Source organism: Reyranella sp. CPCC 100927, assembly GCF_007859315.1.
In the GTDB taxonomy this organism is placed as follows: Bacteria; Pseudomonadota; Alphaproteobacteria; order Reyranellales; family Reyranellaceae; genus Vineibacter.
The window spans coordinates 113,987-166,777 of the sequence record NZ_VOHA01000016.1 but is presented as its reverse complement, the minus strand read 5'-3'; the positions used below and the strand labels follow the sequence as shown (position 1 = coordinate 166,777).

At 66.7% G+C, this 52,791-nt stretch carries 48 protein-coding genes and 2 pseudogenes (1 of these 50 running past the window's edge); 29 read left to right on the top strand and 21 right to left on the bottom strand.

The features are described from left to right. Positions 1-159 precede the first annotated feature (159 nt). Positions 160-975 (top strand): N-acyl homoserine lactonase family protein, encoded by an 816-nt coding sequence (locus FQU96_RS30835; RefSeq protein ID WP_218574945.1) that lies wholly within the window; start codon positions 160-162, stop codon positions 973-975. A gap of 144 nt (positions 976-1,119) precedes the next feature. Here the strand turns inward: FQU96_RS30835 and FQU96_RS30830 are convergent, their stop codons facing one another. From FQU96_RS30830 to FQU96_RS30815, 4 genes are all read right to left on the bottom strand, one after another. Further along, positions 1,120-1,494 carry a nuclear transport factor 2 family protein gene (locus tag FQU96_RS30830; RefSeq protein WP_255468638.1) on the bottom strand — a complete coding sequence of 125 codons (375 nt, stop codon included), beginning with the start codon at positions 1,492-1,494 and terminating at the stop codon, positions 1,120-1,122. A gap of 15 nt (positions 1,495-1,509) precedes the next feature. Further along, complete coding sequence (locus FQU96_RS30825; RefSeq protein WP_146545211.1) at positions 1,510-2,487, bottom strand: nitronate monooxygenase family protein; 978 nt, start codon at positions 2,485-2,487, stop codon at positions 1,510-1,512. A 28-nt stretch (positions 2,488-2,515) separates the two neighbouring features. After that, positions 2,516-3,775 carry a YbfB/YjiJ family MFS transporter gene (locus FQU96_RS30820; protein WP_146545210.1) on the bottom strand — a complete coding sequence of 420 codons (1,260 nt, stop codon included), beginning with the start codon at positions 3,773-3,775 and terminating at the stop codon, positions 2,516-2,518. Between the two features lie 93 nt (positions 3,776-3,868). Then, complete coding sequence (locus FQU96_RS30815) at positions 3,869-4,750, bottom strand: LysR family transcriptional regulator (protein WP_146545209.1); 882 nt, start codon at positions 4,748-4,750, stop codon at positions 3,869-3,871. Positions 4,751-4,822: 72 nt separating this feature from the next. Here FQU96_RS30815 and FQU96_RS30810 point away from each other — a divergent pair, with 72 nt between their 5' ends. Further along, complete coding sequence (locus FQU96_RS30810; RefSeq protein WP_146545208.1) at positions 4,823-5,158, top strand: multidrug efflux SMR transporter; 336 nt, start codon at positions 4,823-4,825, stop codon at positions 5,156-5,158. Between the two features lie 119 nt (positions 5,159-5,277). Further along, a complete protein-coding gene (locus tag FQU96_RS30805; protein ID WP_146545207.1) occupies positions 5,278-5,505 on the top strand; it encodes a hypothetical protein in 228 nt (75 codons plus the stop codon). Positions 5,506-5,642: 137 nt separating this feature from the next. Here FQU96_RS30805 and FQU96_RS30800 read toward each other — a convergent pair. Beyond that, positions 5,643-6,483, bottom strand: a pseudogene (locus FQU96_RS30800) (LysR family transcriptional regulator). An 11-nt stretch (positions 6,484-6,494) separates the two neighbouring features. Here FQU96_RS30800 and FQU96_RS30795 point away from each other — a divergent pair. Further along, positions 6,495-6,686, top strand: a pseudogene (locus tag FQU96_RS30795) (tautomerase family protein); the annotation flags it as partial. Positions 6,687-6,972: 286 nt separating this feature from the next. Here the strand turns inward: FQU96_RS30795 and FQU96_RS30790 are convergent. Further along, positions 6,973-8,346 (bottom strand): esterase-like activity of phytase family protein, encoded by a 1,374-nt coding sequence (locus tag FQU96_RS30790; RefSeq protein WP_146545206.1) that lies wholly within the window; start codon positions 8,344-8,346, stop codon positions 6,973-6,975. A gap of 238 nt (positions 8,347-8,584) precedes the next feature. Between FQU96_RS30790 and FQU96_RS30785 the strand changes: the two genes are divergently transcribed. From FQU96_RS30785 to FQU96_RS30770, 4 genes are all read left to right on the top strand, one after another. Next, positions 8,585-9,904, top strand: a complete 1,320-nt coding sequence (locus FQU96_RS30785; protein WP_146545205.1) for a tetratricopeptide repeat protein — start codon at positions 8,585-8,587, stop codon at positions 9,902-9,904. Between the two features lie 122 nt (positions 9,905-10,026). Continuing rightward, complete coding sequence (locus FQU96_RS30780; protein WP_178130805.1) at positions 10,027-11,223, top strand: CaiB/BaiF CoA-transferase family protein; 1,197 nt, start codon at positions 10,027-10,029, stop codon at positions 11,221-11,223. Positions 11,224-11,364: 141 nt separating this feature from the next. After that, entirely contained in the window at positions 11,365-12,378 is a 1,014-nt protein-coding gene (locus tag FQU96_RS30775; RefSeq protein WP_146545203.1) for an adenosine deaminase, read from the top strand. Between the two features lie 118 nt (positions 12,379-12,496). After that, positions 12,497-12,823: a hypothetical protein gene (locus FQU96_RS30770; RefSeq protein ID WP_146545202.1), complete on the top strand. Its 327-nt coding sequence runs from the start codon at positions 12,497-12,499 to the stop codon at positions 12,821-12,823. A gap of 6 nt (positions 12,824-12,829) precedes the next feature. On the opposite strand, the gene FQU96_RS30765 is transcribed toward FQU96_RS30770, so the two are convergent. From FQU96_RS30765 to FQU96_RS30745, 5 genes are all read right to left on the bottom strand, one after another. After that, positions 12,830-13,804 (bottom strand): ABC transporter ATP-binding protein, encoded by a 975-nt coding sequence (locus FQU96_RS30765; RefSeq protein WP_370461491.1) that lies wholly within the window; start codon positions 13,802-13,804, stop codon positions 12,830-12,832. Next, a complete protein-coding gene (locus FQU96_RS30760) occupies positions 13,804-14,799 on the bottom strand; it encodes an ABC transporter ATP-binding protein (protein ID WP_146545200.1) in 996 nt (331 codons plus the stop codon). The genes FQU96_RS30765 and FQU96_RS30760 overlap by 1 nt, the downstream gene beginning before the upstream one ends. A gap of 109 nt (positions 14,800-14,908) precedes the next feature. Beyond that, the gene (locus tag FQU96_RS30755; protein WP_146545199.1) at positions 14,909-15,778 is read right to left on the bottom strand and encodes an ABC transporter permease; all 870 of its coding nucleotides are present in this window, start codon (positions 15,776-15,778) and stop codon (positions 14,909-14,911) included. Next, positions 15,765-16,715: an ABC transporter permease gene (locus tag FQU96_RS30750; protein ID WP_146545198.1), complete on the bottom strand. Its 951-nt coding sequence runs from the start codon at positions 16,713-16,715 to the stop codon at positions 15,765-15,767. Before FQU96_RS30750 ends, FQU96_RS30755 begins: the two co-directional genes overlap by 14 nt. Before the next feature lie 2 nt (positions 16,716-16,717). Further along, positions 16,718-18,253 (bottom strand): ABC transporter substrate-binding protein, encoded by a 1,536-nt coding sequence (locus tag FQU96_RS30745; RefSeq protein WP_146545197.1) that lies wholly within the window; start codon positions 18,251-18,253, stop codon positions 16,718-16,720. Between the two features lie 173 nt (positions 18,254-18,426). Between FQU96_RS30745 and FQU96_RS30740 the strand changes: the two genes are divergently transcribed. Next, the gene (locus tag FQU96_RS30740) at positions 18,427-19,476 is read left to right on the top strand and encodes an alpha/beta hydrolase (RefSeq protein WP_178130804.1); all 1,050 of its coding nucleotides are present in this window, start codon (positions 18,427-18,429) and stop codon (positions 19,474-19,476) included. Positions 19,477-19,574: 98 nt separating this feature from the next. Further along, positions 19,575-21,350 carry a VanW family protein gene (locus FQU96_RS30735; RefSeq protein WP_146545195.1) on the top strand — a complete coding sequence of 592 codons (1,776 nt, stop codon included), beginning with the start codon at positions 19,575-19,577 and terminating at the stop codon, positions 21,348-21,350. Between the two features lie 5 nt (positions 21,351-21,355). Here FQU96_RS30735 and FQU96_RS30730 read toward each other — a convergent pair whose 3' ends face one another. Then, positions 21,356-22,657: an FAD-dependent oxidoreductase gene (locus tag FQU96_RS30730; RefSeq protein WP_146545194.1), complete on the bottom strand. Its 1,302-nt coding sequence runs from the start codon at positions 22,655-22,657 to the stop codon at positions 21,356-21,358. Between the two features lie 67 nt (positions 22,658-22,724). Here FQU96_RS30730 and FQU96_RS30725 point away from each other — a divergent pair, with 67 nt between their 5' ends. The 4 genes from FQU96_RS30725 to FQU96_RS30710 all read left to right on the top strand — a co-directional run bounded on the left by FQU96_RS30725 (position 22,725) and on the right by FQU96_RS30710 (position 26,006). After that, positions 22,725-23,456: an SDR family oxidoreductase gene (locus tag FQU96_RS30725; protein WP_178130803.1), complete on the top strand. Its 732-nt coding sequence runs from the start codon at positions 22,725-22,727 to the stop codon at positions 23,454-23,456. A gap of 119 nt (positions 23,457-23,575) precedes the next feature. Beyond that, the gene (locus tag FQU96_RS30720; protein WP_146545192.1) at positions 23,576-24,643 is read left to right on the top strand and encodes an ATP-dependent 6-phosphofructokinase; all 1,068 of its coding nucleotides are present in this window, start codon (positions 23,576-23,578) and stop codon (positions 24,641-24,643) included. Between the two features lie 105 nt (positions 24,644-24,748). Beyond that, positions 24,749-25,225 carry a hypothetical protein gene (locus FQU96_RS30715; protein WP_146545191.1) on the top strand — a complete coding sequence of 159 codons (477 nt, stop codon included), beginning with the start codon at positions 24,749-24,751 and terminating at the stop codon, positions 25,223-25,225. Beyond that, complete coding sequence (locus FQU96_RS30710) at positions 25,179-26,006, top strand: DUF2145 domain-containing protein (RefSeq protein ID WP_146545190.1); 828 nt, start codon at positions 25,179-25,181, stop codon at positions 26,004-26,006. Before FQU96_RS30715 ends, FQU96_RS30710 begins: the two co-directional genes overlap by 47 nt. A 12-nt stretch (positions 26,007-26,018) precedes the next feature. On the opposite strand, the gene FQU96_RS30705 is transcribed toward FQU96_RS30710, so the two are convergent. From FQU96_RS30705 to FQU96_RS30690, 4 genes are all read right to left on the bottom strand, one after another. After that, positions 26,019-26,810: an EipB family protein gene (locus FQU96_RS30705; RefSeq protein WP_178130802.1), complete on the bottom strand. Its 792-nt coding sequence runs from the start codon at positions 26,808-26,810 to the stop codon at positions 26,019-26,021. A gap of 97 nt (positions 26,811-26,907) precedes the next feature. Continuing rightward, complete coding sequence (locus tag FQU96_RS30700; RefSeq protein WP_146545188.1) at positions 26,908-27,867, bottom strand: ribonucleotide-diphosphate reductase subunit beta; 960 nt, start codon at positions 27,865-27,867, stop codon at positions 26,908-26,910. Positions 27,868-27,884: 17 nt separating this feature from the next. Then, a complete protein-coding gene (locus tag FQU96_RS30695) occupies positions 27,885-28,067 on the bottom strand; it encodes a hypothetical protein (RefSeq protein WP_146545187.1) in 183 nt (60 codons plus the stop codon). A 110-nt stretch (positions 28,068-28,177) separates the two neighbouring features. Then, positions 28,178-30,004 carry a ribonucleoside-diphosphate reductase subunit alpha gene (locus FQU96_RS30690; RefSeq protein WP_370461477.1) on the bottom strand — a complete coding sequence of 609 codons (1,827 nt, stop codon included), beginning with the start codon at positions 30,002-30,004 and terminating at the stop codon, positions 28,178-28,180. A 620-nt stretch (positions 30,005-30,624) separates the two neighbouring features. Here FQU96_RS30690 and FQU96_RS30685 point away from each other — a divergent pair. The 13 genes from FQU96_RS30685 to FQU96_RS30625 all read left to right on the top strand — a co-directional run bounded on the left by FQU96_RS30685 (position 30,625) and on the right by FQU96_RS30625 (position 45,927). After that, a complete protein-coding gene (locus FQU96_RS30685) occupies positions 30,625-35,469 on the top strand; it encodes an NAD-glutamate dehydrogenase (RefSeq protein ID WP_146545185.1) in 4,845 nt (1,614 codons plus the stop codon). A 427-nt stretch (positions 35,470-35,896) separates the two neighbouring features. After that, complete coding sequence (locus FQU96_RS30680; RefSeq protein ID WP_146545184.1) at positions 35,897-36,754, top strand: GyrI-like domain-containing protein; 858 nt, start codon at positions 35,897-35,899, stop codon at positions 36,752-36,754. Positions 36,755-36,773: 19 nt separating this feature from the next. Beyond that, entirely contained in the window at positions 36,774-37,712 is a 939-nt protein-coding gene (locus tag FQU96_RS30675; protein ID WP_146545183.1) for a hypothetical protein, read from the top strand. A 69-nt stretch (positions 37,713-37,781) separates the two neighbouring features. Continuing rightward, positions 37,782-38,441 (top strand): heme ABC exporter ATP-binding protein CcmA, encoded by a 660-nt coding sequence (ccmA, locus tag FQU96_RS30670; protein ID WP_146545182.1) that lies wholly within the window; start codon positions 37,782-37,784, stop codon positions 38,439-38,441. Between the two features lie 5 nt (positions 38,442-38,446). Beyond that, positions 38,447-39,112, top strand: coding sequence for a heme exporter protein CcmB (gene ccmB, locus FQU96_RS30665; RefSeq protein WP_146545181.1), 666 nt, complete (start codon positions 38,447-38,449; stop codon positions 39,110-39,112). Between the two features lie 43 nt (positions 39,113-39,155). Continuing rightward, positions 39,156-39,878 carry a heme ABC transporter permease gene (locus tag FQU96_RS30660; RefSeq protein WP_370461474.1) on the top strand — a complete coding sequence of 241 codons (723 nt, stop codon included), beginning with the start codon at positions 39,156-39,158 and terminating at the stop codon, positions 39,876-39,878. 62 nt (positions 39,879-39,940) lie between these two features. Further along, a complete protein-coding gene (gene ccmD / locus FQU96_RS30655) occupies positions 39,941-40,108 on the top strand; it encodes a heme exporter protein CcmD (RefSeq protein WP_146545180.1) in 168 nt (55 codons plus the stop codon). Continuing rightward, the gene (gene ccmE / locus FQU96_RS30650) at positions 40,083-40,589 is read left to right on the top strand and encodes a cytochrome c maturation protein CcmE (RefSeq protein WP_255468637.1); all 507 of its coding nucleotides are present in this window, start codon (positions 40,083-40,085) and stop codon (positions 40,587-40,589) included. The genes ccmD and ccmE overlap by 26 nt, the downstream gene beginning before the upstream one ends. Positions 40,590-40,602: 13 nt before the next feature. Next, a complete protein-coding gene (locus FQU96_RS30645) occupies positions 40,603-42,582 on the top strand; it encodes a heme lyase CcmF/NrfE family subunit (protein ID WP_146545179.1) in 1,980 nt (659 codons plus the stop codon). Positions 42,583-42,585: 3 nt separating this feature from the next. Beyond that, positions 42,586-43,122, top strand: a complete 537-nt coding sequence (locus FQU96_RS30640) for a DsbE family thiol:disulfide interchange protein (protein WP_146545178.1) — start codon at positions 42,586-42,588, stop codon at positions 43,120-43,122. 158 nt (positions 43,123-43,280) lie between these two features. Beyond that, positions 43,281-43,754, top strand: a complete 474-nt coding sequence (locus FQU96_RS30635; protein ID WP_255468636.1) for a cytochrome c-type biogenesis protein — start codon at positions 43,281-43,283, stop codon at positions 43,752-43,754. Beyond that, positions 43,751-45,139, top strand: a complete 1,389-nt coding sequence (ccmI, locus tag FQU96_RS30630; RefSeq protein WP_146545176.1) for a c-type cytochrome biogenesis protein CcmI — start codon at positions 43,751-43,753, stop codon at positions 45,137-45,139. The genes FQU96_RS30635 and ccmI overlap by 4 nt, the downstream gene beginning before the upstream one ends. 119 nt (positions 45,140-45,258) lie before the next feature. Continuing rightward, positions 45,259-45,927, top strand: a complete 669-nt coding sequence (locus tag FQU96_RS30625) for an MSMEG_1061 family FMN-dependent PPOX-type flavoprotein (RefSeq protein WP_146545175.1) — start codon at positions 45,259-45,261, stop codon at positions 45,925-45,927. 27 nt (positions 45,928-45,954) lie between these two features. On the opposite strand, the gene FQU96_RS30620 is transcribed toward FQU96_RS30625, so the two are convergent. Both FQU96_RS30620 and FQU96_RS30615 read right to left on the bottom strand, forming a co-directional pair. Continuing rightward, positions 45,955-46,689 (bottom strand): GntR family transcriptional regulator, encoded by a 735-nt coding sequence (locus FQU96_RS30620; RefSeq protein ID WP_178130801.1) that lies wholly within the window; start codon positions 46,687-46,689, stop codon positions 45,955-45,957. A gap of 523 nt (positions 46,690-47,212) precedes the next feature. Beyond that, positions 47,213-48,373, bottom strand: a complete 1,161-nt coding sequence (locus FQU96_RS30615) for an MFS transporter (protein WP_255468635.1) — start codon at positions 48,371-48,373, stop codon at positions 47,213-47,215. Between the two features lie 168 nt (positions 48,374-48,541). Here FQU96_RS30615 and leuC point away from each other — a divergent pair, with 168 nt between their 5' ends. Then, the gene (leuC, locus tag FQU96_RS30610; protein ID WP_146545173.1) at positions 48,542-49,942 is read left to right on the top strand and encodes a 3-isopropylmalate dehydratase large subunit; all 1,401 of its coding nucleotides are present in this window, start codon (positions 48,542-48,544) and stop codon (positions 49,940-49,942) included. Between the two features lie 15 nt (positions 49,943-49,957). Continuing rightward, entirely contained in the window at positions 49,958-50,578 is a 621-nt protein-coding gene (gene leuD, locus FQU96_RS30605) for a 3-isopropylmalate dehydratase small subunit (RefSeq protein ID WP_146545172.1), read from the top strand. Between the two features lie 14 nt (positions 50,579-50,592). Here leuD and FQU96_RS30600 read toward each other — a convergent pair whose 3' ends face one another. From FQU96_RS30600 to ribA, 3 genes are all read right to left on the bottom strand, one after another. Further along, positions 50,593-51,141, bottom strand: a complete 549-nt coding sequence (locus tag FQU96_RS30600) for a hypothetical protein (RefSeq protein WP_146545171.1) — start codon at positions 51,139-51,141, stop codon at positions 50,593-50,595. Positions 51,142-51,167: 26 nt separating this feature from the next. Then, positions 51,168-52,511 carry an amidase gene (locus FQU96_RS30595; protein ID WP_146545170.1) on the bottom strand — a complete coding sequence of 448 codons (1,344 nt, stop codon included), beginning with the start codon at positions 52,509-52,511 and terminating at the stop codon, positions 51,168-51,170. A 97-nt stretch (positions 52,512-52,608) separates the two neighbouring features. After that, positions 52,609-52,791, bottom strand: the end of a protein-coding gene (ribA, locus tag FQU96_RS30590) for a GTP cyclohydrolase II (protein ID WP_146545169.1). The gene runs 1,002 nt beyond the window's last position; the window shows 183 of its 1,185 coding nt (coding positions 1,003-1,185); its start codon lies off the right edge, out of view; its stop codon occupies positions 52,609-52,611.

Sequence of the window (52,791 nt, the reverse complement as noted above, 5' to 3'; positions counted from 1 at the left end):
CATCACCACAACCAGTTTGGCACATCGATGCCGGGTGGGGGCCGTCCACACCATCATCCCGAGCGCAGCGAGGGATCTCCTGCGAATGACGCAAGGTGCGACCGGTCAAGGAGATCCCTCGCTGCGCTCGGGATGACAGACCGTTCAAGAGGAAGCGCCATGGCGACGCCGCCGACCTACGAAGTCCATGCCTGCAAGTACGCCCATCTGCCGCGCAAGGGCCATGAAGTGCAGATCATGGCTGATCCGCACGATGCCGATTATCCGATGGACTATTTCGTATGGGTGGCCATTCCGCTGGGCGAAGACGGGCGGCGCATGATCGGCGGCCGGCCCGTCGTGATCGATACCGGCTTCAGCGCCGAGGTCGCCGCCCGGCGCGGTCGCAAGATGCTGCGCGATCCGGCGACGACCCTGCGCGACCTCGGCGTCGAGCCCAACGACATCCAGGACGTGATCATCACGCATCTGCACTACGACCACGTCGGCGGCTGGGCGATGTTCCCCAACGCGCGGTATCATATCCAGGACAAGGAGATGAACTTCGTCACCGGCCGCCACATGAACAAGAAGACGTTCCGCCACGCCTACGAGGTCGAGGAGGTCGTGGCCATGGTGCGGGCGCTCTATGGCGATCGCGTCGTCTTCCATGACGGTGACGAGGACATCGCGCCCGGGCTCAGCGTGCACCATATCGGCGGCCACACTGCCGGCATCCAGGCGGTGCGGGTGTGGACGCGCAACGGCTGGCTGGTGCTGGCCTCCGATGCCAGTCATTACTACTGGGGCCTGCACGACGAGAAGCTGTTCTCGATCGTCTTCAGCGTCGCCGACATGCTGAGCGGCTACGACAAGCTGAAGGCGCTGGCCGGCGGCGACGTCGACATGGTGGTGCCGGGCCACGACGCCGAGGTGATGAAGCGCTACCCGGCATCGACACCGGAGCTGACGGGCTGGGCCGTGCGGCTGGATTGAGACGCTTCGTTCGAGGTGATCCCGCTGTCATCCCGAGCGCAGCGAGGGATCTTCTGAAAGTGACGCACGGGTGCGCCTGCATCGAAAGATCCCTCGCTGCGCTCGGGATGACAGCGGGGTTTGTAGCCGCGTGCGTTGATCGCGTCAGACCGTGCGCTCGAGGTGGTAGCCCTTCGCGGTGATCAGCCAGGCACCGTCGATCTTGTGGTAGGTGAGATAGTCGACAAACACGCTTTGGTTGATCCGCACGCGCACCTTGGCAAGCGCTTGGCCTGACGATGCGAGGTCCAGCAGCAGGATCTGCTCCTCGCGCGGCGCATCAAGCGACTGGGGCGACTGCCGCGCGGCGAGGATCTCCTTGTACTGCGCGGCCGGCCAGCACGTCATCTGGCCGTCGCGGAAGCCGTGCAGTTGCGCCGTCGTGCAGAAGACACGCTCGAACCGCGCGACATCGCAGTCGTACATGAGGTCGAGGTAGCGCTGGACGGCTTCAGTCAATTCTCGCAGGTCGCGCGACACGGGTCTCTCCATCGTTCAGGATTGGTCCAACAAGCGATAGCGGTTGGATGCCCCGGCCAGCAAGGATGCCGCCTGGCTCACCAGGCGCTCGACAACAGCCTGGGCGGGCGGGATGTCGCCGATCATATCCACCGCTTCGCCGGCAATCACGGCAGCGACGTCGAAGTCACCCGAGGTCCGCGCCTGGGCATAGCGATCGGCTTCCGCCTGCTGGTGCTGCAGCAACTCGGTTTCGCGACCGCGCCAGCGCTCGGAGAAGGCGTTTCGCAGGACGCGGCCGGTGTAAGGCGCAGGCCAGACATTGCGGCGCGCGAGATCGAACAGGATGCCGCGGATGGTGTCATCGCCGCTGGCCGATACGATGCGGTTCTTGGCGTCGGCATGGCCCGCCGCTTCTTGCGTGGCGTAGAAGCGCGTGCCGACCAGCACGCCGTCGGCGCCCAGCATCAGGGCCGCCGCCAGTCCGCGCCCATCGCCGATGCCGCCGGCGGCGACAACCGGGATATCCTTCGCGACATCGACGACAGCCGGCACGAGCGCCATCGTGCCGCGGGAGACGCCGTGGCCGCCGGCCTCGGCACCCTGCGCCACCAGGATATCGGCGCCATTCTGCGTTGCGTCCCGCGCCTGCGCGAGAGTCTGGACCTGACAGATCAGCAATGCGCCGGCCTGTTTGATCTTGCGCGCGTGCGACCCGACCTCTCCGAAGGAGAGCATGATGGCGGGCGGCCGGCGCTCCAGCACCAGGTCGAGCAGGCGCGGCTGGCGGGCGAGGCTCCAGGTGATGAAGCCGACGCCGACGCGCGCGACGCCGGCCGCATCCATTTCCCGCGCCAGCCAGGCCTCGTCGCCGTATCCGCCACCGATCAACCCAAACCCGCCGGCCCGGCTGACCGCCGCGGCCAGGCGGCCGTCCGCCACCAGATCCATCGGTGCCAGCAGGATCGGGTGCTCGACACCGAGCCGCTGCGTCAGGCGCGTCGCGATGGGCATGGCAAACTCCATCAGATGCGCACGGACGCTACGGGACTTCCGGCTGCCGCGGAAACAGTTTGAGGTGATGGCCCTTATCACGGTCACAGATCGCGCCGGCGTGCGATTGCGGCCCACGCCGGACCGCGATGACGTCGATGATCACCGCCAATACCAACGCGCCGGCGCCGAGTTCGAACAGCACGACATGGTTGCCGCTCATCTCGAACAGGAACGAGAACGCATAGGCGGCCGCCGCCTGACCCAGCGCGAACGCCGTCGTCGCCGTGCTCCACGCCGCCTCCCGGGTTTCGGCATCGGCGGCCAATTCCTGAATGCGGCCCAGCACCAGGGGAACGATTCCCGGCACGAAGGCACCCATGACCAGGCTCGAGGCGATCAAGCCGATGCTGCCGCCGGGCAGCACGGTCAGGCCCACGGCGGCGGCCTGGGCGCAGAACGCCATCCGCAGCGCCAGCCCGAAGCCGATGCGGTCGGCGAGGACACCGGCCAGCACCGGGCCCGCCGTCGCGCCGAGCCCGAACAGCACCCAGTACTGCGCGCCGGCGTCGACACCCTGGCCCAGCCCGCGGGCTACGAAATCGACGAGGAAGACCATGTGCGGCACCAGGCCGACGGCGTTCAGCGCGTACTCGACATAGAGCGCCTTCAGGGCGGCGGGGGTGCGCCGTCCGCGACGCCGTATCGGCGGGGCGCTGGTCGCCGCGGGTGCGTTCGGCCAACCGCGCCAGGCGATGACGGTGAAGGCCAGCGCCACCGTGCCGAGCACGCACCAGGTTTCGATGACGCCCCAGCGCAGCAGCAGCGGCACCAGCGTGCCCGAAGCCGCGATACCCAGTCCGACGCCGGCGAAGATGATGCCGCTGGCAACGCCACGGCGCTGCGGCGGGACGTGCGGCAGGACGGCGGACGCGGCCAGCACCATCAAGGCGCCGCCGGCCAGGCCCGACGCGAAGCGCCAGGCGAAGAACCACGGGAACGACAGCGGCGTGGCGCAGGCGAAGAACGATAGTGTCGCCAGGACCAGCATGGCGCGCAGCACGGTCGGCGCCGAGACTCGCGCCGCCAGATGCCGGGCCGCCAGGGCGCCGGCCAGATAGCCTGCCAGGTTGGCGGCCCCGAGATAGGCGGCCGCCGCTGGTGTGAACCAGCCGGCATCGATCAGGGCCGGCACCAGGGGCGTGTAGGCAAACCGCGACAGCCCGATGCCGACAAAGCTGGCGCTCAGCCCGGCCGAAACCGCGCCAGCCAAGGCCAAGCGATGGGAAATACGTGATTCTCCAGACATGACCCGGCCCTCCGGCAACGGGTCATATCTAGGAGCAGCGAATGATCATGAAAAATGGTTTGAAATGATTATTCTTATCGGAATCAAAGATATCTATTCAGCCGCCTGCAGCACTGGCGGCCGGACCTGCTCCAGGAAGGCGCTGAGCGCGCTCGACGCGTAGCTGTCACGCCGCCGGATGAACAGCGTCTCGACATGCGCCTCGGCGACCGGCAGCGCGTGCACGGCGATGCGATCGGCGTAACGCGATGTCGTGATCAGGGCGCGCGGCAGCAGGGTGGCGCCCAGCCCGGCGGCGACGCAGCCCAGGATGGCTTCGATGGTACCGAACTCGAGCAGACGGGCCCCGACGGCGCCACGCCGCGCCAGGACATCTTCCAGCCGCTGGCGATAGGAGCAGCCGGCGCGCAGCACCACGATCTTCAGGTCACCCTTGCCGATCAGTTCGTCCAGCGAGCGCACGGCGCGTGTCGTGGCCAGTACCAGTTCCTCACGGAACATGACCTCGCCCTGCAGCTCGGGGTGATCGATGGGACCGCACACCATCGCGCCTTCCAGCCGCCTTGCCGCCACCTGCTCGACCATTTCGCTGGTCGTGCCGGTGCGCAGCACCAGGTCGACCTCGGGCCAGGCTGCGGCATAGCGCGACAGCAGGGGCGACAGCCGCAGCGCCGCCGTGGTCTCCAGCGAGCCGATCACCAAGGGCCCGCGCGGCGTGCCGTCATCGGTGGCCGCGCGCCGGGCGTCGGCCAGCAGCTGCGCCAGCCGCTCGGCATAGGGCAGCAGGCGATGGCCGGCCGGGGTCAACGTCACGCCGCGGCTGTGGCGGTGGAACAGCGGCGTGCGCAGCTCGTCCTCCAGCAGGCGCACCCGCGCCGTGACGTTGGATTGCACGGTATTGAGCTCGGTGGCCGCGCGGTTCATGCCGCCCAGCCGCGCCACTGCCTCGAAAATCCTCAGGTCCGCCGCGTCCATGGGCGCCTCCTGGTCGGTATATCTGGAATAATGATATATCAATCGACCGGAAAGCGCATCAGGAGAACGGCGATGGGATCGGGCTACCTCTATCTCGGCATAGCCATCGTCTGCGAGGTGATCGCCACGTCGGCCCTGAAGGCCTCGGCCGAGTTCACGCGGCTGGTCCCATCGATCGTTGTCGTGGTCGGCTACGGGATCGCGTTCTACTTCCTGGCCCTGACCCTGCGGACGATCCCGGTGGGGATCGCCTATGCCATCTGGAGCGCCATCGGCATCGTGCTGATCGCGCTGGTGGGCTGGGTCTGGTTTCGCCAGGCCCTCGACCTGCCTGCGATCATCGGTCTGGCGCTGATCATCGCCGGCGTCGTCGTGGTGAACGTCTTCTCCAAGTCGGTACCGCACTGAGCTCCCGTCGCCGATCGCCGGAATATTCGGCCGTCTGCTTTGTTTAAGCAGGGGTAAGCAGATTGACGACCGGCCGTGCGGAGCAGGCCGCCGGTCTTGATCACCACGGGGACTGGATCATGAGCATCGCCGCCACATTCGCGGCGCCGGCATTGCCGCGCGCCAGTCGCATTCTTCTGCGCTCGGCACTGCGGCGGATCGCGCGGCCATGGGCTGCGCGCCGCACTGCCCGGCGGGCAGCACGGGCGCTCGACCAGGTGCCATATATGACACTGCGGGATATCGGGATGAGCCGCCCGCAGGTCTTCGTCGGCGTCCGTGGACGGCTGGGCGAGGACCGTATGTGAAGCGAGCGGCCGCCCTGTGAACGAAGCCATCATCGTGTGCACGAGCTTTGCTTTTGTAGGACGGCGTCCATTGATTCAGCATTGGCGGTTGTCGGCCAACGTCAGCCACGCCGCCAACGCATTCCCGCCGCATCGGCCTAGTCTCGCACGGCGCTCTTGAAGGCAGCAGACAGCGCGGCAAGGGCATCGCGCGGTCGGCCGGTCGCCATCCTTGTGTGCAGCATGATCGGCAAGCGTGGCAGTTCGGGGAGACCCAAACGGGGCCCGACGTCGACCGCGCCGAACGGCAACATGCGCCGGGCGAGTGCCGAAACGCCCAACCCGGCCATAACGGCCGCTGAGACCGCTGCGACGCCGCCACCCACGAAAACTTCCGCCCATGGCACGCCGGCTTCATCGAGAAGCCGTCCCGCCAGGACGCGCACGCCACAGGGCTCGGGCATCGTGGCGACCGGCAAGGGCTCGCCGGCGCGGTGCTGCCAGCCTTGCGCTGCAAACCAGCCAAACTTTTCGTCGGCCAGATACTCCCGTCTCTTCTGTCGTTGTGCAGCCGCACAATCACCGTATCGAGTTCGCGACGGTCGAAGCTGTGAAGCAAGTCGCCCGAAGATCCGATCCGGATTTCGATCACCAGATGCGGATCGTGCTTGTTCATCCGCGCGATCAGCGTGGGAAGCTCCGGCCCCGCAACATGATCGCTGATACCGATGGTGAGTCGCTGCCGGGTTCCGACAAAATCGGCGAACGCACGATCATGCGCCGCCAAAAGTTCCCGAGCGCGGTCGAGGAGGCCGCACCTTTTGTCGAAAGCTGCACGTACCGCGGCGTTCGCTCCAACAGCTGACAACCGAGCCTCTCTTCGAGCCTCTTCAACTTCAAGCTGACCGTCGACTGTGTCGTTTGCGTTGCTTCGGCCGCCCGCGTGAAGCTCCCCAACTCGGCAATACGGACGAAAGTCTGAACGGCATCCAGGTCCAGGGGGCGTCCATGACGATCTGGTGTTTATCCAGATCACTGCGAACAACACCCGTACACTCGAACAGAAGAAAGCGCTGTTTCGGCGGATCGCCGCGTTGCTGGGCGAGAACCCTGGACTTCGGCCGGAGGACGTATTCGTGAGCCTTGTCGAGGTAAAAAAAGAAAACTGGTCGTTGGGTCACGGCATGGCGCAGTACGCCTGAGGCGAGGACTCGCCGGACCAAACGCGATTCTTGTTGTTTCCCATAAGAGAATAATATATAGACATCGCCAACGCTGGCGCTACCTGTCGGGGCGCTGTCGGGGCGGATCTCCGGACGCTCGCGTGTGTGACTTTCTGGCCGTAACTGGCCGCATTCTGCCGGCGATTGGCCAAGAGTGGCGACGCCGAAAGAGCGAATAAAATCAACTAGATCCCGCCTTTCTGGCCGGATCTGCCCTTTCTGCCGCGCAGGGAGCGCAGGCATCGTGCCCACGCTCCCCGGCGCATTACTTCGCGCGCAGGAAGTCCGGCACGCGCAGCAGGATGAACTCGTTGTCGTCCTGCCTGCCGATCTGGCGACCGGACGAGTAGGGCAGGTTGTTGTCGTTGGCGACGATGATGTGGTCGGCATCGACCACCGCCACATCCTCGATGGTCACGAACGGGAAGGTGAACGTGCCGTCCTTGCCGCCGGCGCGCGCCAGCTTCTTGGGATCGGCGATGGCCATCAGGTCGATGAAGCCGATCTTCTTCACGAAGCCCTCGGCATCGGCCTGCTTGAGGTCGATCTTGTAGATGCGCTTGAACTTCGCCGGCACGTTCTGGCAGTCCGGTTTGGCCGGGCCGTTGCAGGCGGTGGTCGGATCGCCCTCGCCGTTGTCGCGCTCGATGATCAGGCCGGTATCGGCGTCGATCATGTTGAAGTCGCCGATGTTGTTGTCGTTCAGCTCCAGCCGGTATTTCCACGACCGGCCGGAGTATTCGCCCTTGGCCACGTCGAACTCCAGGATACGCAGGTACTCCCGGCCGTCCTTCGTCTCCCAGGCCTTGGCGGCGGCATCCCACAGCGGGCCTTCCAGCAGCGGGTAGAGGAACTTGCCGTCGACCGATGCAGCCATGCCTTCAAAGCCGCGCGAGCGGCGCACGTCGAAGGCGATCGGACCCGGTACGGCCGGCGTGGTGAGCGCATAATGGTCCGGCGAGCGCACGACCTTGCCCTCGACCTTGGTCTCGAAGAAGCCGGTCACCTTGCCGTCGAGATCGGTGCGCACCAGGTAGGGACCGAACTCGTCGCCGAACCACAGGCTGTCGCCGATCGGCTGGATCGACTCGATATCGAGATCGGCGCCCGTGAGATAGCGCTTGGGCGTGTGTTCGTTGACGATCACGAATGGCAGTTTGCGATCGGGATCATGCAGGAACTTGGTGGCGACACGATCGACCTTGCCGCCGGCCCAGTCGATCTTCAGTTCGTGGAACATCAGCATCGCGTCCGACGAGTTCGCCTTGCTGCCGAAGCCGTTGTCGGTCAGCACGATGAAGTTGCCGTTGGCCAGCTTCTTGATGCCGGAGAAGCCCTGCACGGGTTGACCCTTGAAGGGCAGCGACAGGCCGGTCTCGCGTGGCGCCGCCTTGTCCGACAGGAACGACGTGCCCTTGATCGAGCCGACCGTCTCGTTGCGGCCCTTGGCCGGCTCGGCGAAGCGGCCCGAGATCGCGAAGCTCTCCGGCGCGTCGGCCGGCGGCGGCACGAAGGTTGCGGCGGGCAGGACCGCGTGGCCGGCCAGTTCCGCCGGATAGTCCTTGGCATGGCCGGACACGGCCGTCAGCGCCGTGGCCAGCACGAGCGCTCCCATCATCGAAACGTGGCGCAGCCTCATTCTCCCCCTCCACCTGATCGAGACATGCGCGATGTAGAAAGAGCCTGTGACGGGCCCATGACAGGGCCGTGGCGGAACGACAACGCACCCGTGGATAGGCTGCGGCCGGCACCGGTGTACACTCGGGCGCGCCGTCATTCCGAGCGAAGCGAGGAATCTTGAGCTGTCTGTGGACGGTTCATGGCGCAAGATCCCTCGCTCCGCTCGGGATGACCCTCGCCATCAAGGGAGCATTGCCATGACCATCCAGGACGCCCGCGGCCTTGCCATGACCGGCGCCGATGCCGCCGCCGCAGACGGTTTCGAAACGGCGCTGGATGAATTCCAGTGCTATGTCGGCAACCCTGTCGGTACCATCGAGGGTGTGCTGGAAGCCCGGCCCGACTTTGCCATGGGGCATCTGCTGCGGGGCTATCTCTATGCCTCGAGCCTCGAAGGGCCTGCTCTCGCCGAGGCCGGCAAGGCACTGGATCGCCTGCAGGCGTTGCCGGTCGACGCGCGCGAAGCCCAGCATCGTCAGGCGCTCGACGCCGTCGTGTCGGGCGCCTACGAGCGTGCGGCGCTGTCATGGGAAGCGCTTCTGGTCGATCACCCGCGCGACATCGTGGCGCTGCAGATCGCGCACCTCTTCGACTTTCTGCGCGGCGATGCCCGCAATCTGCGCGACCGCATTGCGCGGCGTCTGCATGCCTGGACCCCGGCGGATCCCGGCTACCACGCGGTCGTCGGTATGCACGCGTTCGGTCTGGAGGAAATGGGCGAGTACGATCGCGCCGAAGAGCGCGGCCGGGAAGCGGTGGCGCTCAATCGGCGCGACGGCTGGGGCTATCACGCCGTGGCCCATGTGCTGGAGATGCGCAACCAGCCGGAGGAGGGCATCCGCTGGCTGTCGTCGACCAGTGCGCACTGGGCCCAGGACTCGTTCTTCGACATCCACAACTGGTGGCATCTCGCGCTCTATCATCTCGAGCTCGACCAGATTGACGAGGTGATGCGTCTCTATGACGGGCCGATCCGCGGCGAACGCTCGGCCGTCGCGATCGACCTGATCGATGGCGCCGCGATGCTGTGGCGCCTGATGCTGCGCGGACACGACGTCGGTGACCGCTGGCAGGAGCTCGCCGACGCCTGGACGGCGATGATCGACGATGGCGTCTACGCCTTCAACGATGTGCATGCGCTGATGGCGTTCGTGGGCGTTGGCGATCAGGCGCGCATCGATCGGCAGCTGGCGTCGCTGCGCCGCAGCGCCGATGGCGACGGCGATATCAGCAACCGCGCCATGGCGCGCGAGGTCGGCATTCCGGTGGCCGAGGCCCTCGTCGCCTTCGGCCGCGGCCGCTACCAGGACGTGATCGACCGCCTGCAGGCGCTGCGCCCGATCGCGCATCGCTTCGGCGGCAGTCACGCGCAGCGCGACCTGCTCGATCTGACGTTGATCGAGGCCGCCCGGCGTGCCGGTGCGCGAAACCTGCTCGCCGCGCTGGCGAGTGAACGCAACATCAGCCGGCCGCGCTCGCCGCTGGCCCAGCGCTATACCGCCGCCGCCAGAGCCTGAAGGCTCCCCGCATGGTGCAGGGCTGGCATCGCATAAGCCGGGGTGCTGGAACGAGGCCTGCCCCCTATGGTGGCCGCACGCTGTGGCGCAAACGATGAAGGCGCGCGGCGGGGAGGGACATGATGGCAGGGCCTTTGGCAGGTGTGCGCATTCTGGATTGTACGTCGGTCGTGCTCGGACCGTGGGCTGCCCAGCAACTGGGCGATCTCGGCGCCGACATCATCAAGATCGAGTCGCCGGAGGGCGACACCACACGCCAGCTGGGTCCGCGCCGCAACAAGAACATGGCGGCCTTCTTCCTGGGCTGCAACCGCAACAAGCGCAGCATCGTGCTCGACCTCAAGAAGGAGGACGGCCGCGCCGCCCTGTTCCGGATGGCCAAGACCGCCGACGTGCTGATGCACAACTACCGGCCCGAGCCGGCGGCGCGACTGGGCGTACCCTATGAGGCGTTCGAGAAGATCAACAAGCGGCTGATCTACATCGCGACCTACGGCTATCGCGCCGACGGACCGATGGGGCCCAAGGCCGCCTATGACGACATCATCCAGGCCGGTTCCGGTCTGGCGTCGCTGCAGACGGTGGTGGCCGGCGCGCCGCGCTTCCTGCCGACGATCGTGGCCGACAAGACCAGCTCGAACGCCGTGGTGGCGGCCGTGCTGGCGGCGCTCTACGAGCGCGAGAAATCAGGCCTCGGGCAGTCGGTCGAAGTGCCGATGTTCGAGAGCCTGGTGTCCTACGTCATGGTCGAGCATCTCTACGGCGAAACCTTCCTGCCGCCGATCGACACCGCCGGCTACAAGCGGGTGCTCAACAAGGAACGGCGGCCCTATCCGTCGAAGGACGGCTTCTTTGCCTTGCTGCCCTACAACGACGCCAACTGGCGCGAGTTCTGCGACCTCGTCGCCCGCCCCGACATCATGGCCGATCCGCGCTTCCAGTCGCTGGAAGCGCGCCTCACCAACGTCGAGGTGGTCTACGCCACCCTGGCCGAGATCTGCGCCACGCGCACCAACGCCGAATGGGTGGCGTTGCTGAAGAATTCCAACGTGCCGCACGGACCGGTGAACACGCTGGAAGACCTGTTCGTCGATCCGCAGCTGCAGGCCACCGGCTTCTGGAAAGAGGTCGAGCACCCCACCGAGGGCAAGCTGCGCATGCCCGACATCCCGCCGCGCTTCAGCCGGACGCCCGGCGCCGTCCGCCATCTGCAGCCGCGCCTGGGTGAACACAGCGTCGAAATCCTGCGCGAGTCGGGTTTCGCCCAGGGCGAAATCGACGCCATGCTGAAAAGCGGCGCCACCCGCGACGGCCGTTGAGATCCTGGGAGCGCGGGCGTCCACGCCCGCATCTTTCGCATGATATGAGCGGGCCAGAGGCCCGCGCTCCCAGGGAGCACCTCCCCACTGCGTGGGGAGGAAGAGTTGGGCTAAACTCAGCCTCCGAACCCGGAGGCTGCGATGACCCTCACCGCCGTCGAGGCTGCGCCCAAGGCCGAGCTGCATATCCATCTCGAAGGCTCGCTGGAGCCGGACATGCTGCTGGCGCTGGCGGCACGCAACAAGGTCGCCATTCCCTACAAGACGGCCGACGAGCTGCGCGCCGCGTACGATTTCGCCAACCTGCAGGAGTTCCTCGAACTCTACTGGGCCGGCCAGAGCGTGCTGCTGACCGAGCGCGATTTCTATGATCTGACGCACGCCTATCTGGCGCGCGCCCATCGCGACAACGTGGTGCATGTCGAGGCCTACCTGCTGCCGCAGGGTCATACGCCCCGCGGCGTGCCGTTCGCGGCGGTGCTCGACGGCGCGCTGGCGGCGTTCGACGATGCGCGCCACGCCTTCGGAATCACCGGCGGCATCATCCTGGGTCTGAACCGGCACGCGACGCAGGACGATGCTCTGGACGTACTGCGGGCAGCGACGCCCTATCGCGACCGGATCCTGGCGCTGGGCCTGGAAGGGCCGGAGAAGGGCAACCCGCCGTCGAAGTTCACCCGCGTCTATGACCAGGCCCGGGACTGGGGCTGGCACCTGACGGCGCACGCCGGCGAGGAAGGCCCGCCGGAATACATCGTCGAAGCGCTCGACGTGCTGAAGGTCGCGCGGATCGATCACGGCGTGCGCTGCGATCAGTCGCCGGATCTGGTGCGGCGCCTGGCCGATCAGCGCATGCCGCTCACCGTCTGCCCGCTGTCCAACGTGATGCTGAAAGTGTTCCCGGCCCTGGCGCAGCACAATCTGCGCCGCCTGCTGCAGGCCGGCCTCTGCGTGACGGTGAACTCCGACGACCCGCCCTATTTCGGCGGCTACGTGAACGCCAACTACACGCAAAGCGCCACTGCGCTGGGTCTTACCGAAATCGAACAACAGCAGCTCGTGCGCAACGGCTTCGTCGCGGCCTTCATCGACGACGACCTGCGCGCGCGCTATCTGCGGGATCTCGACGCGGCCTGGCCGCAGGGTAAGGCCTGATCGCGATGACTTTCCGGTGGCCGGCAGTCGCGTGATCTGCCGTTGTCCTGGCAACCTTGGGCGGAACCGTACGTTGCCTGACGCGGGACTGATGGTCCCTCAACGTCAGGAGGCAACCATGTTGAAAGGGCTCAGCGCGGCCCTGTTGGCCTGCGCCTTGGTCGGCGGCTGCACCTTTCGCGAGAGCAGGACTGTCGTCGTGCCGGCAACGAGCGAGGACAACGCCTGCACCAGCTACGGATTCACGCGCGGCACCTCGGCTTACGAGACGTGCGTTGCCCGCGAAGCCGACGCCCGGCGTCGCGGCCGCGTCGCCCGCGACTATGCCGAATCAACGCTGGTTTCGGATTCGCAAAACGCCTGCATCTCCTATGGCCTGACGCCGGGCACCGATCGCTACGAGCGGTGTGTGCGCTACGAAGTCGACGCCCGCCGGTACCGGTAGGCGCCGTCAGTTCGCAACACCCAGCGGATGGTGGCACGCCGCCAGCTGTCCCGGGCTGATCTCGCGCAACGCCGGCACCTGATCGGCGCAGCGCTGGTCGGCCCGCGGGCAGCGCGTGCGGAAGCGACAACCCGACGGCGGCGCGATCGGCGACGGGGGTTCGCCGATCGGCACATTCGCGGCCGGTTTGACCGACGGGTCGGGTACCGGGATCGCGTCCAGCAGCAGTGCCGTATAGGGATGCGCCGGGTGGGTGAAGATCTGCTCGGTCGGACCGATCTCGCACAGGCGCCCCAGGTACATCACGGCGATGCGGTCGCTGACCGCCTTCACCACCGCCAGGTCGTGGGCGATGAACAGCAAGGTGAGCCCGTAGCGGCGCTTCATATCCTCCAGCAGGTTCAGGATCTGGGCGCGGATCGACACGTCGAGCGCCGACACCGGCTCGTCGCAGATCACCAGCTCGGGCTCGAGGATGAGGGCGCGCGCGATACAGATGCGCTGGCACTGGCCGCCGGAGAATTCGTGCGGCAGGCGGCTCATGGTCAGATCAGGATCGAGGCCGACCGCCGTCAGCACCGCCCGCACTCGCAGGTCGCGCTCGTCGCGATCGGTGACACCGGTGATCACCAGCGGCTCGGCGACAATGTCGCCGATGCGCCGCCGCGGATTGAGCGAGGCGATCGGGTCCTGGAAAATGAGCTGCAGTCGCCGGCGCATCCGGCGCAACGCCTCGCCTTCGAGCTTCGTGAGATCGATGCCGTCGAACGTCACGGTGCCGGCTGTCGGACGCCGCAGTTGAAGTACGGCGCGGCCCAACGTCGACTTTCCGCAACCCGACTCGCCTACCAGGCCCAGGGTTTCGCCGCGATCGACATGCAGACTCACATCGCTGACGGCATAGACGGTCTTGTTGCCGACGGGGTACTCGACGACGAGGTTCTCCACCGCCAGCAGTGTGCCATTGTCCGAGGCTGCCATCATGCCCTCGCCACCGCGGCGGGCTGTAGCGGATGCCAGCAGGCATATTGGCCGCCAATGTGATCGGCCGTGTCCAGCGGTGGCTTGGCGGCCTGGCAGCGATCGTCGGCACGGCTACAACGCGGCGCGAACGAGCAACCCCGCAGCGGCCGGGTTGGATCGGGCGGCCGGCCGGCGATCGCCGGCAACGCCGTGTGCGGCGGCGAGTCGAGCTTGGGGATCGCCGCCAGCAGCGCCGCCGTGTAGGGCATGCGCATGTGAGAGAACAGTGTCGTCGTCGGTGCGCGCTCCACGACGCGGCCGGCGTACATCACCGCCACTTCATCGGTGCGGCCGGCGACGACGCCCAGATCATGGGTGATCAGGATCATCGCCATGTGGCGGCGCTGCTGTTCGCGCGCCAGCAGATCGAGAATCTGGGCCTGCACCGTAACGTCGAGCGCCGTGGTCGGCTCGTCGGCAATCAGCAGCTTGGGCTCGCAGGAGAGCGCGATGGCAATCGCCACCCGCTGGCGCATGCCGCCGGACAGTTGGTGCGGATACTGCCGCAGCCGCTGCTCGGGCGCCGGGATGCCCACGGCCGCCAACAGCTCGATCCCGCGCTTGGCGGCCGCCGGCGCCGCCATGCCCATGTGCGCCTGCAGGGTCTCGATGAGCTGGGTGCCGATCGTCAGCACCGGGTTCAGCGACGTCATCGGGTTTTGAAACACGACGGCGAGCGACGGTCCGCGCAATCGCCGCAGCGCCTCGGGCGACAGCTGCACCATGTCCTGGCCATCGAACATGATGCGGCCGCTGAGCGCCGCCTTCTTGGGCAGCAGCTGCAGGATGGCACGCGACAGCATGGTCTTGCCGCAACCCGATTCGCCCACGACGCCTAGGGTACGGCCGGCCGCCACCTCGAGATCGACCTTGTCGACAGCGAGCAGCTGCCCACGCGGTGTCGGCAGCTCGACCGACACGCCCTCGACGGAGAGCAGCGGTGGGTTGGTCATCGGATGCGCCCCCTGGGAGCGCGGGCCTCTGGCCCGCATCGGCGCGTAGCGCCGACGCATGAGCGGGCGGGACGCCCGCGCTCCCAGGAGGGAGAAACCGCCGCAGCCATCACAACGCCCCCGGTCGCGGGTCGGTGAGTGCCCGCAGCGTATCGCCCACGATGTTGAAGGCCAGCACCGTGATGAACATCGTGCCTGCCGGCAGGAAGGCGAGCCATGGCGCGATGTCGAGGCTTTCGCGGCCTTCGGCGATCATGCTGCCCCAACTCGGCGCCGGCGGCGGCACGCCCAGTCCCAGGAAGCTCAGCGCACCCTCGACAACGATGGTGACGGCGACCCCCAGCAGGAAGAAGGCGACCAGCGGCAGCGAGACATTGGGCAGCAGCTCGCGCAGCAGGATGCGGCTGTGCGTGGCGCCGAGCGCGCGCGCGGCGACAACGAACTCGCGCTCACTGAGCGACAGGGTGACGGCCCGGGCGACGCGCGTGAAGGCGGGGATGCTCAGCACGCCGATCACGAGGGTGATGTTCAGGACCGTTTGCCCGAGATAGGCGAGGACGGCGAGCAGGAAGACCAGCGGCGGGAAGGCCAGCAGCACGTCGACACCGCCGACGGTGAACGTCTCGAGCCGGCCGCGGAAGTAGCCCGCCAGCATGCCCAGCGCGCCGCCCACCGTGACGCCGATCACCGACGACAGCAGCCCGACCGTGAGCGAGACGCGCGCGCCGTAGATCAGGCGGGAAAGCATGTCGCGGCCGAGACTGTCGGTACCCAGCCAATGCGCGGCGCTGGGTGGCGCGCGCTTGCCGAGCATGTCCATGTCGGTCGGGCTGGCGATGGGCAGAAACGCGGCAAACACCGCCGCCAGGCCGATCAGCAGGATCCAGGCGACGGCGCAGAGGAAGAGGCCGCCCAGCTTGCGACGCTTGGCGACAGGCGCAACCAGCGCGGTGTCGTCATCGATCTCAAGCACGGCCATGGCGGATCCTCGGATCGAGTACGCCGTAGAGCATGTCGACGATGAAGTTCACGATCACGAAGCCCGCGGCCACGAACAGCACCACGCCCTGCAGGATGATGAAATCGCGGGCGTAGATGGCGCCCACCAGCAGGCGACCGATGCCGGGCAGTGCGAAGATTGTCTCGACGATCAGGGCGCCGCCGATCAGCCGGCCGATGTTGATGCCGGTGATGGTGACCAGGGTGAGCGACGAGGGCTTCAGCGCATGGACCAGCAGGATGCGCGCCGGCCGCAGCCCCTTGGCCTTGGCCATGGCGATGTAGTCCTCCTGCAGGGTGGCGATCATGTCGGAGCGCAGCACCCGCATCAGCGACGGCCATTCCGCGAAGGCGAGCGTCAGCGCCGGCAACACGAAGCTGCGCAGATTGCCGACCGGATCCTCGCTGAACGGCACCCAGCCGGTCGCGGGCAGCCAGTTGAACTGCACGGCAAACAGGAAGATCAGCAGGATCGCCACCATGAATGACGGCAGCGACAGGTTGGCGAAGGCGAAGCCGGTGAAGAAACGATCGATCGCGCTGCCGTTCTTCACCGCGCACAGGATGGCGAGCGGAATGCCGATCAAAAGCCCCATGATCTCGGCCATGATCATGAGCTCGATCGACACCGGCAGGCGATCCAGCACGGCGTCGAGCACCAGCTCGCCGGTGCGGAACGATCGGCCGAGGTCGCCCTGCAGGACGTCCCACAGCCAGTGCAGGTAGCGCTGCCAGATCGGCAGGTCGAGCCCCATCTTGGCGCGCAGCGCGGCGAGCTTCTCCGGCGTCGCCTGGTCGCCCAGGATGGCGTAGGCGAGGTCGCCCGGCAGCAGCGAGGCGATCAGGAAGGTGAGCAGGCTGACGGCAAGCAGGACCGGCAGCAGGTAGAGCAGCCGCCGGCCGACAAAACGGGCCATGCCTAATCTAACCACGCGTTGGACACGTCGATCACGCCGCCATACAGCTTCGGCACGCCCTTCACCTTGGCCTTGGCCATCGCGTAATACGTATTCTGGAAGGTCCAGAACCAGATGGCCTCCTGGTTGATGATCCGGCTGATGGCGCAGTAGTCCTCGGTGCGCTTGGCCTCATCCGGCGTGACCCGGGCGCGCTGGAGCAGCTTGTCGAGCTCGGGGTTCGAGTAGTTGGCGAGCGCCACCGGGCTGCCGGTGTGGAAGTTGGCGAACATCTGTACATCGGGATCCGGGAAATCGACGATCCGCCAGCCGATGACGTCGAACTTGCGCTGGAAGGCGCGCGGCGGGAAGGTCGACTGGTCGACCATCTCGATCTCCATCTCGGCGCCGACCTGCTTCCACAGCTGCTGGTACACTTGGGCCGCGGCCCGGCCGCGCGGAGTCGCGGTGAACAGCATCTTGAAGGCGACCGGCTTGCCGTATTCCTTGATCAGTTCCGCCGCCTTCTTGGGATCCTCGGGCAGGGCGCCGTCATCCTTGCATTTGACCCACGAGCCGTCGCCGTAGGGATTGCTGGCCGGACGGGCCAGCCCGTTGGTCAGCGCCTGCGACATTTTCTTGCGGTCGAGCGCCATGACCAAGGCGCGGCGCACGCGAACGTCATCGAGCGGCGGGACCTTGGTGTTGATGGCGTTCACGGCCGCGCCCGAACCGGCATAGGTGAGCACCTGCAGGGTCTTGTCGTTGCGGGCGCGCATGATGTTGTCGGCTTCGGCCTCGTCGGCCCACACCACGTCGGTCTCGCCCGACTTCAGGCTGGCAAAACGTGACTGCGCATCGGGCAGCGGCCGCAGCACGACGCGGTCGAGGTATGGGCGCGCCTTGTCCCAGTAGTTGGGATTGCGCTCCACGACCAGGCGATCGCCCGCCGTCCACGATTTCAGCACGAACGGCCCGGTGCCGACGGGATTGCGGTTGTAGTCGTCGCCCTTGGCCTGGATCGCCGTCGGCGAATGGACCGTCTGGTTCTGGTCCGGGCGCGTGAGCAGGGCGGGGAAATTCACCGCCGGGTCCTTGAGGGTGTAGACGACCGTCAAGTCGTCCTTGGCATCGATGCTCACGATGTTGGAGATGTAGAACGCGCAGCGGCAGTTGTTCTTGGGATCCTTCTGGCGCTCCAGGTTCCATTTCACCGCCTGGGCGTTGAACGGCGTGCCGTCGTGGAACTTGACGTCGGGCCTGAGCTTGAAGGTCCAGGTCCTGAAGTCCTCGGAGCTGGACCACGAGAGCGCGAGACTGGGCTTGGGTTTGCCGTTGTCGTCGAGGCTGACGAGCGTCTCCAGCATCAGGGTGGCCGCGATGTTGGCCGCCGTGTCGTAAACGCCGACCTTCAGCGGATCGAAGCCAGGGATGTCAAGCTCCAGCCCAACCGTGAGCGAGCCGCCTTTCTTCTGCGCTGCCGCCGGCGCGGCCGCGACCGCCGCCGCCAAGGCCAGCGAACACGCGATGGAACCGAGACGCAATCCAGACCGGGTCATGACGTTTTTCCTCCAGAACTTGCGGCGTTCGATGCGCTGCTTGGGCGGTACTGTAGACAGGGTCGCACGGCGGCGTCCATGGGATCACGCGCCAGGTCGATCACCGATGCGTGGCCACCCTCGACGGCTCCAAGCGGCCCATGTACCGTTCCTCGAAATTGGGGGAGGTACACATGATCACCGTCTATTTCGCGACCAATCGTCATAACGAAGGGACCGAACGGTCGCCCAAGTTCGGCCGGAACTTCAGCGAAAAAGGCCTCACCTATCTGCGCTTCGGATCGGCCGAGGTCGAACCGCCGGCGCGGCGCGGCGGGCGCTACCGGGTGAAGCAGGTGCATCTTGCGCCGGAAAACATCATCGATGACCCCGACGCGCCCAAGCGCGAGAAGGCCAAGGAGAAATTCGGCAGTCGCGAGATCTTCGATGAGTTGCGGGCCTCGATGATCAACAACCAGAGCGACGCCCTGGTGCTGATCCACGGTTTCGCCTGTACCTTCGAGGATGTGCTGGAGCGCGGCGCGCAGCTCAAGGAGGTCTATCAGCTCGACGAAAAGCCGCTCGAGGTCTTCGTGTTTTCCTGGCCGGCCGACGGCGAGATGATCCCGCTGGTATCCTACCACCGCGACCGGGACGATGCGCGAGCCTCGGGGCCGGCGATGCAGCGGGCGCTGACGATCCTGCTGCGCTACCTCGCCGACATCGGCCGCGATGCCCACTGCGAGCAGAACCTCCACCTCGTGGCCCACAGCATGGGCAACTACGCCCTGCGCCATGCGGTGCAGTCGATCGTGGGCGAGCATGGCGCCAACCGGCTGCCGCGCTTGTTCAAGAACGTGTTCCTGATGGCGGCCGACGAGGACAATGACAGCTTCGAGTTGGCCTACAAGTTTGCGCCGCTGGCCGGTCTTGCCGACGCCATCCACGTCTACTTCGCCGCCAACGACGGTGCGCTCAAGATCAGCCGCGACACCAAGAACGCCGAGGACCGCCTGGGTGCCACCGGCCCGCGCACGCTGTCGGATCTGCCGCTGAAGGTGACCCTGGTCGACTGCGAGCGGGTGAGTGCGACGGAGTCCGATGATCGCCAGCACCAATACTACCGAAACCGCCCCGAGGTGGTCGCCGACGTGCGTCAGGTCCTGCGCGGCCTGCCGCCGGACGAGGTGCAGTTCCGCGACTGGGTGCCGGAAAAACGGGCGTACCGGATCAGGCCGACGTGATCTCTCGCCCGGTGCTGTCGCGCATCAACGTTGCGCACAAGCGCCATATTCCCGCCGCGACGATAGAACAACCTGCGCGACCCGCGGGTGCTTCCGGCATGGTCGACTCTCACGACGCTCTCTTTCCGTCCATCGCCGCCGAGGCCCGGCGCGCGGTGCCGACGCGACCGGAAGCGGCTCTGTTCCGGCTCAAGGCGACGCTGCTGCGGATCCGGCGCCGTTGGCGGGACGCCACCGTCGACGTGCCGCTGCAACGGCATCCTGTCGGCACATCCCTGATCGACGCCCCGGTCATCGCACAGTCACGATCGCCGCTCTGGTCCGCCGGATCGGATCCGCAGGAATGGGCCCTGACGGCGGGCAAGGTCCAGAATCTGCGGGTTGCGCTGCGCGGCCTTGACGGGATCGAGATCCCGGCCGGCGCCGTCTTCAGCTTCTGGCGGCAGATTGGCCGCGCCACGCGGCGACGGGGGTTCGTCGCCGGTCGCGAGCTGCGCGAGGGCTGCATGATCAGTACCGTCGGCGGCGGCTTGTGCCAGTTGTCGAACGCACTCTATGACACCGCGCTCGGCGCCGGCTTTGAGATCGTCGAACGCCACGCGCACAGCCGCGTGGTGCCGGGATCGCGTGCGGTCCAGGGTCGCGACGCGACGGTGTTCTGGAACTACGTCGATCTGCGCTTTCGCAGCCGCCATGCCTTCCGGATCGAGGCGCGGATGACCGACGTCGATCTCGACATCCGCTTTCGCGGCATCGGCGGCGCCGATGAGACGCAGACACCACCGTCCTCGGCGCCGCAGAGCACCGTCCATGACTGTGTCAGCTGCGGGCAGGTCTCTTGCTTTCGTCATGTGCCAAGGCCCGGCCTGTCGCCGGCACATCGGGCAGCCTGGCTGATCGACGCGTGCTGGCCGGAATATGCCGCCGTGTTCCAGGAACAGGCGGGCCCCGCCGACACGCTGTTCCTGCCCATGCGCGGACCCCTCGCCCGGCGCTATGCGTGGCCTGCGTCGCCCGGCCGCGAGGTCCGCGCGACAAGGGTGGCGCTGGCGCGGGCTATCGCATCGCGGCGGCAATCCGCCCAGGGCCGTGCGATCCAGACTCTGGCGCTGACCTACGATCGCCGACTCGCCGAGACCTACGCCCGGCATCTTCCCTACATCGCCACCCATCTCGTGGTCAGCCAGTCCCTGCTGCCGCATCTGTGGCAACTGGGCTGTCTCCAGGGCCGGACATTCGACGTGCTGATGGAACGCTGGCCGCTCGCCGAGCTGCAGGCGCGCCTGGACGATGCGCTGCGCGCGCATCCGGGGAGCCCCACCTTGGGTGACTTCCGCGCGCCGCCAGACATCGTTGATGCCGAGGCATCAGCGCTCGCCGCCGCCGATCGCCTGTACACGCCCCATGCTGGGCTCGCCGGCCTGCTGGGCGAGCAGGCGGTCCTCTTGCCGTGGGTGCAGCCGCGATCGGTGACGCGGCGCGTGCCCGGCGGCCGTACGCTGCTGTTTCCCGCCTCACCGCTGGGGCGCAAGGGTGTCTATGCGTTGCGCGAGGCGCTGCAGGGGCTGGATGTCGACCTGCTCGTCGCCGGCCGCGCGCGCGAGGACACCAGCCGGTTCTGGGGTGACATCGCTGTTCGTACCCTCGATGGTCCGGCCTGGCCTGACCGGCTGGCCGGTGTTGTCCTGCCGGCCATCATCGAACATCAGCCACGCGCTCTGTTGCGCGCGCAGGCCGTGGGCATCCCCGTCATCGCCTCCACGGCCTGCGGCCTGATGCAACAGCCGGGAACGACGCTGGTGGATCATGACGATGTGGCGGCGTTGCGTGCGGCCATCGTCGCGTGCCTCGAGTCTTCAGCACTCGATACGTGAAGGCCTCAGGGCTCGCCGTGGGCGGCCTGCTCAAGCAGGCGCCATGTTCCCAGCTTCACGCGCGGCCGTCCCTCGGCTTGGCCGGCCGCATTCTCCGCCGTTTCGATGCGCCGCCATGCCGCGCTGTCGACGATCCGGACCCCGCGTGCACTCAGCAGCGCGTCTAGTCCCCCTGGTCCAGCCTTCTCCGAAGCTGGCGGAGCTGCGAGATCGTCGACCACCACCTTCACCAGCGCCAGTGAATCGGCCCGGTTGGTTGGAATGACGCCCGTCGGGCCGCGCTTGGCCCAGCCGACAACGTAGGCACCGGGCAGGTCGCGCACGCGGCCGTCGTCATGCGCGATATGGCCGCGCTCCAGCAGCAGTCCCACAGGGGGCGACGGATCGTAGCCGATGCACGTCACCACCAGATCGGCGGGCTGGCGCCAACGTCGTTCGGGATGCCGGGTATCGGCCAGTTCGAGTTCACGGACCTTGCCGTCGACGCCGTGCAGCGCGACGGGCATACCCCAGAACTGGAAGCGCAGCCGGCGTGGCGTGTCGGCGGCCGCGAAGCTGCGCAGGAGCTCGAGGTTCTTGGCTTTGCGCATGCGCTCGGGCGCCGGATCGCTGTCGGGCGCCGTCACGCCGTCCAGCACCTCGCTCTGCACGGTGGCCTGGAATGCGGCCAGCCGGCTCATTTCGGCGAGCTCGTTGCCGGTGAAATTCGCATCGGCCGGGCCGCGGCGGGCGACCAGGCTGATCTCGGTGAGATCGAGCCCGGCGATGGCGGCCGCGGCATGCGGCGCGATGTCGGACTTCACCATCTCATCCGCCGTCTTGGCCAGCACGCGCGCGACATCGATGGCGACATTGCCGGCGCCGATCACGGCCACCGTGTGCATGTCGGGCCGCAGCGGATCCAACTCTGCGAAATCGGGGTGGCCGTTGTACCAGCCGACGAACGCGCCGGAACCCACGACGCCCGCCAGGTCCTCGCCCGGAATGCCGAGCCGCCGATCGCGGCTGCAGCCGGTGGCGATGATCAGCGCATCGTACAACGCCGCGAGATCGGCGATGGCGACGTCGCGGCCGACCTCGACATTGCCGATGAAGCGCACGATGGGCTTCGCCAGCAGGCGCTCGAACTGCCGTTGCACGGCCTTGGTGCCCTGGTGATCCGGCGCAACGCCATAGCGCACCAGGCCATAGGGGCAGGGCAGGCGGTCGATGATATCGATCCGTGCGTCGGGCAAGGCGCGCACCAGTCCGTCGACGGCATAGAAGCCCGACGGTCCGGCACCGATGACTGCAATGCTGCGGCTCATGACAGAGCGACCTTATCGGCTGCGCCGCGCGCGTGCTAGCCTTTGCGATCACCGAAAGGAACCGTGCATGCTCTTGAAAGACCGCGTCGTGCTGATCAGTAACGTCACCAAATTTGCCGGCCGCGCCGCCACCGCCGCGGCGCTGGGTGAGGGTGCGAAGGTATTGGTTGCTGACGAGAGCTTTGTCGACGCCGACAGGCGCAAGGCATGGGAGAAGGAGTTCAAGGGCAGCACGGCGCTGGCGGCACAGACGCCGGTGGACATCGGTGCTGCCGTGAAGGCGCAAGGACGCATCGATGCGCTGGTCAACAACGATGCCTGGCCGGCTACGCGCGCGCCGCTGGGCGAAGCCAAGCTCGATGAATTCCGCGCGGCGTTCGAGACCATGGTGGTGCGGCCCTTCGCGCTCACGCAACACATCGCACCGCTGATGCGCCAGCAGGGCTACGGCCGCATCCTGTTCGTGTCCTCGGCGGCGCCGATGCGCGGCATTGCCAACTATTCGATGTACGTCTCGGCGCGCGCCGCCGCCAACGGGCTGGTGTCGTCGCTGGCCAAGGAACTGGGCAAGGACCAGATCACGGTCAACGGCCTGGGCTCGAACTATGTCGAGAACCCCGATTATTTTCCACCCCAGCTGCTCGCCAACAAGGAAGCGATGGCGCGCATGACGGCGCAGATTCCTTTGGGCCGCCTCGGCAAGCCGCAGGAGATCGGCGCCACCATCTGCTTCCTGATCTCCGAGGGCGCCGGCTTTGTCACCGGCCATGTCCTGCCACATGCCGGCGGTTGGGCATGAGACAGCCCATGTGCAACATCGTCGCCTGACGGTTCGCGCGCCGGAGTCATCGTGCTAGGTGTTGAGCGACGGCGGCGCCCATCCGTTCACCAGGTGTGCCGCGTGACGGAGAATTGCCGATGGGCAAGCGGATCGGTCTTCTCACCAGCGGCGGCGATTGCGCCGGCCTGAATGCCGTCATCCGTGCCGTGGTCCGCCGCGCGCACCATGGCTATGATTTCGATGTCGTCGGCATCCGCAAGGGTACGCACGGGCTGTTGGCCCGGCCCGTCGAGGTCGAGGAGCTGAAGCCCGAGCATGACGACACCGCCTTGCTGCGGCTGGGCGGTACGGTGCTGGGTACCACCAACAAGGGCGATCCCTTCGCCTTTCCGATGCCCGACGGCAGTCTGAAGGATCGCTCCGAGGAAATCGTCGAGGGCTTCCATGCGCTCGATCTCGATGCCCTGATCGGTGTCGGTGGCGACGGCAGCCTCAAGATCCTGTCGCGGCTGGCGCTGCAGGGCGGGATTCCCTTTGTCGGCATTCCCAAGACCATCGACAACGACGTGGCGCGCACCGAGCGCGCCGTCGGCTATACCACTGCGGTCGCCACCGCCACCGAGGCGCTCGACCGGCTGCAGCCGACGGCGGCCAGCCACGACCGGGTGATGGTGCTGGAACTGATGGGCCGCGACGCCGGCCATATCGCCATCGCCGCCGGCGTGGCGGGCGGCGCCGACGTGGTGCTGATCCCGGAGATCACCTGGACCCTGCCGACAGTGGCCCGGCACGTGAAGGACCTGCGCGTGGCCGGCCGCAACTTCGCGCTGGTGGTGGCGGCCGAGGCGGCGCAGCCGGCTGGCGTCGATAGCGACGTGATCCAGGCCGCCGGTGGCGTCGGCCACTGGCTCGCCGTCGAACTGGGCCGGGTCACCGGGGCGGAAACGCGGGTCACCGTGCTGGGGCACGTGCAGCGCGGTGGCGTGCCCAACGCCGAAGACCGGCTGCTGGGCTCGGCGCTGGGCGTGCATGCCGTCGACCTGGTGGCCCAGGGCCGCACCGGCCGCATGGTGGCGTGGTGGAACCGCGAGGTCATCGACGTGCCGCTGGAGGAAGTCGTCGCCGTCCCCAGCGTCGTCGACCCGCATGGGCCCCTGGTCCGCACGGCCCGCGGGTTGGGGATCTGCCTGGGCGATACCTTGTAGGTCAGAATTCCGCCTGGAAAAACATATCGGTCACCTGATCTATTGCCTTGACTCTGAGCGTCGACTCATTAAATTATGAGCGATTGATCATTAAAGGAGGCAGTGATGGTGCTTCCCTATTTCCGGCTGGCTGCGCTGGGCGCGGTCGTGTCCGGCATTCTGTCCGGGCCGCCGCCGGCCCAGGCGCGGAGCGTGGCGGCGCTCTCGGCCGTGGGTTTTCCCATCATTGCCGGTTCGGCCGTCGAGCTGTCGTCATTGCGGTCGGCCAGCCGGGAGACGGATGTGTCCCTGCAGGATAGCGCCACCGCCTTGAGCCGGGCCGGGACATGGTCGGCGGCCGGCGTTGTCATCACGGGTGGGGTTGCTACCCTGGTGCTGCGCGACTCCGACAGCGCGGTGCAGGCCAGTTTCGCCGTACCGGCGAAGGCTGTCGCCGCCGTTGGTCTGCGCGCCGGCGATGCTGTCGGGGCGACGGCCACGGAAGCCGGCACCATTCTGCACAAGGATGGCCGTGTGCTCGCCTTCGTGACCAGCGATGACCAGGGACACCTCGTACGTCATGACACGCTGGCGCTTCATTGAGGCGCTGGGCGCGGTTGCGGCCGCGGTCGCGAGCCTTGTTCCGGGGACATTGCCGGCCCGGGCAAGTGAACTCGCCTGTGCCGACGGCGCCTGCTCGATCGACAAGGTGGCGTCTGCCGCCGCCGCCGCAAAGCGGCTGGAGCGCGCCCTCGACAAGACCGGAGTCGAGGTCGCCATCATCGCCCGCGTCGGCTCCGACCTGAGCCGGCATGGCATCAGCTGGACCCATGCCGGCATCGCCTGGCGCGATGATCCCGCCGGCCGCTGGCAGGTGGTGCATGTGCTGAACGATTGCGGACCGGCCTCGTGCCTGTACCGGCAGGGGCTGATGAATTTCTTCCTGGATGAACCACTGCACTACAACGCACTGGTGCTGGTCCCCAGCCCGGCGGTACGGGCGGGACTGGCTGTTCGCCTGGCTACCGGCGCGGCGTGCGATCTGCATCAGCCGCGCTACAGCATGCTCGCCTATCCGTTTGCCACCTCCTACCAGAACTCCAATCAGTTCGTGCTGGAGAACCTGGCGCTGGCGCAGATCGGTGCCATGGATGGTGATCGCGAGACGGCGATCGATCACCTGCAACAGACCCGGTTCCAGCCGCACGTCGTGCGCTTCTCGGGCCTGGAACGGATCGGCGGCAGCTTCAAGGCGAACGTGCGCTTCGACGATCATCCGCGCGCCGACGGGCACAACAACCGCTATTCGGTTGTCACCGTGCACGCCGTCGAGCGCTGGCTGGCCGCTAACGGTGCTCTCGATGCACGGGTCGAGGTGGTGTGAACGCCCGAGGTCTCACCCACCGCACTGGGGAGTGGCGAAGGTGTTCAGCTCCTTGAGGTCGGCGCGCCAGACGATGCCGTCGCGCTGAAACGTAAAGCGCGTGATCACGCCGCTTTCGTGCAGCTCGAAGGTCGACTCCATCCATTCGGTCAGCGTCTTGGATGTCTGCTTCAGCGTCCAGGCGCGCTTCTGCAGAAGCGGCGAACCGACGCGCGGCGCCGGCGGTTTGAGCGCCGGCAGGGCCGCGACGCGCGCCAGCGTCAGGTCGATCGAAACGTAGAACCGCCCCAGCTCGATGGTGCGAAACGAAAACGGGCCGCGCGCCCGCGCGGGATCCTCGTTGCTCAGTGCATCGATCAGCTGGCCCCTCAGCGCGATCGGCAGGACTGTCGCCGCCGGCAGTTCGACTTTGCGGGGAAGCTTGTCGGATTTCACGTCCAGGATGCCCGACCGGTCGGCCCCCAGCGTCGCCGCGCCGCTGGCCTCCTCGCCGCGGCCGCCGACGTGATAGCGGCCCTCGTACTGCAGCGTGGTGCCGCCGAGCGCCTCGGTGAACTTCATTCCTTCCTGGAAGGAGTCCGATTTCACGTTGCCGCGCGTGCCGCGCTCGATGGTGTAGAACAGCGCACTGCTGTAGCGCCAACCGTCGCAAGCCTTGCTCAGGGTGGTCGACACCTGGCCGGTCACCTTGGTGTTCTCCGGCGGCTTCTCGACCGTGACCTGATAGCTCGCGGCGTGGCCCTGGATGTCGGCGGCATGCGCCCCGACCGCCGCCAGGACGCATGCCGCAGATCCGGCAATCATGAAACGGCACATCAACATCAGGCAGCCTCGCGGAGGCTCCCGCGGCGGGGAGGAACCTTTCCGTACCTTCCCCGCTGGCGGGGTAGGGATCAACCCCTTAGCTGAAGGCTTCGTCCCAGGTGCCGCGGGTCGAGGCGCGTGAATACTCGGTGGCGCGGTTCTCGAAGAAGTTGGTGTGCTCGACCGCGTTGAGCATGAAATCGATCCACGGCAGCGGATTTTTCTCCACGCGATAGATCGGCTGCAGATCGAGCTGGGTGAGCCGCCGGTCGGCGATGAAGCGGATGTAGCGCTTCACGTCCTCGGCATTCATGCCCTCGATCGCGCCCATCTCGAAGGCGAGGTCGATGAAGGCATCCTCGTGATCGACGATGGTCGAGCAGGCGATATAGATCTCGCGGCGCAGCTCCTCGGTCCAGATCTCGGGGTTCTCCGACACGAACGTGCGGAACAGCCGGATGATCGAGTTGCAGTGCAGGCTCTCGTCGCGCACCGACCACGAGACGATCTGGCCCATGCCCTTCATCTTGTTGAAGCGCGGGAAGTTCAACAGCATGGCGAAGCTGGCGAACAGCTGCAGGCCCTCGGTAAAGGCACCGAACACCGCCAGCGTCTTGGCGATGTCTTCCTTCGACTCGACGTTGAAGGCCTGCATGTAGTCGTACTTGTCCTTCATCTCCTTGTAGCGCAGGAAGGCCGAGTACTCCGCCTCCGGCATGCCGATGGTGTCCAGCAGGTGCGAGTAGGCCGCGATGTGCACCGTCTCCATCGACGAGAAGGCTGCCAGCATCATCTGCACTTCGGTCGGTTTGAAGATCCGCGAATAGTGCTTCATGTAGCAGTTGTTCACCTCGACGTCGGCCTGGGTGAAGAAGCGGAAGATCTGCGTCAGCAGATGCCGCTCGCTCTCGCTGAGCTTGTTGCGCCAGTCCTTCACGTCATCGGCCAGCGGCACTTCCTCCGGCAGCCAGTGGATGCGCTGCTGCGTCAGCCACGCGTCATAGGCCCAGGGGTAGCGGAACGGCTTGTAGATCGGCTTGGCGTCGAGAAGCGACATTTGACCTTATCCCATCATCATGGCTGGCGAACGCTGATGCTCGCCCGTTTGGCTCTTTCCGGCGTGAGATAGCCATCCTCGATGGCGCACAGCTTGGCTTCCCGCGCAATGAAATCGACCGGCGTATGCTTGCTGATCATCCCGTTGTCGAAGGGATAGGTCGCGACGATCTCACCTTCGACCACAACGTCGACAATCACGCTTCCCTCCCCACTTGTTGTTCACGGCGCGCGGGAGGGACTCGATCACAGAAGGCGTGAAACGACGCTCCGGAACGGATCCCTCACAACGACAACGGACACTCAACGCTCTACTGGCACGCCAGACACTCTTCGTAGTTGTTGTTTTGCTCGGCCGCGGCGGCCAGCGGCAACTCGGCGGGGGCGCCGGAACCGTTCTTGTAGGTCGTGGGCATCGCCACGGCGGACACGGCAGCGTCGCCGGAAACCGCTTCGGCGCGCTGGATGCTGAGCGAACGGCAGTAGTAGAGGCTCTTCACGCCGCGCTTCCAGGCCATCAGATGGATCTGATGCAGGTCGCGCTTGTGCACGTCGGCCGGCAGGAAGACGTTGAGCGACTGCGACTGGCAGATGAATGGCGTGCGGTCGGCGGCATGCTCGATCAGCCAGCGCTGGTCGAGTTCGAAGGCGGTCTTGAACACGGCCTTCTCATGATCGTCGAGGAAGTCGAGGTGCTGCACCGAGCCCTGGTTCAGGGCGATCGACGTCCAGGTGTCCTCATCGTCCTTGCCCTTCTGCGCCAGCAGCAGTTGCAGGTAGGGGTTGCGCACGCTGAAGGAGCCGCTGAGCGTCTTGTGGGTGAAGACGTTGGCCGCGATCGGCTCGATGCCGGGCGAGGCGCCGCCGGCGATGATCGAGATCGAAGCGGTGGGTGCGATCGCGAGCTTGTTGGAGAAGCGCTCCTGGATGCCGAAGTCGGCGGCGTCCGGGCAGGCGCCGCGCTCGCCGGCCAGCTTCACCGAGGCGCCGTCGACCCCCTGCTTGATGTGCTTGAACATCTTCTTGTTCCACACCTTGGCCATCACCGACTCGAGCGGGATGTTGTTGGCCTGCAGGAAGGAGTGGAAGCCCATCACGCCCAGACCGACGCTGCGCTCGCGCATGGCGGCATAGGCGGCGCGTTCGAAGTCGGCGCCCGACTTCTCGATGAAGGCCTGCAGCACGTTGTCGAGGAAGCGCATCACGTCCTCGATGAAGGTCGGATGCTCGTGCCACTCGAAATAAGTTTCGAGGTTCAGCGACGAGAGGCAGCAAACGGCCGTGCGCTCGCGGCCGTACTTGTCGATGCCGGTGGGCAGCGTGATCTCGCTGCACAGGTTCGAGGTCTTGACCGTCAGCCCGGCCAGCTTCTGGTGCTGCGGCAGGGCGCGGTTCACGTGGTCGATGAAGACCAGATAGGGCTCGCCGGTCTCGACCCGCGCCGTCAGGATGCGGATCCACAGATGACGCGCCGAGATCTTGCGCAGCACGGCGCCGTCCTTGGGTGACGTCAGCGCCCATTCCTCGTCGTTCTCGACGGCGCGCATGAAGGCGTCCGGCACCAGGATGCCGTGATGCAGGTTCAGCGCCTTGCGGTTGGGATCGCCGCCGGTCGGGCGGCGGATCTCGATGAACTCCTCGATTTCCGGGTGGCTGACCGGAATGTAGACGGCGGCCGAGCCGCGGCGCAGCGAGCCCTGCGAAATCGCTAAGGTCAGCGAGTCCATCACCCGGATGAAGGGCACGACACCGGAGGTCTTGCCGTTCATCCCGACTTTTTCGCCGATCGAACGCAGATTGCCCCAGTAGGAGCCGATGCCGCCGCCGCGCGCCGCCAGCCAGACGTTCTCGTTCCACAGCCCGAGGATGCCCTCGAGCGAGTCGCTGGCCTCGTTCAGGAAGCAGGAGATCGGCAGGCCGCGGCTGGTGCCGCCGTTGCTGAGCACCGGCGTGGCGGGCATGAACCACATGTTGGAGATGTACTCATAGAGCCGTTGCGCATGCGCATCATCGTCGGCATAGGCCGACGCCACGCGCGCAAACAGGTCCTGGTAGCTTTCCCCGGGCAGCAGGTAACGGTCCGACAAGGTCGCCTTGCCGAACGCGGTGAGTTTGTCGTCCCGACCACGTTCGGTCACAACGCGGCCGCCACTCTGAAGCTGAACTACATCAAACACTTGGCGCCCCCGTCAGCGTCTTGTCCACCCCTGTGAACAGGATGGTTTGTGGACTGCTACCAGATATCGGCCTGGTGGTTAGCCTGACCACTATATGTCGATCATATGTCGCCGCCATCGGCTGTCACCCTCAAACTTTTCCCTTAAGAGCGAATCACAAGAATGACCGCGCAAGGGATTGAAAAGACGAAGAAAAGCGGAAGTCAATATTGACCATGTTACTCACTCGGATTTTGTTGTGCGCTGCATCAAAAAGAAGAACAAACCGCGCTTCACGGCGGATTCCTTGGCACTCTGACAAAATTGTCAAGCAATCCGCGCCTCGGCCCATGGCCACGTAGCAAAACCCTAGTAACGACCGGCATCCGCGCGCTGTGGATCAAAGCCAACCGCCGATGACCGTCGGCGGGTGCCTAGACAGGTCTCGGAACCCATCGCTTGTGGTCCAAGGGGGCATTTGTGACGGGCGAGTATGTGATCGCTTACATTTTTATGAAATGGTTGGCGTCGCGCGATTGCGCTAGCATCCCCCCGCGACGACGCGGCATGGATGGCGTCGGCGCCACCAGAGGGAGGGAACGATGGACGCACGCACGGCCGGCGACGAGACCCTCAACAAGACACTGGCGGCGGTGATCGAGGCAGCCCGCGCCGACGGCGATGAAGCGGCGCGATTTGCCCATCGTCTCTATGAAGCATTGGCACCCGACGATATTGCCGCCGCGCCGGCGAGCGATCGCGCGGTGCAGGCCCGCGTACTGTTTGCGTTCATGCAGCGACGCCCGGAAGGGGGCGCCAAGTTGCGGGTGTACGATCCGACCCCGGAAACGCACGGCTATCGCAGCCGCTACACCGTGGTCGAGATCGTCAACGAGGACATGCCGTTCCTGGTCGACTCGGTGCGCATGGAATTCACGCGCCGTGATCTGGCGGTGCATCTGATGGCGCATCCCGTGATGCCGGTCGCTCGCGATGCCAAGGGCAAGATCACGGCCTTCGGCGGACCCGCGCGCGGCGCGCCGCGCGAGTCCATCATGCGCATCGAGATCGATCGCATTGCCGCCGAGGCGGATCGCGCCGATCTGGCCGCGGCGCTGACGCGCGCACTGGACGAGGTGAAAGTCGCGGTCAACGACTGGTTCGCCATGCGGCAAGCGGCACTCGATGCCGTGGGCGAACTCGCGATGGCGTCAGGCCGCATGCCGGCGCTGCGCGCTTCGCTGGAGGAGGCCGCCACCTTCCTGCGCTGGGTCGAGGATAATCACTACAGCTTCCTGGGTTTCCGCCGGTTCAAATACGGCGGCGGCAAGAAAGGACCTGTCAGCTACGAGGTCATCCCCGGTTCGGGTCTTGGCATCCTGCGTGGCGATGAGGAGCGGCTGTTCGATCCGCATCCACAGGGACGCGCCGCGCTCGCCAGCTTCGCGGCTTCGACAGCGCCGATCCTGGTGCTGAAGAGCGACCGGCCGTCACGCGTCCATCGCGGCGGCACGATGGACGTGATCGCGGTCAAAACCTACGACGCCAAGGGCAAGGTCACCGGCGAGCGCCGCTTTGCCGGCCTGTTCACTTCGTCGGCCTATCACGCCTCGCCGCGCGAAATCCCGCTGCTGCGGCGCAAGGTCGAGGCCGTGATCGACCGCGCCGGCTACGATCCCGCCAGCCACGACGGCAAGGCGCTGATCAACATCATCGAAACGCATCCGCGCGACGAGCTGTTCCAGGCCGACGAAGACACGCTGTTCGCCATGGCCACCGGCGTCCTGCAGCTGCAGGAGCGGCAGCGCGTGGCGCTGTTCGCGCGACCCGATGCTGCCGGCAGGTTCGTGACCTGCCTGGTCTATGCGCCGCGCGACAGCTACGACAGTGACCTGCGCAAGCGGTTCGCCGCCATTCTCGAGCGCGCCTATCGCGGTACGGTCGAGAGTTTCTCCGTCAATGTCGGCGATGAATCGATGCTGGCGCGGGTGCTGTTCACCCTGCGGCCGGCCGACCCGATGGCCGCGCTGCCGGATGCCGATGTCGTCGAGCGCGAACTGGCCGAAGCGGCGCGAACCTGGAGCGACAAGCTCAAGGCGGCGCTGGTCGACCGTCATGGCGAAGCCGACGGGCTGGGACTGGCGCGGCGCATGGCGACCGCCTTCCCTGTCGCCTACCGCGAAACGTTCGACGGGATTGCCGCAGCGGGCGATCTCGCCCAGGCGCTGTCGATCCAGGGCGGCGTGCCGCTGGGCATCGACCTCTACCGCCGCGCCGAGCAGGCGCCGCACCAGATGGCGGTGAAGCTGATGCGGGCGGCCCAGCCGATTCCGCTGTCGGACATCCTGCCGCCGCTGGAGGCCATGGGCCTGCGCGTGCTCACCGAGACGCCCTACCGGTTGTCGCTGCCCGACGGCCCGGTGTGGCTGCATGATTTCGTTCTCGAGACCGCCGATGGCCGCGTCGTGGATGTCGCGGCCGAGCGCGCCGGCTTCGCCGAGACGCTGGGCGCGGTGTGGACCGGCGACATGGAGAGCGACGGCTTCAACCGCCTGGTGCTGGGTGCCGAGATCGAGGCACGCGATGTGATCGTGCTGCGCGCCTACGCCAAGTTCCTGCGCCAGGCCGGCTTCCCGTTCAGCCAGGACTATGTCGAGCGCGCCCTGGCTTCCCACATCGGCATTGCCGCCGATCTGGCTGCTCTGTTCCGGGCCCGGCTCGACCCGGCCCTGGGCGCCCCCGATTCCGCCGAGCGCCAGGAGCGTATCGAGAAGGCGCACACGGCCATCAGCGCGGCGTTGGAGCAGGTTGCGAGCCTTGACGAGGATCGCATCCTGCGGCGTTTCCTCAACGCCATCGAGTGCACGCATCGCACCAACTTCTGGCAGATCGGCGCCGATGGCCGTCCCAAGCCCTACGTTTCGTTCAAGCTCGACAGCCGTCATCTTGACGAGCTGCCGGCGCCGCGGCCGATGGTGGAGATCTTTGTCTACAGCCCGCGGGTCGAGGGCGTGCACTTGCGCGGTGGTCCGGCCGCACGCGGCGGCATTCGCTGGTCCGACCGGCGCGAAGACTTCCGCACCGAGATCCTGGGCCTGATGAAGGCGCAGATGGTGAAGAACGCCGTCATCGTGCCGGTCGGTTCCAAGGGCGGCTTCTACGTCAAGCGGCCGCCGGCCGGTGGCACGCGTGATCAGGTCCAGGCCGAAGGCATCGAGTGCTACAAGACCTTGATCCGCGGCATGCTCGACATCACCGATAATCTCGACGCCGACGGCAAGATCGTGCCGCCGGTGCATGTGCTGCGTCATGATGGCGACGACCCCTACCTGGTGGTCGCCGCCGACAAGGGCACCGCGACCTTCTCCGATATCGCCAATGGCGTGTCGGCTGAGTACAGCTTCTGGCTGGCCGATGCGTTCGCCTCGGGCGGTTCGGTCGGCTACGACCATAAGAAGATGGGCATCACGGCGCGCGGCGCCTGGGAAAGCGTGAAGCGCCACTTCCGCGAACTGGGATTGGATACGCAGACCACCCCGTTCTCCGCCGTGGGCGTCGGCGACATGTCGGGCGACGTGTTCGGCAATGGGGCGCTGCGTTCGGACAAGACCCGCCTGCTGGCGGCCTTCGACCATCGCCACATCTTCATTGATCCCGACCCCGATCCGGCGATCAGCTTCGCCGAGCGCCAGCGCCTGTTCGATCTGCCGCGCTCGTCGTGGGCCGACTACGACCGCAAGAAGCTGTCGCCGGGTGGTTTCATCGTCGAGCGCACCGCGAAGTCGGTAACGGTGACGCCAGAGGCCCGCGCCGCGCTCGACATCGAGTCCGAGCAGGTCGCGCCCAACGACCTGATGCGCGCCATCCTCAAGGCGCCCGTCGACCTGCTGTTCTTCGGCGGCATCGGCAACTACGTGAAAGCCTCGAACGAGACGCACGCCGATGCTGGCGACAAGGCCAACGACACGCTGCGCATCGATGGCCGCGACGTGCGGGCCCGCGTCGTGGGTGAGGGCGCCAATCTCGGCGTCACCCAGCGCGGCCGCATCGAGGCGGCGCAGGCCGGCGTCAAGATCAACACCGATGCTATGGACAACTCGGCCGGCGTCGACACGTCCGATCACGAGGTCAACATCAAGATCGCGCTGGGCGACGCGGTGCGCCGTCAGGCGCTCGGCATGGAGGCGCGGGATCGTCTGCTGGCGTCGATGACCGACGAGGTCGGCGACCTGGTGCTGCGTCACAACTATCAGCAGACGCAGGCGATCACTGTCGCGGCGGCGCAGGCCATGGCGCTGCACGAGAAACATGCGCGGATGATGCGGGCGCTCGAGCGCGTCGGCCGGCTGGACCGTGCCGTGGAGTTCCTGCCCGACAACGACGCGATGAAGCGCCGGGCGTCGGCGGGTCAGCCGCTGACGCGTCCCGAGCTCTGCGTCCTGCTGGCCTACGGCAAGATCGTCGTCCACGACGAGATCCTGGCGTCGGACCTGCCCGACGATCCGCTGCTGGAAGCCGAGTTGCTGCGCTATTTCCCGCTCGCCATGCGCGAGGGCTTCAGCGAGTCGATCCGCCGCCACCGGCTGCGGCGCGAGATCGCCGCCCTGCAGGTGACCAATTCGATGGTCAACCGCGTGGGCAGTACTTTCGTGCATGATATTCGCGACCGCACGGGCGCATCGACCGCCGATATCGCGCGTTGCTTCGCCATCGTGCGCGACAGCTTCCTGCTGCGCGATCTGTGGTCGGAGATCGAGTCCCTGGACGCCCAGCTTGTCGCGCCGGCCCAGACCGCGATGCTGATCGCCACCCAGCGGCTGATCGAGCGCGGCACCCTGTGGGCGCTGCGCGGCCTGCCGCGGCCGGTCGACATGACGCGGGCCGTCGATGCGCTGCGCCCGGCCGTCGCCACCATGGCCGCCGAACTCGATGGCCTGCTGCCCCAGGGCGAGCGGGCCGCCATCGCCGAACGGGCCAGTACGTTCATCCAGGCCGGCGTGCCGGAGGCGCTGGCGCGCCGTGTGGCGGCGCTGGATACGCTGGCGGCCGCCGGCGACATCGCGGCATTGGCGGCGATATCGCGGGTTCCCGTGGTCGACGCGGCGCGCCTCTATTTCGACCTCGGGGCCCGGCTGGGCTTCGACTGGCTGCGGGCCGCGGCCGACCGCCTGCCGCGCGAAACGCACTGGCAGATGATGGCCGGTAACGCCGTGATCGACGATTTCGCGACGGTCCAGCGCAGTCTGGCGGCCTCGGCGCTGGGCGGCGCCCCGGACGGCGCCAGCGCCATCGATGTCGTGGCCCTGATCGAGGCCTGGATCGCGCCCCGTCAGGAATCGCTGGATCGCGTCGACCGGGTGGTGGTCGATCTCAAATCGCAGCCCACTGTCGATTTGGCGATGCTGACCGTCGCCGCCAATGAATTGCGTGGATTGGCAACGGCCTAGGGATCGTTCGGGAACGTACAACCACAGGATGGACTTCCCATCGGCTGCATGTCCGGTATGTGCTGGACCCTGCAGCTATGCGTCCGATTCCGGCAGAAACAGCACATTGGACTGCACAAACCCCTGGAGTGCCTTCAGAAAACAACTAAGAACTTGAATTAACTGTACTTTACGCACCGACCATAGTGTGACTAAAATACCACAGTTTTGCCCCATTTGGGCCTAGCGCGAGACACACGTCGCGCCTACTTAAGGGGGGTATCTCCCCCGAACGTGGTTCCCCCAAGCCACGTTCAGCCTCGCAAGAGGCTCTGGCCGCCGTTCCATCCTCCCCCCGGAACGGCGGCCTTTTCTTTTTGGCGATACGCTCTGGCGCCAGTCCAAGTCAGCAACCCGGATCAATCGGGTGCGGTTAGCATCATCGACGATGAACAAGCCGACGACTCGCCACAGCTATGCCGATCGCGTCGCGCGGGTTGCCACCTATATCGCGTGTCATCTCGACGACTCGTTGGAGCTCGAGCGGCTGGCGGCGGTCGCCTGCTTCTCCCCCTCGCACTTCCATCGCATCTACTCTGCACTAACGGGTGAAACCGTCGCCGACACAGTGCGGCGCTGCCGTCTTCAGCGCGCCGCGACTCAGTTGATCAGCACCCAGCAGTCGATTGCCGCCATCGCGCGCGCGGCCGGCTACGGCAGTACGGCGGCCTTTGTCCGTGCGTTTGCCGTCGCGCATGGCGTGCCGCCCGGTGTCTATCGCCAGCGTCGGCAACAGCGGGATCGCGGCACAACGGGCTTTGATACAGGGGAGCGGAACATGACCTACCCCGTGAGCATCGAGATGCTGCCGCCGCGGCGACTGTTGGCCTCGCGCCACGTCGGTTCCTACGATGGCCTCGACAGTGCCTTCGCACGCCTCAGTGCCTGGGCCGCGGCCCGGCGGCTGGCAACCGTCAGCAGCGTTGCGATCTATCTGAACGACTGCTTCGACGTGCCGGTCGACAGCCTGCTGACGGACGTGTGCCTGGAGGTTCCGGACGACACCAAGGGCGAGGGCGACGTCCGCGCGACCGGCCTCGTCGGCGGACGGCATGCGGTCCTGCACCACCAGGGGCCATACGCCGAGCTCGGTACGGCCTATCGCTGGCTGTACGCCGAATGGTTGCCCAAGAGCGGCGAAGAGATCGCCGATCGGCCGGCCTTCGATGTGTATCTCAATGATCCGCGTCTGCTGCCGCCAGCGCAGTGGCGCACCGACCTCTGTCTGCCGCTGGTGGAACGCTGAGCCTGCCGAGGATACGGCGATGACGGCAACCATCACCTTTTACGACGGCTACTGGTATTGCTACGCCAACGCGACAGCGATGCTGCTGGGTGCCCACGGCGAACACATATCGCCACGACAGATCGAGGTGTTGTCCGGCGTTGGTTTGGGCGCCTTCATCGCCGAGGACGGCCTGCCGTTCTTCAGTGGCCGCGCCGGGGCGCCGGACAGGGGCATCACGCAAGCACTGGCCACGCTTGGCTTCGCGTTCACCGAGCGCGTCTCCGAAGCACCTGATCCCGCGCCGTTCGATTGGCTGGCAGACGCCCTGCGCACCTCGCCGGTTGTTGTCGGCCCACTGGACATGCGTTTCCTGGCCTACAACCCGGGCCGGCCGACATGGCCGGGCGTCGATCACTACGTGCTCGTCAACAAGGTCGAGGGCGACAGCGTTCTGCTGTATGACCCGGCAGGCTTCGCCGAAGTGTTCCTCAGCAAGGCGGCGTTGGCTGACGCTTGGCGGGCCGATGCGATCGCCTACAAGCGGGGCCACTTCCGCGCCTGGTCCCACCCGCGGCGGATCGCCACGCCGTCGTCGGCGGCGATCACAAGCGCGGCCAGCCACCACTTCAAGGCGCTCTATGCCGAAGCGTCGGCCGACGCCGCGGCGGGCCATCATCTCATCGACGAGCACGCCATCGCCTGGCTCGCCGACCGCACGCAGCCGGATGAACTCACCCCGGCTCAGACCGGGCATCTTCTGAACTTCGCCGTGCCGCTGGGCGTCAAGCGTGCGCTCGACTTCGCAAGTTTCTTTGAGACGGCGAACCCCTCCCTGGCGCAGGTCAAACGACAGCAGGCTGGCCTGTTCGGCCGATGTCAGACCCATCTGACGCAACGCGACCATCCGGCTGCTGCGACCGTGCTCCGGCAACTTGCCGACCTCGAACGGCAGATCCGAAATCTTGTCATCGGCTGAGCCGGCTTCACGGGCATCGAACGGCTCATGCTATGACTGCCGGTATCGTCGTCCACTATTGCCGGCCCGATGTCCGTTTTGTCCGTCCGATCGCTGAGCTGCCGCCGCGGCGGACGGCCCGTCTTTCACGACCTCGGTTTCGACGTGGCGGCCGGCGGCGCCGTGCTGCTCACCGGCCGCAACGGCACGGGCAAGTCCACCTTGCTGCGGGTCGTGGCCCTGCTGACGCCAGCGCGGCGCGGGGAGATCACCTGGCAGGGCGAGGATGTGCGTGCCGGCGCCGATGCCTGGCGGGCGCGTCTGGCATGGCTGGGACACGCCGACGCCATCAAGGGCGACCTGACGGTGCACGAAAACCTCGAGGCGGCGCAGCGCCTGCGCACCGGCAGCGTGCCGGCGCATGCATTGTGGGACCGGGTCCTGACGCGCTTCGATCTGACGTCGTTGCTGGAGCGGCCAGGGCGCTACCTGTCGGCGGGCCAGCGCCGACGCGTTGCGCTGGCCCGCGTTGCGCTCAGCGAAGCAACCGTCTGGCTGCTCGACGAGCCGGCAGCGGGGCTCGACGAGGCGTCGCGACAGTCCCTGCAGGCGGCGATCACCGACCACCTCGCGACAGGAGGCATCGCGGCCATCGCGACGCATGGTGAGATCGTTCTGCCCGAGGCGCAGACGCTGGACGTCGGCCGGTTTGCGCCAGATGACGCGGCCGAAGCCGACTCCTGGGTGTGAGTGGCATGAGTCGCTTCGCTGCCCTGGTGATGCGCGATCTGCGGCTGGTGTGGCGGCGGCCGGGCGATGCGACCGTGGTGCTGGCCTTCTTCGCGCTGGCGGCCAGTCTCTTTCCGCTCGGCGTGGGACCATCGCTCGAAACCCTGGCCCGGATCGCCCCGGGCGTGTTGTGGGTCGCCGCCCTGTTTGCAGCCCTGTTGTCACTGGATCGCCTCTTCGCCGACGATCTTGCCGACGGCACGCTGGAGCAGCTGGTCCTGGCGCCGTTGCCACTGGAACTGACGGCGCTCGCCAAATGCTTGGCACACTGGATCGTGACTGGTTTGCCGCTGGCGGTTCTGTCACCAGCGCTGGGACTGCTGTTCGGCCTGGATGCACCATCCATCGCGACTCTCACGGGATCATTGCTGCTGGGCGCACCAAGCCTGTCGCTGCTGGGCGGGCTGGGAGCGGCCTTGACCCTGGGCGCCCGTCGGGGTGGCGCGCTGGTGGCCTTGCTGGTGCTGCCGCTGACGGTGCCGGTACTGATCTTCGGCGTCGGGGCCGTGGAGGCGCTGAAAAGCGGTGATGGCGTGCTGGCGCATTTCGCCCTGCTGGGCGCTTTCCTGGCCGGTGCGCTGGCCATCACGCCCTGGGCCATGGCGGCAGCCCTGCGGCAGGCGGTGGAGTAGACAGGCCATGCAGAACCGGGAATAGAGACGGCCAGGAATGTCCATGTCGTCGATCCACATTCTCGCCAACCCGGCGCGGTTTCAGCGCTTCAGCGCCCGCATCTTGCCGTGGCTGGGCGCCCTTACCGCGCTGCTGTGGGCCGTCGGGCTCTATATGGCGCTGTTCGTGGCGCCGCCTGACTACCAGCAGGGCGAGACGGTGCGCATCATGTTCATCCATGTGCCGGCGGCCTGGTGGTCGATGGCGGGCTACGCGCTGCTGGCCGGGCTGGGGGCCGCGCTGCTGGTCTGGCGTCATCCGCTGGCGGCATTGATGGCCCGCGCCGTGGCGCCGGTCGGCGCCGCCTATGCGCTGGTGTGCCTGGTCAGCGGCTCGTTCTGGGGACGCCCGATGTGGGGCACCTGGTGGGTGTGGGACGCCCGGCTGACGTCGATGCTGCTGCTGTTCTTCCTCTATCTCGGCCACATCGCGCTGAGCCGCGCGTTCGATGATCCCGAACGCGGTGACCGTGCTGCCGCGGTGCTGGCGCTGGTGGGGGTGGTGAACCTGCCGGTCATCAAATTCTCGGTCGACTGGTGGAACACCCTGCATCAGCCAGCCTCGGTATTGAAGTTGGACGGGCCGGCCATCCATCCCTCGATCCTGACGCCGCTGCTGGTGATGGCCGGCGCCTATCTGGCGCTCCTGGTCTTCCTGGTGCTGTTGCGCACCGAGACGGAAATCGGCCGACGGCGCCTGGAAACGGCTGCGTTGGGTGGCCGCTGAGGGGCGATTCGCCGCCGCGACAGGCGGTCGACAGCGGCCTATATAGGCGGCCGGAGGGAAGCATGGGCGGGTTCCTGTCGATGGGTGGCCACGGCGCCTATATCTGGCCGGCCTATGGCATTGCGGTGCTGGCGCTGGGCGGCCTGCTGCTGTGGTCGCTGTGGTCGCGGGCGCGGGTGCAGCGCGAGCTGCAGGCGCGTGGCCTTGACCGTCGCGCGCGGCGATCCTGACCGGGCACCGGACATGACACCCAAACGCAAACGGCTGTGGCTGCTGCTGGGATCGCTGGGTGCGCTTGCCGTCGCTGTGGGCCTCGTGCTGGTCGCGCTCAACGACAACTTGGTGTTCTTCCAGTCGCCAACCGAGATCGCCCAGAAACCGCCCAACGCCAACACGACCCTGCGGGTCGGTGGCCTGGTGGCGCCCGGCAGCGTGACCAAGAGCGATGACGGCCTGGTCACGACCTTCGAGGTGACCGACACCAATCACACGCTGAAAGTGAGCTACCGTGGTGTGTTGCCGGATCTGTTCCGCGAAGGCCAGGGGATTGTCGCGCTGGGATCGATGCGGCCCGACGGTATCTTTGCGGCGCGCGAAGTGCTGGCCAAGCACGACGAGAAGTACATGCCGCCGGAAGTTGCCGACGCCCTGAAGAAGGCCGGCCGCTGGAAGGAAGGCGAGCCGATCCCGACAACCGGCAGCAAGCCATGATGGACGTGACGGCATGACCCCCGAACTCGGCCACTACGCCCTGGTGCTGGCGATGTGCGTGGCGGTGGCGCAGGGCACGCTGCCGTTGCTGGGTGCCCGTCGCGGCGATCCCGGCATGATGGAAGTCGGCCGCACGGCGGCGCTGGCGCAGCTGGCGCTGGTGGCGCTCGCCTTCATCGCCCTGATGCAGGCCTATGTGGTGTCGGACTTCACCGTCGCCAACGTCGTGCGCAACAGCCACACGGCCAAGCCGCTGCTCTACAAGATCTCCGGTACGTGGGGAAACCACGAAGGGTCGATGCTGCTGTGGGCGCTGATCCTGGCGCTGTTCGGCGCCGGCGTCGCCGCCTTTGGCGGCAATCTGCCGGCCAGCCTGCGGGCGCGCGTGCTGGGAATCCAGGGACTGATCGGCCTCGGGTTCCTGGCCTTCATCCTGTTCACCTCCAATCCGTTCGAGCGTGTCGATCCGCCGCCGTTCAACGGCGACGACCTCAACCCGCTGCTGCAGGATCCCGGCCTCGCCTTCCACCCGCCGCTGCTCTATCTCGGCTATGTCGGGTTTTCGGTCACGTTCAGCTTCGCGATCGCCGCCTTGCTCGAAGGCCGCGTCGATGCCGCCTGGGCCCGCTGGGTGCGGCCGTGGACGCTGGCGTCTTGGTGCTTCCTGACCTTGGGTATCGCGCTGGGCTCGTGGTGGGCCTACTACGAACTGGGCTGGGGCGGCTTCTGGTTCTGGGACCCCGTCGAGAACGCGTCGTTCATGCCATGGCTGCTGGGCACCGCCCTGCTGCATTCGGCGATCGTCACCGAGAAGCGCGATGCGCTGAAGAGCTGGACCGTCCTGCTGGCCATTCTGGCGTTTTCCCTGTCGCTGCTGGGCACGTTCCTGGTGCGCTCCGGCGTGCTGACCTCGGTGCATGCCTTCGCGCAGGACCCGGCGCGCGGCCTCTACATCCTGGGCTTCCTGATCATCGTTACCGGCGGCGGGCTGGCCCTCTACGCGTGGCGGGCACCGAAACTGGCACCGGGCGGTCTCTTCGTGCCGATCAGCCGTGAAGGCGGCCTGGTGTTCAACAACCTGCTGCTGGCCACGCTGACGCTGACCGTGTTCCTGGGCACGCTCTATCCGCTGGCGCTCGATGCGCTCGATGCCGGCAAGGTGTCGGTTGGTCCGCCGTTCTATGCCGCCACCTTTATCCCGCTGTCGCTGCCGCTGCTGGCGGCCGTGCCGATCGGGCCGTTCCTGGCCTGGAAGCGTGGCGACCTCGGCGGCGCCTGGCGACAACTGCGTGCCATCGCGGCGGTGGCCGTGCTCGCCGGCATAGTGACGCTGTTCATCGCCCACCACTCGGTGGTGCTGGCGGCCTGTGGCGTCGCCGTCGCCGTGTGGCTGGTGCTGGGTGCCGTGCGCGAACTGGCGCGGCGCATCCAGCTCTTCGGCGTTCCGCTAGCCGACTCGCTGCGCCGGCTCGCTGGTCTGCCGCGGGCGGCAATCGGCATGACGATTGCGCATGCCGCGCTCGGGCTGATGGTCCTGGGTATCACGGGCGTATCGGTATGGCAGAGCGAGACCATCGTCGTGCTGAAGCCGGGCGCCTCGGTCGCGCATGCCGGATACGACGTGACACTGGAGAGCGTGCAGCCTCTGCGCGGACCGAACTATGCCGCCGAGCGCGGCCGGCTGGTCTATCGTCGCGGCGGTGCGGTCGTGGCGACCTTGGAGCCGGAACGCCGGCTCTATGCCGTGCAGCGGCGGGCCACCACCGAGGCGGCGATTCGCACGACAGTGTTTGCCGATCTCTACGCCACCATCGGGGAGCAGGACGGCAAGGGCGGCTGGACGGTGCGGCTCTACCATAATCCGCTGGCGCCATGGATCTGGCTCGGCGCGGCGCTGGCCGCATTCGGTGGTTTCGTATCGCTGAGCGATCGGCGCCTGCGGGTCGGTGCGCCGCGCGCCGCGCGCAAGCCCGCGGCACAGCCGGCGGAGTGAGTGGTGACCAATCGTTGGCTTTATGCGTTGCCGCTGCTGATGCTCGTCATCATGGGCGGTTTTTTCGCCTACGCGCTGACGCAGAGCCGCAATCCCACCGATATCGGCGCGCCGTTGCTGGGCCACAAGGCGCCATCGATCGATTTGCCGCCGCTGCATGACGGAGGCAGTCGCCTCACCAGTGCCGACTGGTTGGGCAAGGTCACGGTGGTGAACTTCTTTGCCTCGTGGTGCGCGCCCTGCCTGGTGGAGCATCCGCTGTTCCTGCGCCTGAAGAGCGAAGGCGTGCGCCTGCATGGCATCAACTATCGCAACAAGCCCGAGGAGGCCAAAGCCTGGCTGGGGCGCCTCGGCGATCCCTACGAGCGCATCGGCGCCGACCAGGAAGGCAGGGCCGGCGTCGAGTTCGGTATCAGTGGCGTGCCGGAGACGTTCGTGATCGACAAAGGTGGCATCGTGCGCCTGCATCTGCGCCGGCCGCTGACGGCGGATGACATCAACAAGACCATCCTGCCGCTGGTCAAGGAGCTGTCGAAGTGAGCCGGGAGCGCGCCACTCCAGTGGCGCACCTCAGGCGAAAGCTTTCGCTTTCGCCTGAGCGCATAGCGCCGGATTTCAAGCGGCGCCGAACCATGAGCCGGCCCTTCAGTCAAAGGCGAAAGCATTCGCTTTCGCCGAAGGTGCGCCACTGGAGTGGCGTGCTCCCGGCACTCCTCGTGCTGGGCATCAGTATGTCGGCACTGGCGGTCGACCCGGCGGAAATGCTGCCCGACAGGGCACTGGAAGCGCGGGCGCGCACGATCTCGGCCGAGGTGCGCTGTGTCGTCTGCCAGAACCAGTCGATCGACGACTCCAATGCCGAGATCGCGCGCGACATGCGGCGCGCCATCCGCGAGCGGCTGACGCAAGGCGACAGCGACGCGCAGGTGATCGCCTTCCTGCGTGCGCGTTACGGTGACTTCGTGCTGCTCAAGCCGCCGTTCGACTGGCGCACGGGATTGATGTGGCTGGGCGCACCGCTGGCGCTGTTGCTGGCGGCCTTCGCGCTGTGGCGCGGCGTGCGACGGACGCAGGCGCGCCAGGCCGGACTGTCCAACGCCGCCGACCTCTCACCTGGTGAGCGCGCGCGACTGGATACCTTGCTCGACGAGGATCGCGAGGCGCGGCCATGATGCTGCCGCTGGCTCTCGCGCTGATCACGGCGCTGGCGATCGCCGCGCTGCTGATGCCGCTGTTGCGGCGACGCTTCGAGCCGACGCGGCGCCTGGATCATGATCTGGCGATCTACAAGGACCAGCTGGCCGAGGTCGAGCGCGAGCGTGCGGCCAATCACCTGAGCGAGAGCGAGGCAAAGGCCGCCCGCGTCGAGATCGAGCGGCGGATCCTCGCGGCGGCCGCGGCCGACGACGCGGCGAGCGTGCCTGTGCCGCAACGCCGGCGCTTCCTGCCGACGGCCATCGCCATCCTGGTGCCGCTGGCGGCGTTGGGAATCTATTTCCAGGTCGGCCATCCGGAATTGCCGTCACAGCCCTTTGCCGAACGGCCCAAACCGCCAGAGCCGAAGGTGGCGGACGCCGCGCCGATGGAAATGGTCCGCCGCCTGCGCGAGCGCATCGAGAAGGATCCGAAGGATATCGAGGCTCACCTCGGATTGGGCCGGGCGCAGCTTGCGATCGGGCGTGTGAAAGAGGCCGTCAGCGCCTTTCGTGCCGCGCAGCAGATTGCACCGGATCGCGCCGACGTGCTGTCGTCGCTGGGCGAGGCGTTGACCTTCGAGTCCGATGGCGTGGTGACCCAGCCGGCCCGCGAGACGTTCGCCGCGGCGCTGGCGCGCGATCCCAAGAATCCCGGCGCTCGTTTTTATCTCGGACTGGCCGACGCCCAGGCCGGCGATGCGGCATCGGCGTTGAAACGGTGGCTCGACCTCGAGGCCGAGTCGCCGGATGGCGCGCCCTGGCTGGAGACCCTGGCGCGTGAGATCGCCCGGGTGGCGACGCAAGCCGGCATCGATCCCAAGACCATTCGCCCCGATCGCAAGGATCGCAAGCCGTCCGGCATGACGCAGCCGTCGTCCGACGATGTCAAACGGCTGGAGCAACTGCCGCCCGAGCAGCGGGACCAGCAGATCCGCGCCATGGTCGATCGGCTCGCCGAGCGGTTGAAGGAAACGCCTGGTGATGTCGAAGGCTGGCGGCGCCTGGCGCGCGCGCGCAGCGTGCTGGGCGAGCACGACAAGGCGGCCGAAGCCTACGCCACGGCCGACAAGCTCAAGCCGGATGATCCCGAGATCCTCGCGGCATGGGCCGAGGTGCGGTTGCGCCGCGACGATGCCGGCATCAAGGCATTGTCGCCCGAGACGGTCGCCGTCCTCAGGCGCCTGGAGAAGGTCCGGCCCGACAACGGCCTGGCGTTGTTCTTCCTGGCCCAGGCCGACGAGGCCGCTGGCGACAAGCCCAGCGCCATCCGCCGCCTGCGCCGGTTGCGTGATCTGATGCCGACGGATGCAGCCGCCCGTGTCGCGATCGAGAAACGCCTGCAGGTTCTTGAGAGCAAGTGATGGATCTCTCCGCAAACGGGAGAAGATTTTATCGATCGTCACGACTCTCTTGATGGGAGAAATCGAATGCTATTCGCCCACCGCTCTTGGTAGCATCCCGCCTTCGAACGGAGACCGACATGCCCGACAGCCTGACGCCGCCGCCGGCGGGACCAGCCCTGCTGAACGCCGACGAAGCGCGTGCCTTGGTGGCGAGTTACGCCAAGCCCGGCACGTTGGCCGTCGCCAAGGATATCGGCCGGATCGATCGGCACCTGCGCCACTTCATCGAGATATCGCCGTTCTGCTGCGTGGCCACGGCCGATGCTGAAGGCAACCAGGATGTCACGCCGCGCGGCGATCCGCCGGGCTCCTTCAAGGTCTTCGGCGAGCACACGGTGGCGCTTCCGGACCGGCCCGGGAACAACCGCCTCGACACGCTGAAAAACCTGCTGGTGAATCCGAAGATCGGCCTGATCTTCCTGCTGCCTGGCATGGACGAGACCGCACGCATCAACGGCGTCGCGCGACTCAGCACCGATCCCCAGCTGCTGGAGTCGATGGCGGTCGAAGGCAAGAGTCCGAAGTGTGCGATCGTCGTGGAAGTCCGCGAAGCCTACCTGCACTGCGCCAAGGCGTTCCGGCGCTCCAGGCTGTGGGATCCGGCGAGCCGGATCGACCGCAGCACGCTGCCGTCGCTGGCCAGCATGATCCGCGACCAGATCGGCATGTCGGAACAGGACACCAAGCAGGCCGAGGAGCGGATCGAGAAAGCCTACCGCGAATCACTGTGGGCGCCGTTGAGCTGACCCGGGAGAACGCGCGCTTCCTGCGCGCTACGCGCCGAGCTTCATGCGGATCGTAAAGCGGTCCGCGCGCGCCAGCATTTCGACGTATTGCACCGTGCGGCGACGCTGGTCGCGCATCAGGCGTATGACCTTGAGCATGGGGGCGCCGACGTCAAGCCGCATCAGGCGCGCGACCGCCGGGTCGGCCATCGTGACCGACACGATCTGTTCGCCCGATGTCGGCCGCACGCCGGAACGCGCCAGCAGGTGATTGATCGATTCGCGCTCCATGTCGGCCGAGTCGTAGGCGCGGCCGAGTTTTTCCGGCGTCCATGTCGTGATGTACATCAAGGACTCGCCATCGGCTTCGCGCAGCCGTACCGCGCGCTGCATGCGCTCGCTGGAGTGCCGGCCGAAGGCGGCGTTGATCTCGGGTGGCGTCTCGATGTACTCGAACTCGATGATCCGCGCCGTCGTGCGTTCGGACAGCGTGTCGATCTGGCTGATCGTGCTTGCGATGAGGCCCAGCGGCTTGCCGTTGGCGGTGGGCCGGGCCCGCACGAAGGTGCCGCTGCCCTGTCGCCGCTCGATCAGGCCGGCGTTTGCCAGTTCACCCAGCGCACGCCGCACGGTCACCCGCGACACGTTGTAGTCGCGCGCCAGGTCATCTTCCGTCGGCAGAGCGGCGCCGGACTTGTAACGACCAGAGTCGATTCCGTCACGCAGCACGAGACAGATGATGTGATAGAGCGGTACCCCGGAACGCCGACTGCTAGTGCGCACGCAACCCCCTGTCGGCAGTCCGCTCACAAACGCCTATGCAACCGCCGGTCGAGAGGTAGCATAGCCTTGTTCAGCGTGGCCGCGAAGATCGAAATCGCCAGCACAACCGTCATAATAGACCTGCACTGCGTTGCTTCGCCGGCTGATGACACAGACAACATCAATCGGTCGTGCAACGCGCACCGTCGATTCGACGGCAGGCTAACGATATCACGGGACATATGGTTTCACAGGGTGAAATCCATCCATTCCTCATGATGCAAAACATGGCAGCGCCGACCCGGTTCGCCGACCCGGTCATTATGACGCACATCGGATGCGAGGTCGTCCGTCGGTCGGTACGTGGTCCCGGCGGATCGTGTGCCGGTTGTTGATTGCCACTTTCACGGGTGCGCTGACCGCCGGCGTCACGAAGACGGCCGCCATCTTCGTGCAACGATGCAGTGCAGCATCGTGCCGGACGGTCGACGAGAACCCTCAGGCTGGTCGCAACCGTGCCACCAGCTCCTCCTTTACAGGCACGTTAAGCAAGGCGGCGAGGATGCTGAGGCCGATCGCGATCAGCCACACCAGGTCGTACGACCCGAGGCGATCGTAGACATAGCCACCCAGCCAGCCGCCGAGAAAAGCGCCGATCTGGTGGCACAGGAACACGATCCCAGCCAGCATCGACATGTTGCGCACGCCGGAAAATGCCGGCAACGATCGCGTTGGTCACCGGCACGGTGCTGAGCCACAGGAAGCCCATGGCAATGCCGAAGAGCCAAGCCGACACGGTGGTGACCGGCAGGAAGACGAACAGGGCGATGGCGATGGCGCGACAGATGTAGATCGCCGACAGCAGCCAGCCCTTACGCATGCGCGTGCCCAGATAGCCGGCGAGGAACGAGCCCACGACGTTGAAGAGACCGACCAGGGCCAGCACGGCGGCGCCGCTGCCGCCGGACAGTCCCTTGTCGACCAGGAACGCCGGCAGATGGGTGCCGATAAACACCACCTGGAAGCCGCAGACGAAGAAGCCCAGCGACAGCAGCCAGAAACCGCCATGCCGCGCAGCCGTGCGCAGCGCGTCGCCGGCCGACATCTCCGCTGCGACCTGGGCTGCGCTGTTGCGCTCGGACACGCCCAGCGTCAGCGGCAGCATGAGGGCGGCCACCACCGCCATCAACATCAGCGCCATCGACCAGCCGAAAGCTTCCATTACCGACTGGCCCAGCGGCAGCATGATGAACTGGCCGAGCGATCCGACGGCGCCGGAAATGCCCAACGCCATGCTGCGCTTTTCAGGGGCGACGGCACGTCCCACGGCGCCGAACACGACCGAGAACGACGTGCCGGCAAGGCCGATGCCCAGCAGTAGGCCGGTGAACAGCACGAAGCCGCTGGATGATGCGATGTTCGCCATGCCGATCAGGCCGGCAACGTAGAACACGCTGCCCAATGCGACGGCGCGGCCGGTGCCGTAGTGGTCTGCGATGCGGCCGGCGAACGGCTGGGCGACGCCCCACACCAGGTTCTGCAGCGCGATGGCGATCGCAAACACTTCGCGACCCCAGCCATTGTCCTGTGACATGGGGGCCAGATAGATGCCGAAGCCGTGCCGGATGCCGAGCGAGATCGCCAGGATCGCGCTGCAACTGATCAACAATGGCCATAGGCTAGGTCGACGATCGGCGTCGAGCATGGCGCTTCCTCTTCCGCAGCCAGCGGATTGCTCTTTGGGCATCATCCTGCTGGTTGGTTGCATTTGTTGTCGAGCGATGAATTGTCTGGCCTCGGTCGCGAAAACGCGACTTGTCACGGTGGCATGACCTACGGAACGATCACGTCACACGCGGAAGGACACGCGGCGATGGCCGGCAGGACGTTGTTCGACAAGATCTGGGACCGTCACGTCATCACCGATCTGGGTGATGGCTTCGCGCTGCTGCATATCGACCGCAACCTGGTGCACGATCTCTCCGGCGCGCGTGCCCTGGGCGAAGTCGAGGAGAAGGGCTATCGGCTCGCGCATCCGGAACTGACGTTCGCGACGCCCGACCATGCGGTCTCGACGCTGCCGGGGCGCACCAGCGAAACCTTTGCGCCCGGGCACAAGCTGCTGGTGCCGTTGCGACGGCGCGCCAGGGATCTCGGCGTGCGCCTGTTCGATCTCGGCCAGGACGGACACGGCATCGTGCATATCATCGGGCCGGAGTTGGGTCTCAGCCTGCCCGGCCTTACCATCGTGTGCGGCGACAGCCACACCTGCACGCACGGTGGCCTCGGTGCGCTGGCGTTCGGCATCGGCTCGTCCGAACTCGTCCATGTGCTGGCGACGCAGACGCTGGTGCAGCGCCGGCCCAAGCGCATGCGTATCGATTTCGACGGCAGCCTGATGCCCGGTGTGACGCCCAAGGACATGATCCTGCATCTCATCGGCACGATCGGCACGGCCGGCGGCACGGGATTCGCGGTGGAGTATGCCGGCGCGGCGATCCGTGCGCTGCCGCTCGAGGGCCGCTTCACCATCTGCAATCTCTCGATCGAGATGGGCGCCAAGATGGGCATGATCGCGCCGGACGATCATACTTATCAGTATATCGAGGGTCGCGATTTCGCGCCCAAGGGCGCTGCGTTCGACGCCGCCGTTGCGCACTGGCGCACGTTGCCCAGCGACGATGATGCCGGTTTTGATGCCGAGCATCGCATCGACATGGCCACAGTATCGCCGCAGATCACCTGGGGCACCAGTCCGGAGCATGTGATCGCCGTCGACAGTGTCGTGCCAGATCCCGCCGCGGCGCCCGACGAGAACCGGCGGGCGGCGTGGAAGGCGGCACTCGACTATCAGGGCCTCGAGCCGGGCAGGCCGATCGAAGGCACGCGGGTCAACTGGGTGTTCATCGGTTCCTGCACCAACAGCCGCATCTCCGACCTGCGCGCCGCAGCGCAGATCGTGCGCGGCCGCAAGAAGGCGGCACACGTCACCGCCTGGGTGGTCCCGGGCTCGGAGCGCGTCAAGAAGCAGGCCGAGGCGGAAGGCCTCGATCGCGTTTTCGCCGCCGCCGGGTTCGACTGGCGCGAGCCGGGCTGCTCCATGTGTCTGGCCTCCAACGGCGAGACGGTGCCGCCGTTGCAGCGCTCGGTGTCGACATCGAACCGGAACTTCGTCGGCCGCCAGGGCCCGCGCTCGCGCACGCATCTCGCGTCACCTGCGATGGCGGCGGCGGCGGCGATCCAGGGCAGCATCACCGACGTGCGCAAGATGTGAGGCGACGAGGCCGCTATGGACAAGTTCACCCGCCTCGAGGGCGTCGCGGCACCGCTGATGCGGCAGAACGTCGATACCGACGTCGTGATCCGCATCGAGCGCCTGGTCAGCCTGCCGAAAGAAGAGCTGGGTCCGTACTGCTTCGAATCGATCCGCTACCAGCCGGATGGTTCTGAGAATCCCGCGTTCATCTTCAATCAGGCACCGTATCGCGGCGCACCAATTCTGTTAGCGGCCGACAATTTCGGCTGCGGCTCCAGTCGCGAAGGCGCGGTCTGGGCGTTGATGGGCATGGGCGTGAAGGCAGTGATCGCGCCCAGCTACGGTGACATCTTCTTCAACAACTGCTTCCAGAATGGCGTGCTGCCGGTCGCGCTGCCGTCGGCCGAGGTCGAGCGGCTCGCCGAGGAAACGCGTGCCGCACCAGGTAATGCACGTGTCACCATTGACCTTGAGCGCCAGGTCGTGGTCTCGCCACGCGGCCGCGAGATCCCGTTCGATATCGACCCCAAGCGCCGCAAGGCGATGCTCGACGGCGTCGACGACATCGGCATGACGCTTGCGCTCACGGACAAGATCGCGGCCTGGCAAACGCGGGACAAGGCCGAGCGGCCATGGGTGTGGAGCCCGAGCTGACTCAGCGACCTAGCCTAGACGTAACGGCCAGTCGTGAGGTCGAGCGTGAAGTCTGCGTCTTCGTGGGAAGTCGAACGCACGCCGCGCAGCACGTTTCCATCCAGCCTCACAGCGATGACACCGTCCGCCGGCGACAGGTCGGTTTTCCAGAGAGGCCCGTCGGCACCCCATGCCATGACATGCCCGAAGTCGCACAGGACGAGTGCACGCAGTGTCGGCGCAACGACGACATGCGTTACTGGAAAGACGGGGAGCTCGGTCCACAGGGCCGGGTCGGTCGTTCCGATCTCGATCGCCCGTCCCGCGGCTACGACGCAAAGGCGATCGATATGCGGCGAGGCAAAGAGCCCAGAACAGGCCGGCGATGACACATAACCATCCGCGATCATGGCAAGCCACGACACACCGTGTCGGGGCGCGACTTCGATCAACATGCCGTCGCGTCCACCGTCGGTTCCGCCGCCCGGGTAGTAGTGCACCCGCCGCTCGGTGTTGCCCGACGGCAGCTCGGCGAATCGCACGTCGTAGTGATGCGGCAATGAGAGGTCGATGGGCGCAACCATGTCGATCTGCGGAGGCAGCCTTACCCTTACCCGGCGCGCAGTACGGCCTCCACGGCGCGGCCGATCGCCAGCGTGTGCCGGTCGCTCATCGCTTCGCCCATCACCATGAAGCCCACCGGCAACTCGCCGTCTCGATGGCAGGGGATCGACACTGCGCAGCGGTCGAGGAAATTGCCGACGCTGCAGTTACGCAGCAGCAGCATGTTGTTGCGGGTGAAGCCGTCGGAATCGGCCACGTCGGCGATCTTCGGCGCCACGATGGGACATGTCGGCATCACGACGGCATCGAAGTTCGTCGTGATCGCCGACACGCGCTTCTGCAGATCGGCGCGCTGGCCGAGCAGTTCGATGTAGTCGGCAGCGCTCATCTGCGCGCCGCGCTTGATGCGCGGGGCGATGATCGGGTCGTAAAGGTTTTCCCGGCGTGCGATCAGGTCCTTGTGCCAGGCATAGGCCTCGGATGCCGCGAAGCCGCCCTTGGCGTTGATCGCCGGCAGCTCATCGAGCATCGGCAGGTCGATCTCGACAATGCGGACACCCGCTGTCGCCAGTACCGTCAGGGCGCGACTGAAGGCGGCCGACACTGTGGCGTCGAGATCGGTCATCACATAGTTCTTGGGCACCGCGACGCTCAGCGCATTCAGTCGCGCCGGTGCCGGCACGTCGATCGGCTGGGCGGCGAAGACGGCATCGACGATGGCGCAGCATTCGACCGAGTTCGCCAGCGGCCCGATCGAGTCCAGCGAGGTCGCCAGCGGAATCACGCCGTCGATCGGCACGCGCCGCGCCGTCGGCTTGAAGCCGGTCAACCCGCACACGGCCGATGGAATGCGCACCGAACCGCCGGTATCGGTGCCCAGCGCCGCCACCGCCATGCCGTCGGCCACGGAGACCGCCGCACCCGACGACGAGCCGCCGGGAACACGCGACCGGTCGGCCGGATTGCCCGGTGTGCCGTAGTGCGGGTTGGCGCCGACACCGGAGAAGGCGAACTCGCTCATGTTGGTGCTGCCGACGATCACGGCGCCTGACGCGCGCAGGCGCGCCACGACGGGCGCGTCCGCCTTGGCGGGCGGTGCATCGTCGAGCGCCTTGGAGCCCGACAACGTGGTCTCGCCGGCGACGTCGCAGAGATTCTTGATCGATACGGGCAGCCCGGCCAGCGGCGATGCCACGAGCCCGGCCCGGCGCAGTGCGTCACTGGCATCGGCGGCGGCCAGCGCCTGCTGGCGGTAGACTTTGATGAAGGCGCGCGATCCCTCGCCGGACGGATCCGCGATGCGCGCCAGCGCCTGTTCGACAAGCGCGCGGCTGGTGGTGCGGCCGGCCGCAAGGTCGGCGGCAAGCGAAGTGATGGTGGGTCGGGTCACGAACGGCACTCACATGGTGGCAGGCGGTGCCGGACCCTAGCGGCAGATCGCCCGTTCGCAAAGTGCCGTCAACCTGGGGGTTGAGGCCGGCCGAAACTCAGAACAGGTGCCCGCTCTTCTCGGCCTTGGTGCGCAGATACTTCTCGTTGTGGCCGTTGGCCGGAAAGACGTGGCGCACACGCTCGACCACATCGATGCCGTAGGACGACAGCTGGCCGATCTTCTCGGGGTTGTTGGTCATCAGCCGGATCTTGGCGATACCCATCTGCTGCAGGATCGT

Coding starts and splice junctions, on each gene's coding strand:
- ccmI (WP_146545176.1), top strand. CDS start 43,751: ATGATGCTGCCGCTGGCTCTCGCGCTGATCACGGCGCTGGCGATCGCC.
- FQU96_RS30805 (WP_146545207.1), top strand. CDS start 5,278: ATGAGCATCGCCGCCACATTCGCGGCGCCGGCATTGCCGCGCGCCAGT.
- FQU96_RS30615 (WP_255468635.1), bottom strand. CDS start 48,373: ATGCTCGACGCCGATCGTCGACCTAGCCTATGGCCATTGTTGATCAGT.
- FQU96_RS30675 (WP_146545183.1), top strand. CDS start 36,774: ATGACGGCAACCATCACCTTTTACGACGGCTACTGGTATTGCTACGCC.
- FQU96_RS30710 (WP_146545190.1), top strand. CDS start 25,179: ATGACCAGGGACACCTCGTACGTCATGACACGCTGGCGCTTCATTGAG.
- FQU96_RS30790 (WP_146545206.1), bottom strand. CDS start 8,346: ATGAGGCTGCGCCACGTTTCGATGATGGGAGCGCTCGTGCTGGCCACG.
- ccmB (WP_146545181.1), top strand. CDS start 38,447: ATGAGTCGCTTCGCTGCCCTGGTGATGCGCGATCTGCGGCTGGTGTGG.
- FQU96_RS30740 (WP_178130804.1), top strand. CDS start 18,427: ATGATCACCGTCTATTTCGCGACCAATCGTCATAACGAAGGGACCGAA.
- FQU96_RS30685 (WP_146545185.1), top strand. CDS start 30,625: ATGGACGCACGCACGGCCGGCGACGAGACCCTCAACAAGACACTGGCG.
- FQU96_RS30775 (WP_146545203.1), top strand. CDS start 11,365: ATGACCCTCACCGCCGTCGAGGCTGCGCCCAAGGCCGAGCTGCATATC.
- leuC (WP_146545173.1), top strand. CDS start 48,542: ATGGCCGGCAGGACGTTGTTCGACAAGATCTGGGACCGTCACGTCATC.
- FQU96_RS30705 (WP_178130802.1), bottom strand. CDS start 26,810: ATGATTGCCGGATCTGCGGCATGCGTCCTGGCGGCGGTCGGGGCGCAT.
- FQU96_RS30820 (WP_146545210.1), bottom strand. CDS start 3,775: ATGTCTGGAGAATCACGTATTTCCCATCGCTTGGCCTTGGCTGGCGCG.
- FQU96_RS30745 (WP_146545197.1), bottom strand. CDS start 18,253: ATGACCCGGTCTGGATTGCGTCTCGGTTCCATCGCGTGTTCGCTGGCC.
- FQU96_RS30730 (WP_146545194.1), bottom strand. CDS start 22,657: ATGAGCCGCAGCATTGCAGTCATCGGTGCCGGACCGTCGGGCTTCTAT.
- FQU96_RS30755 (WP_146545199.1), bottom strand. CDS start 15,778: ATGGCCGTGCTTGAGATCGATGACGACACCGCGCTGGTTGCGCCTGTC.
- FQU96_RS30720 (WP_146545192.1), top strand. CDS start 23,576: ATGGGCAAGCGGATCGGTCTTCTCACCAGCGGCGGCGATTGCGCCGGC.
- FQU96_RS30760 (WP_146545200.1), bottom strand. CDS start 14,799: ATGACCAACCCACCGCTGCTCTCCGTCGAGGGCGTGTCGGTCGAGCTG.
- FQU96_RS30780 (WP_178130805.1), top strand. CDS start 10,027: ATGGCAGGGCCTTTGGCAGGTGTGCGCATTCTGGATTGTACGTCGGTC.
- FQU96_RS30770 (WP_146545202.1), top strand. CDS start 12,497: ATGTTGAAAGGGCTCAGCGCGGCCCTGTTGGCCTGCGCCTTGGTCGGC.
- FQU96_RS30835 (WP_218574945.1), top strand. CDS start 160: ATGGCGACGCCGCCGACCTACGAAGTCCATGCCTGCAAGTACGCCCAT.
- FQU96_RS30715 (WP_146545191.1), top strand. CDS start 24,749: ATGGTGCTTCCCTATTTCCGGCTGGCTGCGCTGGGCGCGGTCGTGTCC.
- FQU96_RS30825 (WP_146545211.1), bottom strand. CDS start 2,487: ATGCCCATCGCGACGCGCCTGACGCAGCGGCTCGGTGTCGAGCACCCG.
- FQU96_RS30660 (WP_370461474.1), top strand. CDS start 39,156: ATGTCGTCGATCCACATTCTCGCCAACCCGGCGCGGTTTCAGCGCTTC.
- FQU96_RS30750 (WP_146545198.1), bottom strand. CDS start 16,715: ATGGCCCGTTTTGTCGGCCGGCGGCTGCTCTACCTGCTGCCGGTCCTG.
- FQU96_RS30680 (WP_146545184.1), top strand. CDS start 35,897: ATGAACAAGCCGACGACTCGCCACAGCTATGCCGATCGCGTCGCGCGG.
- FQU96_RS30765 (WP_370461491.1), bottom strand. CDS start 13,804: ATGGCAGCCTCGGACAATGGCACACTGCTGGCGGTGGAGAACCTCGTC.
- FQU96_RS30725 (WP_178130803.1), top strand. CDS start 22,725: ATGCTCTTGAAAGACCGCGTCGTGCTGATCAGTAACGTCACCAAATTT.
- FQU96_RS30625 (WP_146545175.1), top strand. CDS start 45,259: ATGCCCGACAGCCTGACGCCGCCGCCGGCGGGACCAGCCCTGCTGAAC.
- FQU96_RS30735 (WP_146545195.1), top strand. CDS start 19,575: ATGGTCGACTCTCACGACGCTCTCTTTCCGTCCATCGCCGCCGAGGCC.
- FQU96_RS30645 (WP_146545179.1), top strand. CDS start 40,603: ATGACCCCCGAACTCGGCCACTACGCCCTGGTGCTGGCGATGTGCGTG.
- FQU96_RS30600 (WP_146545171.1), bottom strand. CDS start 51,141: ATGGTTGCGCCCATCGACCTCTCATTGCCGCATCACTACGACGTGCGA.
- leuD (WP_146545172.1), top strand. CDS start 49,958: ATGGACAAGTTCACCCGCCTCGAGGGCGTCGCGGCACCGCTGATGCGG.
- FQU96_RS30785 (WP_146545205.1), top strand. CDS start 8,585: ATGACCATCCAGGACGCCCGCGGCCTTGCCATGACCGGCGCCGATGCC.
- FQU96_RS30700 (WP_146545188.1), bottom strand. CDS start 27,867: ATGTCGCTTCTCGACGCCAAGCCGATCTACAAGCCGTTCCGCTACCCC.
- ccmA (WP_146545182.1), top strand. CDS start 37,782: ATGTCCGTTTTGTCCGTCCGATCGCTGAGCTGCCGCCGCGGCGGACGG.
- ccmD (WP_146545180.1), top strand. CDS start 39,941: ATGGGCGGGTTCCTGTCGATGGGTGGCCACGGCGCCTATATCTGGCCG.
- FQU96_RS30815 (WP_146545209.1), bottom strand. CDS start 4,750: ATGGACGCGGCGGACCTGAGGATTTTCGAGGCAGTGGCGCGGCTGGGC.
- FQU96_RS30810 (WP_146545208.1), top strand. CDS start 4,823: ATGGGATCGGGCTACCTCTATCTCGGCATAGCCATCGTCTGCGAGGTG.